The sequence below is a fragment of the Alteromonas sp. H02 genome (assembly GCF_059682525.1).
Window position 1 is genome coordinate 3338991 of the sequence record NZ_CM185021.1, and the last position, 57671, is coordinate 3396661.

Annotated in this window: 57 protein-coding genes and 1 pseudogene (2 of these 58 cut by a window edge); 24 read left to right on the top strand and 34 right to left on the bottom strand. The window is 48.9% G+C overall.

Going from position 1 to position 57671, the window contains the following annotated elements:
• From folC to fabB, 9 genes are all read right to left on the bottom strand, one after another.
• Positions 1-599, bottom strand: partial view of a bifunctional tetrahydrofolate synthase/dihydrofolate synthase gene (folC, locus tag AC566Q_RS15360; protein ID WP_105933929.1) — the 5' portion only. It extends 640 nt beyond the left edge of the window; the window shows 599 of its 1239 coding nt (coding positions 1-599); the start codon lies at positions 597-599; the stop codon falls past the left edge of the window.
• 20 nt (positions 600-619) lie between these two features.
• Complete coding sequence (accD, locus tag AC566Q_RS15365) at positions 620-1465, bottom strand: acetyl-CoA carboxylase, carboxyltransferase subunit beta (RefSeq protein ID WP_105933930.1); 846 nt, start codon at positions 1463-1465, stop codon at positions 620-622.
• Positions 1466-1721: 256 nt separating this feature from the next.
• Positions 1722-2513: a tRNA pseudouridine(38-40) synthase TruA gene (truA, locus tag AC566Q_RS15370; RefSeq protein ID WP_105933931.1), complete on the bottom strand. Its 792-nt coding sequence runs from the start codon at positions 2511-2513 to the stop codon at positions 1722-1724.
• A 140-nt stretch (positions 2514-2653) separates the two neighbouring features.
• Positions 2654-4060 carry a M28 family peptidase gene (locus AC566Q_RS15375; protein WP_499607750.1) on the bottom strand — a complete coding sequence of 469 codons (1407 nt, stop codon included), beginning with the start codon at positions 4058-4060 and terminating at the stop codon, positions 2654-2656.
• 153 nt (positions 4061-4213) lie between these two features.
• The gene (locus tag AC566Q_RS15380; protein WP_499607753.1) at positions 4214-4600 is read right to left on the bottom strand and encodes a hypothetical protein; all 387 of its coding nucleotides are present in this window, start codon (positions 4598-4600) and stop codon (positions 4214-4216) included.
• A 25-nt stretch (positions 4601-4625) separates the two neighbouring features.
• A complete protein-coding gene (locus AC566Q_RS15385; RefSeq protein WP_499607756.1) occupies positions 4626-8129 on the bottom strand; it encodes a FimV/HubP family polar landmark protein in 3504 nt (1167 codons plus the stop codon).
• A gap of 412 nt (positions 8130-8541) precedes the next feature.
• On the bottom strand, positions 8542-9558 hold the full coding sequence (locus AC566Q_RS15390) for an aspartate-semialdehyde dehydrogenase (protein WP_499607758.1): 1017 nt from the start codon (positions 9556-9558) through the stop codon (positions 8542-8544).
• Positions 9559-9633: 75 nt separating this feature from the next.
• Positions 9634-10776 carry a 4-phosphoerythronate dehydrogenase gene (locus AC566Q_RS15395; protein WP_499607760.1) on the bottom strand — a complete coding sequence of 381 codons (1143 nt, stop codon included), beginning with the start codon at positions 10774-10776 and terminating at the stop codon, positions 9634-9636.
• A 109-nt stretch (positions 10777-10885) separates the two neighbouring features.
• Positions 10886-12100 carry a beta-ketoacyl-ACP synthase I gene (fabB, locus tag AC566Q_RS15400; RefSeq protein ID WP_105933937.1) on the bottom strand — a complete coding sequence of 405 codons (1215 nt, stop codon included), beginning with the start codon at positions 12098-12100 and terminating at the stop codon, positions 10886-10888.
• Positions 12101-12334: 234 nt separating this feature from the next.
• Between fabB and mnmC the strand changes: the two genes are divergently transcribed.
• Positions 12335-14347 (top strand): bifunctional tRNA (5-methylaminomethyl-2-thiouridine)(34)-methyltransferase MnmC2/FAD-dependent 5-carboxymethylaminomethyl-2-thiouridine(34) oxidoreductase MnmC1, encoded by a 2013-nt coding sequence (gene mnmC / locus AC566Q_RS15405; RefSeq protein ID WP_499607763.1) that lies wholly within the window; start codon positions 12335-12337, stop codon positions 14345-14347.
• Between the two features lie 2 nt (positions 14348-14349).
• Here mnmC and AC566Q_RS15410 read toward each other — a convergent pair whose 3' ends face one another.
• The 6 genes from AC566Q_RS15410 to AC566Q_RS15435 form a co-directional block, all read right to left on the bottom strand.
• Positions 14350-15063: a FlgO family outer membrane protein gene (locus AC566Q_RS15410; RefSeq protein WP_499607766.1), complete on the bottom strand. Its 714-nt coding sequence runs from the start codon at positions 15061-15063 to the stop codon at positions 14350-14352.
• A 2-nt stretch (positions 15064-15065) separates the two neighbouring features.
• Positions 15066-15812 carry a FlgO family outer membrane protein gene (locus AC566Q_RS15415; RefSeq protein ID WP_499607769.1) on the bottom strand — a complete coding sequence of 249 codons (747 nt, stop codon included), beginning with the start codon at positions 15810-15812 and terminating at the stop codon, positions 15066-15068.
• Positions 15813-15817: 5 nt separating this feature from the next.
• Positions 15818-16435 (bottom strand): FlgO family outer membrane protein, encoded by a 618-nt coding sequence (locus AC566Q_RS15420; RefSeq protein WP_164464755.1) that lies wholly within the window; start codon positions 16433-16435, stop codon positions 15818-15820.
• A gap of 111 nt (positions 16436-16546) precedes the next feature.
• Complete coding sequence (locus AC566Q_RS15425; protein ID WP_499607772.1) at positions 16547-16843, bottom strand: YfcL family protein; 297 nt, start codon at positions 16841-16843, stop codon at positions 16547-16549.
• A 37-nt stretch (positions 16844-16880) separates the two neighbouring features.
• Positions 16881-18005, bottom strand: coding sequence for an ATP-NAD kinase family protein (locus AC566Q_RS15430; RefSeq protein WP_499607775.1), 1125 nt, complete (start codon positions 18003-18005; stop codon positions 16881-16883).
• Complete coding sequence (locus tag AC566Q_RS15435) at positions 18002-18562, bottom strand: elongation factor P hydroxylase (RefSeq protein ID WP_499607778.1); 561 nt, start codon at positions 18560-18562, stop codon at positions 18002-18004. The genes AC566Q_RS15430 and AC566Q_RS15435 overlap by 4 nt, the downstream gene beginning before the upstream one ends.
• A gap of 158 nt (positions 18563-18720) precedes the next feature.
• On the opposite strand from AC566Q_RS15435, the gene AC566Q_RS15440 reads away from it, so the two are divergent.
• Genes AC566Q_RS15440 through AC566Q_RS15450 form a run of 3 tightly spaced genes read left to right on the top strand, consistent with a single transcriptional unit; the run spans position 18721 to position 21009 of the window.
• Complete coding sequence (locus tag AC566Q_RS15440; RefSeq protein ID WP_499607781.1) at positions 18721-19419, top strand: DUF8198 family protein; 699 nt, start codon at positions 18721-18723, stop codon at positions 19417-19419.
• Positions 19412-19867: an acyl-CoA thioesterase gene (locus AC566Q_RS15445; RefSeq protein WP_499607784.1), complete on the top strand. Its 456-nt coding sequence runs from the start codon at positions 19412-19414 to the stop codon at positions 19865-19867. Before AC566Q_RS15440 ends, AC566Q_RS15445 begins: the two co-directional genes overlap by 8 nt.
• A 2-nt stretch (positions 19868-19869) precedes the next feature.
• Positions 19870-21009 carry a retroviral-like aspartic protease family protein gene (locus tag AC566Q_RS15450; RefSeq protein WP_499607787.1) on the top strand — a complete coding sequence of 380 codons (1140 nt, stop codon included), beginning with the start codon at positions 19870-19872 and terminating at the stop codon, positions 21007-21009.
• Positions 21010-21013: 4 nt separating this feature from the next.
• Here the strand turns inward: AC566Q_RS15450 and AC566Q_RS15455 are convergent, their stop codons facing one another.
• Positions 21014-21556, bottom strand: coding sequence for a hypothetical protein (locus AC566Q_RS15455; protein WP_499607790.1), 543 nt, complete (start codon positions 21554-21556; stop codon positions 21014-21016).
• Between the two features lie 153 nt (positions 21557-21709).
• Here AC566Q_RS15455 and AC566Q_RS15460 point away from each other — a divergent pair, with 153 nt between their 5' ends.
• Positions 21710-23347, top strand: a complete 1638-nt coding sequence (locus AC566Q_RS15460; protein WP_499607792.1) for a tetratricopeptide repeat protein — start codon at positions 21710-21712, stop codon at positions 23345-23347.
• A 147-nt stretch (positions 23348-23494) separates the two neighbouring features.
• Positions 23495-24067, top strand: a complete 573-nt coding sequence (locus AC566Q_RS15465; protein WP_240621868.1) for a cytochrome b — start codon at positions 23495-23497, stop codon at positions 24065-24067.
• Positions 24068-24133: 66 nt separating this feature from the next.
• Here the strand turns inward: AC566Q_RS15465 and AC566Q_RS15470 are convergent, their stop codons facing one another.
• Positions 24134-26179, bottom strand: a complete 2046-nt coding sequence (locus AC566Q_RS15470; RefSeq protein WP_499607795.1) for an NADPH-dependent 2,4-dienoyl-CoA reductase — start codon at positions 26177-26179, stop codon at positions 24134-24136.
• A 118-nt stretch (positions 26180-26297) separates the two neighbouring features.
• On the opposite strand from AC566Q_RS15470, the gene AC566Q_RS15475 reads away from it, so the two are divergent.
• From AC566Q_RS15475 to AC566Q_RS15485, 3 genes are all read left to right on the top strand, one after another.
• On the top strand, positions 26298-26903 hold the full coding sequence (locus AC566Q_RS15475; protein ID WP_499607797.1) for a TetR/AcrR family transcriptional regulator: 606 nt from the start codon (positions 26298-26300) through the stop codon (positions 26901-26903).
• Positions 26904-27036: 133 nt separating this feature from the next.
• Positions 27037-27834, top strand: a complete 798-nt coding sequence (locus AC566Q_RS15480) for an IS4 family transposase (RefSeq protein WP_499607800.1) — start codon at positions 27037-27039, stop codon at positions 27832-27834.
• A 45-nt stretch (positions 27835-27879) separates the two neighbouring features.
• A complete protein-coding gene (locus tag AC566Q_RS15485; RefSeq protein WP_499607803.1) occupies positions 27880-28233 on the top strand; it encodes a hypothetical protein in 354 nt (117 codons plus the stop codon).
• A 61-nt stretch (positions 28234-28294) separates the two neighbouring features.
• Here the strand turns inward: AC566Q_RS15485 and AC566Q_RS15490 are convergent, their stop codons facing one another.
• On the bottom strand, positions 28295-29908 hold the full coding sequence (locus AC566Q_RS15490; RefSeq protein ID WP_499607806.1) for a GMC family oxidoreductase: 1614 nt from the start codon (positions 29906-29908) through the stop codon (positions 28295-28297).
• Positions 29909-30103: 195 nt separating this feature from the next.
• Between AC566Q_RS15490 and AC566Q_RS15495 the strand changes: the two genes are divergently transcribed.
• The 3 genes from AC566Q_RS15495 to AC566Q_RS15505 all read left to right on the top strand — a co-directional run bounded on the left by AC566Q_RS15495 (position 30104) and on the right by AC566Q_RS15505 (position 33668).
• The gene (locus AC566Q_RS15495) at positions 30104-30844 is read left to right on the top strand and encodes a DUF1439 domain-containing protein (protein WP_499607809.1); all 741 of its coding nucleotides are present in this window, start codon (positions 30104-30106) and stop codon (positions 30842-30844) included.
• A gap of 226 nt (positions 30845-31070) precedes the next feature.
• The gene (rsgA, locus tag AC566Q_RS15500) at positions 31071-32111 is read left to right on the top strand and encodes a ribosome small subunit-dependent GTPase A (RefSeq protein ID WP_499607812.1); all 1041 of its coding nucleotides are present in this window, start codon (positions 31071-31073) and stop codon (positions 32109-32111) included.
• A gap of 171 nt (positions 32112-32282) precedes the next feature.
• Entirely contained in the window at positions 32283-33668 is a 1386-nt protein-coding gene (locus tag AC566Q_RS15505; protein WP_499607815.1) for an amidohydrolase family protein, read from the top strand.
• 72 nt (positions 33669-33740) lie between these two features.
• Here the strand turns inward: AC566Q_RS15505 and AC566Q_RS15510 are convergent, their stop codons facing one another.
• From AC566Q_RS15510 to AC566Q_RS15530, 5 genes are all read right to left on the bottom strand, one after another.
• The gene (locus AC566Q_RS15510) at positions 33741-34175 is read right to left on the bottom strand and encodes a DUF3291 domain-containing protein (RefSeq protein WP_499607817.1); all 435 of its coding nucleotides are present in this window, start codon (positions 34173-34175) and stop codon (positions 33741-33743) included.
• An 84-nt stretch (positions 34176-34259) separates the two neighbouring features.
• Positions 34260-35084, bottom strand: a complete 825-nt coding sequence (locus tag AC566Q_RS15515) for a putative RNA methyltransferase (RefSeq protein WP_499607820.1) — start codon at positions 35082-35084, stop codon at positions 34260-34262.
• Positions 35085-35119: 35 nt separating this feature from the next.
• Positions 35120-36562, bottom strand: a complete 1443-nt coding sequence (locus AC566Q_RS15520) for a wax ester/triacylglycerol synthase domain-containing protein (protein ID WP_499607823.1) — start codon at positions 36560-36562, stop codon at positions 35120-35122.
• Positions 36559-37227 (bottom strand): TetR/AcrR family transcriptional regulator, encoded by a 669-nt coding sequence (locus tag AC566Q_RS15525; protein ID WP_499607825.1) that lies wholly within the window; start codon positions 37225-37227, stop codon positions 36559-36561. Before AC566Q_RS15525 ends, AC566Q_RS15520 begins: the two co-directional genes overlap by 4 nt.
• 11 nt (positions 37228-37238) lie before the next feature.
• Positions 37239-38450 (bottom strand): DUF445 domain-containing protein, encoded by a 1212-nt coding sequence (locus AC566Q_RS15530; RefSeq protein ID WP_499607827.1) that lies wholly within the window; start codon positions 38448-38450, stop codon positions 37239-37241.
• Between the two features lie 253 nt (positions 38451-38703).
• Here AC566Q_RS15530 and AC566Q_RS15535 point away from each other — a divergent pair, with 253 nt between their 5' ends.
• Genes AC566Q_RS15535 through AC566Q_RS15550 form a run of 4 tightly spaced genes read left to right on the top strand, consistent with a single transcriptional unit; the run spans position 38704 to position 41568 of the window.
• On the top strand, positions 38704-40176 hold the full coding sequence (locus tag AC566Q_RS15535; protein ID WP_499607830.1) for a DUF3336 domain-containing protein: 1473 nt from the start codon (positions 38704-38706) through the stop codon (positions 40174-40176).
• Between the two features lie 32 nt (positions 40177-40208).
• Entirely contained in the window at positions 40209-40415 is a 207-nt protein-coding gene (locus AC566Q_RS15540) for a DUF2834 domain-containing protein (protein ID WP_499607833.1), read from the top strand.
• A 44-nt stretch (positions 40416-40459) separates the two neighbouring features.
• A complete protein-coding gene (locus AC566Q_RS15545) occupies positions 40460-41416 on the top strand; it encodes an IS1595-like element ISAma5 family transposase (RefSeq protein WP_377908325.1) in 957 nt (318 codons plus the stop codon).
• A gap of 11 nt (positions 41417-41427) precedes the next feature.
• Complete coding sequence (locus AC566Q_RS15550) at positions 41428-41568, top strand: DUF2834 domain-containing protein (protein WP_499607836.1); 141 nt, start codon at positions 41428-41430, stop codon at positions 41566-41568.
• On the opposite strand, the gene AC566Q_RS15555 is transcribed toward AC566Q_RS15550, so the two are convergent.
• Positions 41503-41697, bottom strand: a complete 195-nt coding sequence (locus AC566Q_RS15555) for a hypothetical protein (protein WP_499617639.1) — start codon at positions 41695-41697, stop codon at positions 41503-41505. The genes AC566Q_RS15550 and AC566Q_RS15555 overlap by 66 nt on opposite strands.
• A 176-nt stretch (positions 41698-41873) precedes the next feature.
• Between AC566Q_RS15555 and AC566Q_RS15560 the strand changes: the two genes are divergently transcribed.
• Together AC566Q_RS15560 and AC566Q_RS15565 are read left to right on the top strand one after the other, a co-directional pair.
• Positions 41874-42350: a LabA-like NYN domain-containing protein gene (locus AC566Q_RS15560; protein WP_499607839.1), complete on the top strand. Its 477-nt coding sequence runs from the start codon at positions 41874-41876 to the stop codon at positions 42348-42350.
• A 38-nt stretch (positions 42351-42388) separates the two neighbouring features.
• Complete coding sequence (locus AC566Q_RS15565) at positions 42389-42886, top strand: DUF2059 domain-containing protein (protein ID WP_499607841.1); 498 nt, start codon at positions 42389-42391, stop codon at positions 42884-42886.
• A 60-nt stretch (positions 42887-42946) separates the two neighbouring features.
• Here AC566Q_RS15565 and AC566Q_RS15570 read toward each other — a convergent pair whose 3' ends face one another.
• The 3 genes from AC566Q_RS15570 to fadR all read right to left on the bottom strand — a co-directional run bounded on the left by AC566Q_RS15570 (position 42947) and on the right by fadR (position 44692).
• Positions 42947-43450: a hypothetical protein gene (locus AC566Q_RS15570; RefSeq protein WP_499607844.1), complete on the bottom strand. Its 504-nt coding sequence runs from the start codon at positions 43448-43450 to the stop codon at positions 42947-42949.
• 46 nt (positions 43451-43496) lie between these two features.
• Positions 43497-43856 carry a phasin-related domain-containing protein gene (locus AC566Q_RS15575; RefSeq protein ID WP_105936296.1) on the bottom strand — a complete coding sequence of 120 codons (360 nt, stop codon included), beginning with the start codon at positions 43854-43856 and terminating at the stop codon, positions 43497-43499.
• A gap of 125 nt (positions 43857-43981) precedes the next feature.
• On the bottom strand, positions 43982-44692 hold the full coding sequence (gene fadR, locus AC566Q_RS15580) for a fatty acid metabolism transcriptional regulator FadR (RefSeq protein WP_499607847.1): 711 nt from the start codon (positions 44690-44692) through the stop codon (positions 43982-43984).
• Positions 44693-45149: 457 nt separating this feature from the next.
• Here fadR and nhaB point away from each other — a divergent pair, with 457 nt between their 5' ends.
• The 5 genes from nhaB to AC566Q_RS15605 all read left to right on the top strand — a co-directional run bounded on the left by nhaB (position 45150) and on the right by AC566Q_RS15605 (position 50599).
• Positions 45150-46730, top strand: coding sequence for a sodium/proton antiporter NhaB (gene nhaB / locus AC566Q_RS15585; RefSeq protein WP_105933631.1), 1581 nt, complete (start codon positions 45150-45152; stop codon positions 46728-46730).
• Between the two features lie 14 nt (positions 46731-46744).
• Positions 46745-47269 carry a disulfide bond formation protein DsbB gene (gene dsbB, locus AC566Q_RS15590; protein WP_499607852.1) on the top strand — a complete coding sequence of 175 codons (525 nt, stop codon included), beginning with the start codon at positions 46745-46747 and terminating at the stop codon, positions 47267-47269.
• Positions 47266-47820 (top strand): GNAT family N-acetyltransferase, encoded by a 555-nt coding sequence (locus AC566Q_RS15595; RefSeq protein ID WP_499607855.1) that lies wholly within the window; start codon positions 47266-47268, stop codon positions 47818-47820. The genes dsbB and AC566Q_RS15595 overlap by 4 nt, the downstream gene beginning before the upstream one ends.
• 310 nt (positions 47821-48130) lie before the next feature.
• Positions 48131-48916 (top strand): hypothetical protein, encoded by a 786-nt coding sequence (locus AC566Q_RS15600; protein ID WP_499607857.1) that lies wholly within the window; start codon positions 48131-48133, stop codon positions 48914-48916.
• 483 nt (positions 48917-49399) lie between these two features.
• Complete coding sequence (locus AC566Q_RS15605; RefSeq protein ID WP_348681020.1) at positions 49400-50599, top strand: IS4 family transposase; 1200 nt, start codon at positions 49400-49402, stop codon at positions 50597-50599.
• Here AC566Q_RS15605 and AC566Q_RS15610 read toward each other — a convergent pair.
• Together AC566Q_RS15610 and AC566Q_RS15615 are read right to left on the bottom strand one after the other, a co-directional pair.
• Positions 50589-51260: a calponin homology domain-containing protein gene (locus AC566Q_RS15610; protein WP_499607861.1), complete on the bottom strand. Its 672-nt coding sequence runs from the start codon at positions 51258-51260 to the stop codon at positions 50589-50591. The genes AC566Q_RS15605 and AC566Q_RS15610 overlap by 11 nt on opposite strands.
• Before the next feature lie 328 nt (positions 51261-51588).
• The gene (locus AC566Q_RS15615) at positions 51589-52194 is read right to left on the bottom strand and encodes a hypothetical protein (RefSeq protein ID WP_499607864.1); all 606 of its coding nucleotides are present in this window, start codon (positions 52192-52194) and stop codon (positions 51589-51591) included.
• A 173-nt stretch (positions 52195-52367) separates the two neighbouring features.
• On the opposite strand from AC566Q_RS15615, the pseudogene AC566Q_RS15620 reads away from it, so the two are divergent.
• Positions 52368-52627 (top strand): annotated as a pseudogene (locus tag AC566Q_RS15620) (IS5/IS1182 family transposase); the annotation flags it as partial.
• Positions 52628-52694: 67 nt separating this feature from the next.
• Here AC566Q_RS15620 and AC566Q_RS15625 read toward each other — a convergent pair.
• From AC566Q_RS15625 to ltrA, 5 genes are all read right to left on the bottom strand, one after another.
• Positions 52695-53111: a hypothetical protein gene (locus AC566Q_RS15625; RefSeq protein WP_499607867.1), complete on the bottom strand. Its 417-nt coding sequence runs from the start codon at positions 53109-53111 to the stop codon at positions 52695-52697.
• 341 nt (positions 53112-53452) lie between these two features.
• Positions 53453-54430: a hypothetical protein gene (locus AC566Q_RS15630; RefSeq protein WP_499607870.1), complete on the bottom strand. Its 978-nt coding sequence runs from the start codon at positions 54428-54430 to the stop codon at positions 53453-53455.
• Between the two features lie 148 nt (positions 54431-54578).
• Positions 54579-54860 (bottom strand): hypothetical protein, encoded by a 282-nt coding sequence (locus AC566Q_RS15635; RefSeq protein ID WP_020745568.1) that lies wholly within the window; start codon positions 54858-54860, stop codon positions 54579-54581.
• A gap of 335 nt (positions 54861-55195) precedes the next feature.
• Positions 55196-56233: an IS110 family RNA-guided transposase gene (locus AC566Q_RS15640; protein ID WP_105933382.1), complete on the bottom strand. Its 1038-nt coding sequence runs from the start codon at positions 56231-56233 to the stop codon at positions 55196-55198.
• A gap of 110 nt (positions 56234-56343) precedes the next feature.
• Positions 56344-57671, bottom strand: the 3' portion of a protein-coding gene (ltrA, locus tag AC566Q_RS15645) for a group II intron reverse transcriptase/maturase (RefSeq protein WP_499607873.1). 61 nt of this gene lie beyond the right edge of the window; only the last 1328 of its 1389 coding nucleotides appear in the window; its start codon lies beyond the right edge, outside the window; it ends in the stop codon at positions 56344-56346.

The following is a 57671-nucleotide window of genomic DNA, read 5'->3' on the forward strand; positions in this document are numbered from 1 at the left end:
AGTGTATGCGGGGGCTCAGGTTCGCCAATCACTACTTTACCGCCATAGCGAATAATACCGGCTTTTTCTACGGCAATCTTTTCCCGCGTATCACCCAGCCAGTCCTGGTGATCAAGGCCAATACTGGTTATCACCGCGCAATCAGGGGTAATAATATTGGTGGCATCCAGCCGTCCGCCAAGACCAACCTCAAGCACAACCACATCGAGCTCTGCCGCCATCAACATCAACATAGCGGCCAGCGTACCAAACTCAAAATAAGTTAAGCTGATATCACCACGGGCTTGTTCCACTTGTTCAAAAGCATCACAAAAGGCATCAGCGTCGGGTAACGCACCGTTAATACGAACACGTTCACGGTAATCGAGTAAATGCGGTGAGCTGTATACGCCCACTGTCTGGCCTTCAATTAACAAGGCATTCTCAATCAGTGCAGACGTAGTGCCCTTGCCATTGGTACCACCAACGGTGATAACCCGGGCGTCGAAACGAAGATTAAGCCGAAGGGCTACTTCATTTACGCGGTCCAGTCCCATATCAATAGCGCTGGGATGAATGGACTCAAGATACTCGAGCCATTCCGGCAGTGTTTTACGCATAGGAATTGAAAAGCCCTGAATTAATCAGGGCGATGTAATTTGGCCAGCACACCGTACAGCTTATCGCGCATTTCACGACGATCCACAATCATATCGATAGCGCCTTTTTCCAGCAGAAACTCGCTGCGCTGGAAGCCTTCAGGCAGTTTTTCACGAACAGTCTGTTCGATAACCCGTGGGCCGGCAAAGCCGATTAAAGCTTTGGGTTCGGCTACGTTAATATCGCCGAGCATCGCTAAACTGGCCGATACGCCGCCCATGGTCGGGTCAGTCATCACAGAAATATAGGGCAATCCTTTTTCGCTCAGTTTGGCCAGCGCCGCTGAGGTTTTAGCCATTTGCATCAACGACAGCAACGCTTCCTGCATTCGTGCACCACCACTGGCGGAAAAACATACCAGCGGGCAATTAGCGGCAATGGCCGCATTCACTGCAGCAACAAAGCGAGCGCCAACCACTGACGCCATAGAACCACCCATAAACGCAAACTCAAAACTGGCAACCACAATCGGCATGCCTTTCAGTTTGCCCTGCATAACGATTAACGCATCTTTCTCGTTAGTCGACTTCTGAGCTGCGGTAATACGATCTTTATAGCGCTTGGAGTCTTTAAACTTCAGCACGTCCTGCGGCTCAAGGTCACCGGCTAGCTCCTGACGGTCTCCGGCATCGAGGAACGCATCCAGACGACGGCGGGCACCAATACGCATATGGTTGTCACATTTAGGACAAACTTCCAGTTGCTTTTCCAGGTCCTGCTTATACAGCACGGCCTGACAGCCATTACATTTCGTCCATATACCTTCAGGAACGTTACCTTTGGTAGAAGTTTGTGTCTTTGGAAGAATTTTTTGTATCCAGCTCATGCCAGAGATGTCCTTTTAGCTAACCTGTTACACCCGGCTTTTTATACTTGTTCGTGCCCGGCACAGGATGATGAAATAATAAACGATGGATTATATCCGCATATGGCGACATATTAGAGCATATTCAACGCAATAGCGAAAAATAAAACTGGTCTAAGAAGTACGAATATTTATACGTATAAACGGCTTTATTGGCATGGCCTAATGAATTTTGCTGTTAATTTCGTCAAAGGCCTGCCAGACAACCCGACGACGCTTAATTGTCCGGCAAAAACAGTGGGCCCAGCATTGCTCGCGGCAAACCGTAGGAGGCGGGATAATCCACATCCACCAGATATAAACCGTTGGGCTTTGCTGTAGCAGCGGCCTGCGTGCGGTCTTTGCCAACCAGCAAGGTAGCAATCCAGTCGAGAGGCTGATGGCCGCTGCCAATTTCTACCAGCGAACCCACAATATTACGCACCATGTGATGTAAAAATGCATTGGCACTGATATCCACAATCACATAGCAGCCCTGGCGGGTAACGGTGACTTTGGTGACATTTCTAAATGGCGTTTTAGACTGGCAAAGCGATGCTCTGAAAGCGCTGAAGTCCTGCTCACCCAGTAATGCCTGAGCCGCCTCATGCATGCGTTTTTCGTCCAAATCGCGGTGCACATGGGTCACCCCGTGGTGCAAAATTGCCGGGCGCATTTTGTGGTTATAGATGATGTAACGATAACGCCTGCCAGTAGCCGAAAACCGCGCATGAAAGTCATCACTGACCTCAGTACACCACTTCACGGCAACGGAATCTGGCAGATTTGCATTAACACCCATGGTCCAGGCTTTGAGTGGACGCGCTACATCACAGTCGAAATGCACCACCTGACCGGTTGCGTGAACGCCTGCATCGGTTCGTCCGGCGCACTGCACCTCAATAGTGGTGTTGGCGACTGTCGACAACGCTTTTTCTAAATAGCCCTGCACACTGGGCACTTCCTGCTGTCGTTGCCAGCCAAAGTGCTGGGCACCATCATATTCAATACCAAGGGCTATTCGGGTCATGTCTTCTGTTGCTTTGCGTTGCTATGAGGCGCGTAAGTTTACGTAAAGCGAAGCCGTTGGGCAATCCGGATAAACAGGAAGATTGGCATTTGCCGGCAAGTATTCAGGGCAAAGCAACTGCTCTGCCCCGCTGACTTACTTTACTGACGGTAGTCCACGCCACTGTTTGCGGCGTACCAGGCAAACAGGGTGTAAATGGTGGTATTCACTTTCAGGGCGTCCTGATCCACCTTATCGAGGGTGTCGTTTTCGGTGTGATGGTAGTCGAAATAATCGAGGCCATCCGGAGCAAAGTTAAACGCCGGCTGACCCGCTTCGCCCAGCAAGCTCATGTCCGACTGGCCTTTGGCAGTATTAGTACTTGCCAATCCAACGCCCATAGGAGCCAGATAGTTGGCAAAGTCACGCACAGAGGCCAGCGCCTGAGGCCCTACTCCCGGCTCCAGCTCATAAATGCGTCCGTTGCCGAAATCCCACTCGGCGCCAAGCATATGTTGCGACATGTCTGCTTTGTGTTGGGCCACATAATCGCGCACACCTACCAGCCCAATTTCTTCAGCCGCGAACAAAATAACCCGAATAGTACGCGCCGGACGCTGCTCCATTGTGGCAATGTAATGTCCGGCCGCCAGCACGATGCCAATACCAATACCATCATCAATAGCACCGGTACCTACGTCCCAACTGTCGATATGCGCGCCCAGTGTAATCAGCTCGTCAGGGGTTTCAGCGCCGGTCACCTCACCAATAACATTAGCAATAGTGACAGTGTCCCCTGTTGGGCCGCTGGCGCTGGTGTTTAATGAAAACGTGACAGGCTGCTCACGGCGTAACATATTTTCCAACAAATCCGCATCAGGGTTAGATAGGGCCACCGCCGGTATTTTTGCTATACCTTCTTCGTAGCGCATCATCCCGGTGTGACCAATACGGTCGGTGTCTGTACCTACCGAGCGCATAATAAACGCCAGCGCACCTTTTTTGGCCGCTGCCGAGGCGCCTGCCACTCTGGCACCAACCGCTTTACCATAGCCATGACCATCAATATGGCGTTCCATACGGTAACCAACATAAGCAATCTTGCCTTTAAGGCTTCCTTCCGGCGCAGCCTGTAGTGCGGTTAAATCGTCAAAATAGGCCACTTCGGCGTTAATGGCCTGGCCATTGGTACCCACACTGCCGCCCAGTGCGATAGCTACCACTTTGTGGGGGTAAGGCGCGGTGATGCTGGCCGTGAGATCGCCTCGCTGCCACAGTTGCGCCTGGCTTTCCTCAACCCACACTTTATCGAAACCCAGTGCCTTCATCTTCGCCATGGCCCAGTCGGTTGCCACATCGGCTCCCGGTGTGCCAACCATTCTGGCCCCCACTTCAGTGGTTAAGGACTCTACGATGTCATAAGAAAGGGTGGATGAACTAACATCCTGTTTAATGATGTCGAGTACTTCGGTTTGCACTGTCTGCCGCGCTTTGATACTCGGTGATGCCAGCCCGATGGCAGTTAGACCGATTGCCGCGGCTAACAGGGTGACTAATTTATTTTTCATTATTATCAGCGTCCATCGTTTGAAGTGTTATTTCCCGAATTTATTGTGCGCCAAATATAGAATGTAAAGAACGCCAATGCCACGACTGGCCGAAAAATTATGATGAAGGAAAAGGCGGTCTACTTTGGTAGCGTTAATTTTGGTAAGTACGCTTCAGGGCATCCGGTAGAGGGTGGTAAGTTCACCATCTGAACTTTTGAACGTAAACGTTTCAGCGGTTAGCTCAACGATTTCATCACACCAGAACTCACCAACGAAGTCGGTGATGGGGCTGGATTCGGTAATGGTAAGACAGGAAAAAGTGCCGAACTTAACCTTTACCTCGTAATCGGCCCGTACTTTATAGCTGAAGTCAGTCTCAGGATAAGTGCCCCACGATACCAGCGTGCTATCTTCAAGGTATTTATCGTAGCCCCAGAAAGTGTTGCCGCCATCTTCAGAATTGCCCCAGGTGCCAACCAGTAGTGAAGTATCTATCTGTCTGGCAAAGGTTCCGCAGGCAAAACTCAGTAACATCCCACAGACAAATAATTTCATCATTGGTTTAACCATTACATTGCCTGCACTACAAGGTATCGATGAGTTTTCTGGCTTCTGCCTGTTGCGCTTCAGAGCCTTTATTCATGACTTCTTCAAGCAACTCTTTCGCCGCCTCCGGATCATCCATTTCAATATAAACCCGGGCCAGGTCCAGGTTAGCGTTCTGTCCCGCATCTTTATCGATATCAAATACGTCATCGTCGTCGCTGACGCCGCTGAATTCAGACAAACTGACATTGAGGTCCAGATCTTTTTCATCTTCGGCCTCCGGCACATCGTCGGCCTGGGCCATGAGGGTTTCTACATCAACGTAGTCTTCCTCGGGCGTTGCAGGCTCTTCTGCCACCGGCTCAAAGCCTGAAGATTCTTCTTCTGTACTTTCTGGCTGTTCACTGAATAGCGCATTTAAATCAAGGTCTGGATTATCCAGTGCAAGCTCTTCGATTTCCTCTTCTGGCTTAGCTTCGTCCTCGTTATCAATGGCACCGAGCAACTCATCAAATTCGCTTTTATCCAGCTCATCCAGAATGGCTGCCTCTTCACCTGAATCGCTGTCGTGAAGCCACTCATCGAGGCCCGGCACATCCTCAAGCTCATCGAAATCACCCGGGCGACTGGAGCGCTCTTGCTGAGATTCGCTCTCTCCCGGTAATACGCCATCCTGCTCTTGTTCAAGTTCGAAGCTATCGATTTCACTCTCAAAATCTTCCAGTGCCTGTCCGAGAATATCGTCATCGATATCATCTGACTGCTCTGGTTCGGCAGATTCTGATTCACTGGATAACGACGGAATGTCATCCATCATCTGCCGATCAAATTCGGCCAGGGCTTGGTCTAATGCGTCATCACTCAGATCGTCACTGTTATCAGTATCTTCAGTTGGCTCTGGCTCTGGCTCTGGCTCTGGCTCTGGCTCTGGCTCTGGCTCTGGCTCTGGCTCTGGCTCTGGCTCTGGCTCTGGCTCTGGCTCTGGCTCTGGCTCTGGCTCTGGCTCGGCAGTGTCGATGTCTGGTAATTCCGGTTCAAGCTCTTCAGATAGTTCATCAGGCGTTTCTTCGGTGGTATCTTCCACCGTGACCTCTTCATCCGGGCTGTAAGCGGGTTCCGAGCTATCCAGTTCATCGAGTTCTTCGGTCAGCGCCTGGGTTTGTTCATCCTCATCGCCAGCATCATTTCCTTCGTTTTCTTCGGCACTCAATTCAGCCAGCAGGTCATCAGTTAACGGGTCGTCAAAATCTTGATTGTCTTCAGCCAGCGCTTCATCGATGTCAGACGTTTGCTCTTCATCCGGGGTAAGTGATGCCTCATCAGCTTCAACTTCCACCACATCATCATCTTCTTCGCTTTGCTCAAGTTCACTGAGCAACTCACGAGTGAGGTCATCCTCAAGGTCTGATTCATCGACGTCATCAGTCCCGGCATCCAGCGACGAGTCTTCCTTTCCTTCATCGTTTTCTGGCTCGTCTTCTGGGTCACCTTCAAGCTCTTTCAGCAGTTCGTCGGTTAAATCGTCACTGACTTCCTGCTCAAACTGCGCCTCATCGAATTCGTCTTCGCCTGAATCGGCAGTAGTTTCATCTGTAGAGTCTTCTTCCGGTAACTCGGCTTCGAGTTCTGCCAATAACTCATCGGATAACGGATCGTCAAAGGCATCGGCATTTTCGATGTTATCAAAGTCTATTTCATCGAGATCGTCGGTAATTTCATCAATACTCTGCAGTTTTGATTCATCACTTTCGGCGCTTTCAGATGCGGATGCGATGGCGTCGTCCAGCAGATCACCTTCTTCGTCATCTTCATCATCCAGATCGCCCGCCAAATCGCCCATCATTTCAATTTGGTCAATCTCACTGATAATGCTGTCAGTCAGGCGATCGAGAGCCTGTGACTGCTGGGTGATTTCATCATCCAGTTTTTCAAGCATTTCATCGCCTAGCGGACCATCGTCTACCGGTAGGTTGGCTTTTTCTTCTTCGCTGAGTTTATTCTCTTCCAGCAAATCATCTATTGAGATTTCCGGCGCCTCTTCCTCGTCAGTGTCGCCGGATCCGGCGGCCTCTGACGCACCCTGTTGTGCCGCTAAAATGGCATCGATATCATCGGCATCAGTAATGTCACCGCTGTCATCTTCTGCATCGGAGGTTGGTTCCGGAGTCGGTTCAGACTGATAAACCTGCTCCGGATCATCAAGTAACGCGGCCAGTTCTTCATCTGAAGTTTGCTCTGGTACGTCTGGTTCATCTTCTTCGACTTCTGCAGAAAAATCGGCCAGATCTTTATTGCCTTCATCCTCATCGAAGTTATCAAGTAAGTCATCATCATCAGACAGATCGATAGCGTCAACAGACTCCTGATTACTGAACTCATCATCAAACAGACTATCAAGGTCGTCCTGATCCAGTGCAGAGTCACCTTCCTCGAAGGACTCTTCCTTGGACTCATCCGGCACCAGCATGTCATCGTTAAGATCAGCAAAGCTGTCGTCGTCATTGAGTGACTCTTCCAGTTCTGTCGACAACACGTCATCGAGCAGATCGTCATCGTTGAACAGCTCTTCATCCGACAGCTCATCATCACCAAGCTCAGACTCCAGAGCAGTGGACAGATCGGCAATGCCCTCCTCAGGTTCAGGCGCAGACTCTTTTGGCGGCAGGGTAATTTCTTCTTCAGGCTTTGACTTGCGTTTCATTAACCACACAATCAGCCCGGCAATGGCAGAAAACGTTAATAAACCGGTTCCGGCTATCAGTGCCATGGGGCTGGTGAGGGCTTCCATAAACGAATTTGACTGCTCGGCTTCTTTAGCGGCCTTTTCGCTTAAAATCAGTTCTCGCAACTCACGCTGTAATGCCAGTTGCTCATCCACCTTCACTTCAACTTCATCATCAACGCGACCGCGCAAGGCACTGAGGTCTTCATTGATTTTCTCGATGCGTTCGTAAAGCTTACGGTTATCGTCTAACAGCATCTGCACACTGTCGATAGAGGCGGCAAATTGATCACGCAGTTGTTCAAACTGACGGGCCTGAGAGGCATCAATCTGGCTGAGCTGCTGCTCCAGTTGAGTTTTGGTTTGTGTCAGGTCATCCTGATTAACCAGGGGCACAGGTGGTTTAAGGTTATTCAGGCTGTCGCCGGGTTGATTCGCCATGCGGGCAAAGGCGGCGTCATCGGCTTCGGCTTTCTGACGGGCTTTCTCTTTATCGATACGGGCGATGTAGCGTTCGGATGGTAGCTTTAATGTTGCTCCATCTACCATCAGATTCAGGTTGTTTTGTTCAAAGGCATCGGGATTGAGCTCATAAATTGCCACCATCACCTGGTAAATAGACAGGTTAGGATTTTGCCGATAGCGGCTGGCTACCCGCCACAGGGTATCGTTGCCGTCGATAGGCCCGAACACCACGCCAGAATACTGGTTAGTTGCGTCTTTCGGCCCTCTGAGAGGCGTATTTTGTGCGGCAACCGGATCGCTGACTAAGCTGATCAACATCATCAGTAGTATGCAGCCGGTTAAATGCAATTTCATAGCGTTCCTTTTTTGCCCTCAAGCGTCATGTGCCGGATGTCATCATCACGGTTCACATTCGCGGTGCCAGCCCTTACATTAGCGCGCAAAGGCTGGCCTGTTTGTTGTTATGTTGGCAATTTTCCCCCGTAACTGCTGCGGGGACGGCTTTGGTGATTAACCTTGCCAGGTTTGTTTCACCTTGCTTCGTTGTAAGCCTTTATCAGCCAGTTTCTGGCTCTTTACACTTAGTAAAATATAAACCAGTTGCCCGGGTCGATCTAGAAAATGTTGCAGCCTGATGACCTTTAAGGCGTATTTATAGACCTAAGTCTAAAAGCATCCAACGCTAAAACCAACAAAAGCGGGAACCAGCCCGCTTTTGTGTTATCGACCAAATTGGTCAGAAGTTTAGAACGCTCAGCGTGTTAGCTTACAAATAATCGCGAACCAGTGTTTCGGCTATCTGTACGCTGTTAGTCGCAGCACCCTTGCGGATATTGTCAGACACGACCCACATGTTGATACCATTCGGATGGGTGATATCGTTGCGAATACGGCCAACGTGGACTTCGTCGTTACCACTGGCGCTGCTCACCTGAGTGGGAAACTCTTCGCGGGTTTCGTAAACTTTTACGCCCGGCGCATTGGCCAGCAGTTGCTTCACTTCTTCAGCATCGATTGGCTGACGGGTTTCAATGTGGATGGCTTCACCATGACCAAAGAACACCGGTACACGTACCGCTGTAGGGTTAACCAGGATGGTGTCGTCACCCATGATTTTCTTGGTTTCCCAGGACATTTTCATTTCTTCTTTGGTGTAATCATTGTCCATAAAGACATCGATTTGCGGGATCGCATTAAAAGCGATCTGGCGGCTGAAGGCTTCCGGCGTGATTTCACGCGAGCTCAGCAGGTCGGCTGTTTGCTTAGCCAGCTCTTCCATAGCAGATTTACCCGCACCTGAAACAGACTGATAAGTACAAACGTTAATGCGCTCAATGCCCACAGCGTCCTGGATTGGCTTTAACGCCACCAGCATCTGAATGGTAGAACAGTTCGGGTTGGCAATGATATTACGGTTGCGGAAATCGGCCAGCGCGTGAGCGTTGACTTCCGGCACTACCAGCGGGATATCCGGCTCATAGCGGTAATGTGAAGTGTTATCAATCACGATACACCCGGCTTCTGCAGCGCGTGGGGCAAATTCTGCCGACACACTGCCACCAGCAGAGAAGAAACCAAACTGCACCTGGGTCCAGTCAAATTCTTCGGCATCCAGCACTTCTACATCTTCGCCCTTAAACGTAATCGTACCGCCGGCAGAACGTTTACTGGCTAACGGATACAGTTTTGCAACCGGAAACTTCCGTTGTTCCAGAATTTCAATCATGGTCTGACCAACCAGACCGGTGGCACCAAGAACGGCAACGTTAAAGGCTTGTGACATAGTAGGTTAAGCTCCTAATACTCTAACTTGGCAGGTATCTGCACTTTAAAAAAACTGACTTTTTCTGTTCTGTCGTTATTTTAGGTTAAAGCCTAATTTTGCAAGTTGCGTTGCAATCGCTGAGTCCGGTTGCTGCGAACATTCAACCTTATGACCGGCTAATTCGCGTCGAACTCTGTACTGTTTTCGCATGGCAGTGAAACTCGTTGGCCCTGCCAGCCCCTTACGAAAATGATTATTGTCTTCTTTTACATCGTATACCGACAGCACGAGTGCTATGGCGGGGGCGAGATTGTCGCCTTGATCGCTACATAATTCAAGGTCTACGTGTAAATTTGGCCGTTCGGGTAAAAAATCATCCAGTGATTTCTCGGGTGTTTGTCCGGCAAGATCACAAATGGCCTCATATACCATCTGGGTACCGGAGTATTTACCTTCCAGAGTATGCCCGGCTATGTGCGGTGTCGCGAGCCACAGGTACTGCAGCAAATCGGCATCAATATCCGGCTCATTGGCAAACACATCCAGCACTACCGTAGGACCATCGCCCGCCATTAAACGCTGCTTTAACGCCACCTCATCTATGACCTCGCCACGACAGGCGTTGATAAGCAATTGCTTAGCACTCAAACCGGCCAGCACCTCTGCATCGATCATTTTATCGGTGGGGAAAGCTCCGTTTTGCACAAAGGGAACATGCAAAGTAATTACGTCGCAGTTCAGAATAGTCAGCCAGTCAGAAAAAGGGCGTTCATCACCCTGCTCTGCCAGCGGCGGGTCATACAACACATACTCGATGCCGAGAACGTCGAGTAAGCGCGATAATGCACTGCCTACGTGGCCAGCCCCAACAATGCCTACCCGGGCGCGCTTTAGGTCAGTAATGTCTTCGAGGTGCGCATTACACAGCACACTTAGCACGTACTCAGCCACGGCCTGTGCGTTACATCCGGCCGCCGACATCCAGTAAATCCCCTGCGCATCCAGGTAGCGGGTATCCAGATGATTAATCCCCGCCGTTGCCGTACCGACCAGAGTTAGCCGATTAGCACAATTAAGCAATTCAGGCGTCACCCGGGTAGTCGAACGCACAGCCAGTACGTCAAAATCTACCAGTTGCTCAGGCGTTAGCGTGCCAACGTCATAACCTGAAGCTTCACCAAAGCTGCCAAAATATTCTGCTGCCAGCGGCAACGAGTTTTCGTAACGTATTTTCATGGGGTAGGAGTTTATCGTAAGTTCGCGGGGAACCGAAAAACTATTCAGTGCGGTTTAACAACAAATGGGAATAACAGCCGGAGCGGTCGCTCCGGCTGAATAACTGCGCTTATTTTTCGAAGCGTTTCATTACCAGCGACGCATTGGTACCACCAAAGCCGAAGCTGTTAGACATTACCGTGTTCAGCGTGGCTTCACGGGTAGAGGTTACCACGTCAAGGCCTGCCGCCGCTTCGTCAAGGTTGTCAATGTTGATCGACGGCGCAATAAAGCCGTGCTTCATCATTAACAGGCTGTAAATGGCCTCGTTAACCCCTGCAGCACCTAAAGCGTGACCTGTCAGCGATTTGGTTGAGGCCAGCGGTACACCGGATTGACCGAAGACTTCCTGAATGGCAGCTAACTCTTTTACGTCACCTACAGGTGTGGAAGTACCGTGGGTATTGAGGTAATCGATTGGATCGTCAACGCCTTGTAGCGCCATTTGCATACAACGCACAGCACCTTCGCCGGATGGTGCAACCATGTCGTAACCGTCAGAGGTCGCGCCATAGCCGACTATTTCTGCATAGATCGTGGCACCGCGGGCCAGAGCATGTTCAAGCTCTTCAACCACAACCATACCGCCACCGCCAGAACTAACAAAACCGTCGCGGTCTGCGTCGTAGGTGCGTGATGCGGTTGCCGGGTCGTCATTGTACTTTTTCGACAATGCACCCATGGCATCAAACTGACCAGACAATGCCCAGCTCAGCTCTTCACCGCCCCCGGCAAATACCACGTCCTGCTTACCCAGTTGGATAAGTTCCATCGCGTGACCAATACAGTGAGCACTGGTGGCACAGGCTGAAGAAATTGAATAGTTTACGCCTAAAATTTTAAATGGCGTGGCCAGACAAGCCGAAACGGTTGAACCCATGCAACGCGGGACCATATACGGGCCTACACGCTTCACGCCTTTCTCGCGGATCACGTCTGCTGAGCCGACCTGGTTTTTGGACGAACCACCACCAGAACCCGCTACAATACCGGTACGAATATTTGATACCTGCTCTTCGCTAAGGCCGCTATCTTCAATAGCTTGTTTCATGGCCACGTAAGCATAAGCGGCCGCGTCGCCCATGAAGCGCATTACTTTACGGTCGATATGCTCGCTGAAATCGATATCGACGTTGCCCCATACCTGGCTACGCATGCCCATTTCTGCAAACTCTTCGGAAAAGGTAATACCAGATTTGCCTGCTTTGAGTGAGGCGGTAACTTGTTCTTGATTTATGCCGATACTGGATACAATACCCAGCCCTGTAATAACTGCTCTTCTCATAATTATCCTTTTGCGTTAGTGCCGCATATGGTAATGATTTTATGACACTAAGTGGTCTGCTCTTTTGCGACCCTGTTCTACGTGATTTGGTAGCAAATTTCCACCTCAATCCGAGAATTTTACCATTGTAGTGTATTTCGACCGCGATGTCGGCTTCAGGTTCGATTTCTGTTATGCGTTTACTAATACTGTTATTATAGCCCGCTTTCAATGATTAACCCGAAACACCACGCCATGAGTAAACGCCTGCAATCTGCCAACGTCCATTTTAACCAGTCCGGAACGCCCGTGGCAGACAGCTTTGATGATGTCTATTTTTCTAACGACAGCGGTTGTGATGAAACCCGGCATGTGTTCATTAACGGAAACGATCTCGCTGAGCGCTGGTTAAACTGGCAGGCAGCGCACTTTATCATTGCCGAAACCGGTTTTGGTACCGGTCTTAACTGCATTATTGCCATGCAGCAGTTTAAACAATTCAGAGCCGCTAACCCCGGGCATCCGCTTAAACGGCTATTTATTCTCAGTACCGAAAAGTTCCCGCTGGCAGTGGCCGACTTACAGCATGCGCTAGCGGTTTTCCCGTCGGTCAGCGAAGAAGTCCATGCCCTGGTTGAACAATATCCTCCCGCGCTTAGCGGCTGTCATCGCATGAATTTCGATGCCTGGCAAACCAGTATCGATTTATGGCTGGGGGACGTGCACGAACTGCTCCCACAATGGCACTGCCCGCAAAACGGTTTGGTGGATGCCTGGTTCTTAGATGGTTTTGCGCCCAGCAAAAATCCTGATATGTGGACAGACACACTGTTCACCCAGATGGCACGCTTAAGTAAAACCAGCGCCACCCTGGCTACCTTTACTGCTGCGGGAGTGGTTAAGCGCGGCTTAAAAGCAGCTGGCTTTGAAATAGCCAAGCGGAATGGCTTCGGCCGTAAGCGCGATATGCTTACCGGCATACTGGCAAATCCCCCGGCTCACAGAGTTACCAAGCCCTGGCATTACCGGTATCCCGATACGCCTGCCAACCCGACGCAACATATCGCTATTATCGGTGCCGGCCTTGCCGGTTCCACCCTGGCGTTGGCGCTGTGCCAACGTGGTATCCGGGTAAGTCTATTTGGCCAGGCCCCTGCCCCCGCCGACGGAGCCTCAGGCAATCGGCAAGGCGGTTTTTATCCGCAACTTCAGGCCGACCAGAGTAACCCGGCTATGATCCAGGCTCATGGCTTTTTATACGCCAGACGCTATTACGATACCCTTAATGCAAACGGCTTAACCTTTACCTGGCAGCCTTGCGGTGTTCTGCTGCTGGGGTTCAGTGAAGAAGTGCAAAAGCGCCAGCAAAACCTGCTGCAAAAAGAGTTGTGGCCAGCGCAGCTCATTCAGCCGGTAAGCGCCGCAAAGGCCAGTGAATTAAGCGGCATTGATATTCACGGCGAAGGGCTCTTTGTACCACAAGGCGGCTGGCTATGCCCCGCCGAAGTGGTTAACGCTCAGCTTGAAGCGGCTCGGAAAACCGGCTTACTCGATGAGTTTTATAACCAGCGCGTGGCGTTATCCGAAAATGGCCGAAACGTAGAGCTGCTGGAGGATGGCCAACAAATCAGTGCAGACCGGGTGGTGATTGCCGCCGGCCACGAATGTGCCGAGATGGCCGAACTGGCCCATTTGCCACTGCGCCCGGTACGCGGCCAGGTAGAAGCAATTCCCGAGCAAGAACCATTAAACGAATTAAAGACCGTGCTTTGTCATAAGGGTTACTTAACGCCCGGTTGGGGTGGCCGCCATGCCCTTGGCTCCACCTATGTGAAAGGTGATACCAACACCACCAGCAGAAAGGAAGAAAGCGAGCAAAATCTGGCCACCCACGCCAAAGCTCTGACAGGCTATGATTGGGCTCAGTCGATTGAACACGATGGCACTGCCAGGGCGTCTATTCGCCTGGGCAGTGCCGATCACCAGCCTTTGGTGGGTGCGGTTATCCCGCCGCAGAAAACCACCGAGCGCTATCGGGAATTGTATAAGGGCAAGCATAGGAGCCAGTACGAAGTGGCTATTGATGAACAGGCGCTGTTGGTGCTTACGGGATTAGGTTCGCGAGGATTAACCACTGCGCCGCTGATGGCAGAAATACTGGCCAGCCAGCTTTGTCATGAGCCGCTGCCAATGAGCGAACCATTGTTGCAGGCACTGGCGCCAGAAAGGTTTATGTTACGCACATTCCGGCGCCCGCCAGAGGCGTAGGTTTATTCGGTATCCAGCACGGGGGCCATCGGCACCAGTGACGTTACCACAAATGCCGGGATAAACACGTTGGCGCTGGCTACTACCCGCTGTTGGTCGATAGATATGATCCGCGCATTCACATTCACGCCGCGCGGCTGCTCCACCAGCGTACCGGTGAGGATATGGTCCATTTCCATCCGTTTAGCAATGCGCCGTCCCTCGCGACTTAGCGCCAGATCGCCATAATCGGTGACATCCAGGCTATTGGCCAGTTTGAAATCCACCACGCCCAGTCCGTATTGTTGCAACTCGGCAATCAGGTATTCAGACAACTGATTACCCAGCACAGTGGTTTCCCGTAACGAACGGTTAAGGCGTACAAAACTGGCTATTCCTATCAGCTCGTCGGTATTCAGTTGCACCGAGCCGTCCATTAGCGTCATGGCCAGGCTGGCTGCGTAGTCATTTAGTGCTTTGTGGGTCATACCCGGAGTGAAGCCGGTTTGCAGTGGATCCCGGTAGCCCCGCACATTTTGCTGAACCCGGTACATTTCTATATCGCGGGAATCGGGCCGGTACTCAAGGCCGCTGTCTTCAGGCGGGCGAACCTGAGCATGCCCGGCTGGCGGCGGCACTTCATCATCGTTACCAAACCAGAAATAACCACTTTTAGGCTGGCCGGCACAACCGCTCAGTGCCATCGCGCATACCAAACAGGCCAAGAACTGACGCATGATTACCCCCGGCTTAATTTAACACCATCACGCATACCGCCGCGCTCACTGCCATCACTGGGGATCAGCGCGTCTGCTACGTAAAACGGTATAAGCATTTGTGCGCTGGCAACTACCGCACGCGACTGAATACCAATAATGCGCGCATTAACCATCACGCCGCCCTGATGTTTTGCCATGGTACCGGTAAGCACATATTCCATGGGTAAGCTGGCATCAAGCTCCAGGTAATCGCGGGTAAGCACAAAGTCGCCTTCTTCGGTAATTCGAATAAAGTCAGTGGCTTTGTAATCGATTACCGGAATGCGGAATTTATGCAATTCATGCACAAAGGATTCGGCCATTTGCTGACCAAGTAAATTGGTTTGCTGCAGATCAGAGTCCAGTAAAGCAAAATGGGTTACTCCCACCGGCGTTTTATTGGTAACGTACTCCATGTTGGCAATCAGATCCTGTGTCAGGGCCTTGACGTAATCCCCCACATGCTTGGTTAAGGGACGGCCTTTATAAGCCCCCTGAACACTGGAATACAACGGTGGCTGACCCAGTGCACCAAAGCTATCGACATCTTCGGCCTGCATAGGCTGATGATTTGAGCGATCGGCTGCAGTGATGTCTACCACATTAAGCGATGGCATTTTTTCAGGCTGAGTGGTTTGCACCATTTCCTCATCCATACTCTGACAGCCTGCCGCGGCGGCTGCCAGCAGAAGTATGCCAAGTCGTGTTGCCCTTACTGCCCTTTGCATAATGATTACCCTTTATTCTCTGTACGATATAGCCGGCCATTACGGGTTGTCACCTGCTCATCCAGCCAAAACAATTCTGCCGGGAAAAAGCGCGTTGCGGCGGCTACCACATCGCGGGTCCGGGCATTAATAATGCGCGCGTTAACCATTGCCCCTTCCTGCTGATAAACCAGCGTACCGGTAATGAAAAAATCGACCCGCTCCATAGCAGATAGCTGGTCGATATCGCGCGACAGCACTCTGTCGGACTTTTCTCCTACTATTATATCGTTCGTCAGCTTAAACTCTTGAGCGGTAAATCCACGTTTTGTGGCTTCGGTAAGGATCCCTTCTTCCAACTGATGACCGAGCAATTGCAACGGATGTTGAAAGGTCTCGTCATAGGTCAGTGAGTCCACCGGCACAAAACCGGTCACCGCATAACGGGTTTGCCGGGCCGGGCGAACGTTGGCAAACAGTTCGTTGGCCAACACATAGGTGTGATATTCCACATTACCAAGCGCAGGCACCGGCACCTGGTCGTTAGTCATTTCCATGACCGGCGTTCCAGAGCTGCAGCCGCCAAGCAAACTGGCTCCCAGCAAGGTAGTAAGAATAGTGGTTCGCAAAGAGTATTGACGCATAATCGGATCCAACCTGAGTTAACAGTTCAGATTCTGCAATTATCGCACCAGCTCACTCTTCCAGAAAAAATGCGGTTTTACAGCCCAAAAGCGGCAAAGACCTGCCACCCGTTAAAGGTCGTTCAGCAATTTTTGCCACAATGCCGCCACCGCTTGCTGATCGGCGGGTTCCAGTTCGTTATTGGCAAAAGCCTGCTCGAGACTTTGCTGCATGGTTTGACTGAGCTTCGCTACTGAGGCTGACTCATCAAGTTCCAGCTTGCGGGCCTCCACGGCAAAATGTCCCTGCAGGTAACTGGCGATAAACAGATCGTCGTCACTGCCGTGATCTACCACGCCATCCAGTGCACTATCAATTTTCTCCACTGCCGTGACAAATTCATCGCTGGCTTTAACCTGTTGTTGCATAGTGTCTCGCTTATTTTTCGTTAATTGATTGCTGTTATTACTGCAGCGGATAATACACCCGGTCGTCATAACCGGTGATGACCGCAATAATCCCGGCCAGTTCGCTATCGAGATCCTCGTCGCCAGTGTCACTTCTGAGTGGCCGGCCATCGAGCTGCTGAAGCTTTTGTTTGGTGGCAGCGATCCAGATATTGTCACGGCCAATAGCCCTTAATACATCCGGGCTCAGTTGCTGATTGCCGCGGCCAAATACGTGCCCCTGGCCGCCAATAGCAGTGATCACAAGGCGCGCCGGCGACTGGCTGACCAGTTCCAGCAACTGCGGGGCGGTCACATCGGCGGCAATCACCTTGCCGTGTTTTACCACATCCACGCCTAATAACGTGTTAGCCAGGCCCATTCGCGCCATCACTTCAGCAACGGTAGAGCCTGAGCCCATTACATATAAATGCTCGTCGTCATCGGCAATGATTTCGCTTACATATTCGGCAATCTCGTTAATCACCATGGACTCGTCTTCACGGCCGCCCATTTTAACCGACTGCACATAGGTAAGCTCATCGGGTACCTGCATTTCGCCATAATGCTGCGCACGTACCTTACCCTGGCGGAATGCTGACTCATCAATATCGCGCACCTCGGCCTGGCGTACGCTTACCAATTCACCGGTTAACATTTTGGCCACCACATCACCGGCTGCCGAAGGCGTTACCGCATAAACCCCCGAGTGAATTTTTACCCCGGCCGGTACGCCAAGCACCGGTACTCTGTCTGCAACAATGCTGCACACATTCCGCGCGGTGCCATCGCCGCCAGCAAAAAGAATTAAGTCAACGCCCTGATTAACCAGTTCGCGTACCGCGTTTTCGGTGTCTTCAGGCGTTGTTTCGGCACTCTGACTGGTATAAATAACCTGATGCTCCAAGCCCAGCGCCGCACAGCAATGTTCACCCATTTCACCGCTGGCAGTGAGTACCGAGAGATTGTTAAATGCAGTCAGTTTTGTGAGCGCTCTGGCCATTTTATCGTTAGCCAGTTTAGTCGCTCCCGCCGCCAGCGCCTGCTGCCGAATTGCCTCGCCGTCACTGCCTTTAAGCGCCATGGCACCACCGATCCCGGCAAAAGGATTAATCACCACGCCCAATCGAAAGGCTTTACTCATTGCGGGTACTCCTTATCCAGCCAGGCCTGATTTAACTCAGGCCCGTTAAACTTTGCTCGCAGCGCATAAATAAACATTGTGGCCCGGGGCGGAAAGCCTGAGTTTAGATACGTCAGCAGTTGCTCCCGTACGCGACGGGTAAAGCCCTCGCGATCCGGCTCAGCGCCATTTAAATTATCAGTACTCACCTGAAAACGCCGGTTAGCGGCGATGGTCATGGCCCATTCGATGGCCTGAGGTTTCACTTCGACCTGTTCAAACTCGCGCTGCTGCGTGGCATCACGCCCGTCTGGGCAGTACCAGTAGCCATAATCTTCCAGCAACCGGCGCTGTTCACCGGCAATGCACCAGTGCGCTATTTCATGCAGCGCACTGGAGAAATAGCCATGGGCAAAGACAATCTGATGATAAGGCGTATGCTCGTTAGCAGGCAGGTAAACCGGCTCATCGCCGCCTCTGACCAGGCGCGTGTTGAACCGGCCAAGAAACGTCTGGTCGAACAATGCCATTAACGGTTCTACATCGGGATCATTGTCGTGTTTTATGGCCGCTGCCATTGCCTGCTGCATACAGAATTCGGTTTGTGATGGTCGTGATTTAATGGCCGCGAAGAATAGCAAAATCTGCCTGCACGAGCCAGATTTGTCAGCATGATTAAGGTATTATACAGTCAATATTCAAATACGACCGGCCAGCGTAGCAAGAAGGACGCCTTGTGGTAGAACAGATTATCGCTCATCTGCGTCAGGTAAATGCCCGGCGCTCTCTGGCAGAACAAATGCAGTTGTTGGAGCCCATCCAGGCACTGCAACAATGGCAATGCTTACGGTTGCTGGCCACTCATGCAGAGCTGGCCCAAAAGCCGAGCTACGCCAAAGCCATGGATTTTTTTGTGGAAGAGCTGTACGGTCCCAAGGATTTCAGCCAGCGCGATGCCGATTTAATGCGGGTTATTCCCAAACTCGCTAAAGCCCTGCCGAATAAAGCCATGCACGCCATTGAGCAGGCACTGTGGCTTAACGCCCTGTCATTCGATTTGGATATGGCGATGGCTCAGGCGCTCGATGACGCGCCGCTCAACAGAGAGAGCTATGCGTTGGCCTACCGGGAAGTGGGCCGTGGTGATGACCGCGCCCAACAAATTCAGATTGTGGCCGGATTAGGTGAGCAACTGGCCGATGTGGTAAAAATTCCGGGCATCGGTCTGCTAATTAAGCTATCCCGAAGACCGGCAAAAATGGCCGGGCTGCTAAGCATGCACGAATTCTTACAGAGGGGCTTTGAGGCCTTTAAAGACCTCGGCAATGTAAAAGCCTTTATCGAGCCGGTTATCGCTACTGAAACTGCACTCAACCAACAGTTGCTCGCCCCAGATGTTAACCTGACAGAAGAGAACCCGCTACCCCATGTCTGACCTTTTCGACTGGCAGTATCCAGAGCCCTTTATTACTACTTGGGCAATCCAGCCACAGGACATCGACCACTACAATCATGTGAACAACGTGGCCTATTTAAGCCAGCAGGAAAAGCTCGCCTGGGCCCACTCTAAGGCCCTGGGACTGGGGTTTGAACATTACCAGCAGGCCGGCCGGGGCATGGTGATCTTCCGCCACGAATTACATTATTTAAAACCGGCTTTACTGGGCGACACACTGCACTGCGCCACCTGGATCACCCAATGCGACGGTAAAATCACGCTCTCCCGGGAGTTTCAGTATGTACGTGAAAGCGATGGCGAAACGGTTTATCGGGGCCACACTCAGTTTGCCTGCGTAAAGCTGGCTACCGGTGCTCCTACCCGAATGCCAAGGGCTTTTGTTGACGTTTACCTGCCAGCCTGCCTGGCCAGCCAGGGTGATTAATTGTGTCGCGCTTCGCACTGGTTGTTTCGGTATGTCTGCTGATATCCGTTGGCCTGAACGTTTATTTGCTCTGGCCTGAACCTGCGCCCACATCCGCTGAGGGCGTACCGAAAAAAACAGGCAATAGGGTAACGTCAGACAAAGCGACTAAGCCGCCAGTTTCAACGCCACAGCAGTCTGCATCAACTTACCAAGCCGACTCAGGCACTTCAGATAAGCCTGACGTGCCGGCAACCGATATCGACACTGTTCAGCAATGGCTCGACCAGGGCGACTTCGCCCGGGTGGAGCGCTTTTTAATTGATGCTCTGCGCGCTAACCCAGACTCCGCCCAATTGCTATTGCTGGAAGCCGATTATATTCTGGCTACCGAGCCGTTAAGCGTGGGAGTTAGCCACCTTTTTGCTTTGCAGGAACTCAGCCTGTTTAATCGCGAGCAGCGGGAAGAGTTGGCAAACCGCAGCGCCGAGTTAATCAAAAATACCATCAGTGCGCTTTATAACGCCGGTGACTGGGATATGCTGGCGCAATTCTTAGAGCCGTTATTTCAGCTTAATAGTAGCGATCAGACTCTCACCCTTAAACTGGCTGAAGCCTACGCCAGACAACAAAAATTTACTCTGATGGAAGACGTGCTGGCTAATTTAAGTGCCAATAATGCCGGTGCCCGCAGTTTGCGTCAGCGGTTTGTACCAGGCCAGGCTCCTTCTTTAGAAAGAAACGTGGAAAAGCCTGCTGATGCACAACAGACACCGATAACACGACTAGCCCTGACCCGCTATGGCGACCAGTATATCGCTGAAACTGAAATCCTTAGCCGCCCGGCAGCGCTGCTTTTAGATACGGGAGCAAGCAGCACTGCTATCAGTTTTGAACTGTACAAAGCACTCAGACGATTTAATAAGATCCCGGTCATTGGCCTTTTCGATGTGCGCACTGCCGGCGGTCCGATTCGCTCCCCCCTGGTTCAAATAGATAACATGACCCTTGGCCCCTATAAACTAAGTAACATAGGCGTGTTTGTTATGCCCGAAGCCGCCATGCAGCAAGCCGACGGGTTACTGGGCATGAACGTGTTAAAACAGTTTCATTTTCAGCTTGATCAAACCAACGCAGAGCTGTTGTTAACTCCGCGCCAATAAGGTATTACTCCCGCCCATAGCGCCGGCAGTAGCCGCTGTAATCGGCCAGGCCATTGCCCTGGGTATCAAAACCTGTGCCGGTAACAGTGAGCCGGCACTGTGTTCTTTCGCCAGTGAGGGTACGGGTAAGAAACACTTTACCATGCGTGTCGCCGTTATTCAGATCCACGGTGAATATAAAATTATCATCCAACAGCAACACAGGCTCCCCGCCCGACACCGTCCCGGAGAAAACCTGATGCCCGGTATTCACCAGCGTGCCAGCGGCATAATCAAACTCTGATGTAACGTGATAAACAATACGGCCAGTGAGATCGCCGGTAAGATCAATGGTGTCTGTGCTTCGCTCAATTTTACCCGCTTGCGTTTCCCGGGATGAATGCAGGATAGTATTAGGGAAATAGTGCACGGCCTGACCAGAAACCCGCTGCCAGCGCTTGTCATTAACTGGCGCTTCACTCGCAAAGTGGTCTCTGGCAATAGCCGTAGAAGCCTGAAAGATAGCAGGTAACAACAACACTAATACACTTAATTTACACTTTTTCATGATATTTCCTTGCAGTTTAATGACCTGCAAACGACTATAGAAAATGGTGCTGCATGGCGAAACGGACACAAGCGGTCACAGACGGTCATAACAGGTAGTCTCCGGCCACAACTCAGGAAAAAGGATGATTAACGCTAGTTTTCCCATATCAGTATGACGACAAAAAAACAGAAACCCGAAACCTTTCACTCCTGGAAAGCCATTGCCAATTACTTTGATTGCAGCGAACGCACAGTGCGACGCTGGGAATCCGCAGAGGGCATGCCTGTGCATCGCCACCAGCACCAAACGGCGGCTCGTATCTTTGCCTATCAGCAGGAACTGGACGACTGGTTTGCCTCACGGGCTGACAAACCTAAAACTGTACAGAGCGATGTAAATAAGCCAATTCGCCTGGCGCTGATACCCTTTGCTTTTCTTGGCGAGGCGCAGGATAAAGCCTATCTGGCTGATGCACTGGGTGACGATATTGTCGCCGACCTATCAACCCTGCCTTCGTTGATGGTGATAAGTTTCTCTTCTATGCGACAGCTTGCTGCGCAGCAAGCAGATTTTAGTGACCAAATAAAGACATTAGCGCCGGACTACCTGATAGAAGGTAGTCTGCGGCTCGAGGGTGATCGCGCGCGTCTGAATGTTCGTCTGGTCAGTACCCGCGACCAGAGTGTTGTGTGGAGTACTCGATATAATGAAGCCCAACCAAACTGGCAGGATTTACAGCAAAAAATAGTGGCACAACTGGTGACCAGCCTGCCTTTGTCCAATATAGAAGCAGTGCTGGCGCCCTCCCAACGAACCATTCTTACCAATCAAACCGCCTGGGAGTATCTGCATCAGGCCCGAATTGCATCACTGAAATGGCAACCGCAAAGCATTGCCAAAGCAAAGGAGTTGCTTAATGCAGCTAATCAGATGGTGCCGGACAACGCGCTTATTCTGGCCAGCTTAGGCCGGGTTTATTTGCAGTTGCGAGAATCAGGCACAGATTGCTCTGAAACTCCTATGGAAAAAGTAAAAGGCATTCTTAACTTTCTGAACCAACACCATTCGGATGCTTTTTATACGCTGTCTTTACAGGCATGGTTTTGCTATTTACAAGGAGACATCAACACCGCTATTGCAGCATTAAAACGGGCACTGGAGTATCAGCCAAATGATGCCGACAGCCTCGCCCTGCTGGCGAATTGTTACCTGCTATCCGGATTACCGGCCCTCGCCTTACCACCAATTCAAACCTTGCAGATTATCGACCCGTTAACACCACTGAGCCGGTGTATGCCCGGCTACTACCAGCTAATGAGTGGTAATTTGCCACAGGCAATTGGCCCTTATCAGGAAATGCTATCCCTTGATCCCAACAACCCGCTGGCACGCCTGTTTATGGTTTGGGTGTTGGCACTCAATGACGAACCAGCCTGTGCTGAAACTGTTTGTGCTGGTTTCAACACGGTAGGAGCCGAGCCGTTAATTGTCCAAATTGCTTGTGCATTGCGGGATAACCTGCTTGACCAGCCAGTAAACTTTTCGCTTAATGCTGCTCAGGAAAAGGTGGTTGAGGTTAATGGGATGCTGGCCAGATTTACCGCTTACGGATATGCCGCCAGCGGCAATAAAAGCCGCGCTGTGCACTGGTTGCACCGTGCATTTGAACTGGGGTTCCGGGCTTATCCTTTTATTAGTCTGTACGACCCTTTCTTCAGACCATTTAAAGACTACCTGCCTATGCAAAAGTTGCTGACTAACATGGCCGCTGAGTGGCATAGCGCTGCTGAATTTAATAGCCAGTTGTAGCAGTTAAGGCTATCTGTTAGCAGTTATTTTTATTTTCTGTTGCGCTGCTTTGCGATTTATCATTTACTGATAAATTGATGAAGGTTTATAGCACCTTCTGGCTAACTCAAAATAATCCTTACACTTTTTCTGCTTTATAGAGAATTCATGATGATGAAAGACACCCGACAGCAATTTAGTAAAATCACCATTTCACTGCACTGGTCAGTGGCGCTGCTGATGATTGCCTTGCTGGCCGTTGGCATTTACATGACCGAAAACAAAGACTACAGCCTGTATGGCCTGCATAAATCCTTTGGCGTTATCGTGCTGGTGTTGGCCCTGGGCCGGGTATTCTGGCGGATGAAAAACGGCTGGCCACTGGCCGCCGGCAACTATAAAGGCTGGGAGCATAAACTGGCTCATGCGGTGCATTGGGTACTGATTCTGGGCACGCTGATTATGCCTGTTTCCGGTGTCATTATGTCGTCCATGGGCGGTCATAATATCCCGCTGTTTGGTATCGATTTGATCCCGGGTAATCACGATCCGGCTAACCCGCAGGATGTGATCCCGCGCAACGTCGAGCTGGGTGAAATGGCAGAAGAAATACACGAATTCGTGGGTTATCTGCTGATAGCCTGCATTTTGCTGCATATTGCCGGCGCGCTTAAGCACCATATTATAGATAAAGACGGCACGTTAATGCGTATGAAAGGGAAGCGAATAGACGTAGAGTAACCATCAGGGAATAATAATGGGGTCAGAGAACATTACCGTTGATAATGTTCTCTGACCCCATTAATTTTAGAGGGCCATTGCTACTTTGGTGCCCTGTTCAATGGCCCGTTTGGCATCAAGCTCAAGTGCTTCATCGGCGCCACCAATAAGGTGATAAGGCAAGGAAAGCCCCTCTACTAGTGCCCGCTGAGGCTCCTGACCAGCACAAATGATCACGTTATCCACGTCGAGCACCTGCTGCTCCTCGCCAACCGTGATATGCAAACCGTTATCATCGATTTTGTGGTACTGCACGCCCGGGATCATTTTCACCCCTTTCATTTGCAAACCTAAGCGGTGCGCCCAGCCGGTAGTTTTACCCAGGCCAGCGCCCACCTTGCTGGATTTACGTTGCAGCAGAACTATTTTTCTGGGTGACTGCTCAGGCTGTGGCTGCATGCCTTCCACCCCGCCACGGGCAGAGAAAGTCATATCAATTCCCCACTCGCGCATAAAGGCGGCGATATCCTGACTTGGTACAGACTTTCCGTGGCTTAAATATTCAGCGGTATCAAAGCCAATGCCGCCGGCGCCAATAATCGCTACTTTAGCGCCTACCGGTTTTTTATCCCGTAGTACGTCCAGGTAGGTCATTACTTTACTGTGATCGATACCTTCGATAGCAGGTATACGCGGCACAATTCCGGTAGCCAGTAATACTTCGTCAAAGCCGTGTTCGTTTAACGTTTGTGCGGTGACAGGAGTATTCAGCTTAACTTCGACATTAAGCAGCTCCAACTGGCGCTTAAAATACCGCAGGGTTTCGTAAAACTCCTCTTTACCAGGGATCTGTTTGGCAATATTAAACTGCCCGCCGATTTCTGCTGCAGCATCAAACAGTACTACGCTATGACCGCGTTTAGCCGCTGTAGTAGCCGCTGCCAATCCGGCCGGGCCCGCTCCAACAACCGCCACCTTTTTGGGCGATTCGGCCAGAGTCATCTTGTACATCAGCTCATGACAGGCAAAGGGATTAACCAGACAACTGGTGAGTTTGCCTGCAAAAATATGATCAAGACAAGCCTGGTTACAGCCAATACAGGTGTTAATTTCATCGCTGCGCTGGGTTTGCGCTTTATTGACAAACTCAGGATCGGCCAGGAATGGCCGGGCCATCGAGACCATATCGGCATCGCCGCGAGCCAGCACCGATTCGGCCACTTCCGGCGTATTGATCCGGTTAGAGGTGATCACCGGCACACTCAGTGCCTGGCGGAATTTCGCTGTCACCCAGGTAAATGCCGCTCGTGGCACTTTAGTGGCAATAGTCGGGATGCGCGCCTCATGCCAGCCGATGCCGGTATTAATGATGCTGGCACCCGCTTTTTCAATGGCTTTACCCAGCGTGACCACTTCATCATAAGTTGACCCCCCCTCAACGAGATCCAGCATTGATAAGCGGTAAATAATGATGAATTCTTCACCCACTGCCTCGCGAACACGACGTACTACTTCTACCGGCAATTTGATGCGGTTTTGGTAGTCACCGCCCCATTCATCGCTACGATGATTGGTTCGTGCTGCAATAAACTGATTGAGGAAGTAACCCTCAGACCCCATGATTTCAACGCCATCATAGCCTGCCGCATGGGCCCGTTTTGCCGTTTCGACAAAGTCGTTAATCTGCCCTTCGATTTCTTTGCTGGTTAGCTCACGAGGTTTAAACTGATTAATAGGTGCCTGTAACGCTGAAGGCGCTACCAGATTAGGGTTATAAGCATAACGACCGGTATGCAGAATCTGCATACAAATTTTGCCGCCATGGGCATGCACGGCATCGGTAACCATCTTGTGATGCGCTACCGCTTCGTCGCTGTCGAGCATCTTCGTTTTAATGTGTACGCCGCCCTCCTGGTTAGGCCCGATACCGCCGGTAACCATCAACGCCACACCGCCCCTGGCGCGGGTAGCATAGAACTCAGCCATGTGAACGTGTCCGTTAGGCATCTCTTCCAAACCGGTATGCATGGAGCCCATAACAATACGATTTTTTAGCTGAGTGAAACCTAAATCCAGTGGCTCGAATAAGTGCGGATACGACTGGTTTTGATTTGCAGCGGTTGCCTGCGACATGTGTGCCCCTTTTATTAACCTTTTATTAAACTGAACAGTGTCAAGATAGGCGCATAATTTGACACTGTCAAGATAAAGATTATGCTAGTCAGCAATTGTGACATTTTTAGGAAGTACCATGCCGTCATCCGGCACACAAACCTACCATCATGGTGACTTGCGCTCAGCGTTGTTAGATGCAGCAGCCAACCGTATTGAAAATCAGGGCATCGAGGGGCTTTCGTTACGCAAGCTAGCCGACGATGTGGGGGTATCCCGCTCAGCGCTGTACCATCATTTTCGTGATAAGAACGCGCTGCTTAACGCGGTAGCTGCTAACGGTTTCGCCAATTGGATTGCAATGACCTCTGAATCCGGCGGCGATGAATCCGTTCCTGCGCCAGTTCGGATGAAACAGTTTGTGTATGGGTATGTGCACTGGGCTGTGGAACATCCACAGCTGTACGATCTTATGTTTGGCCGCCCTATCTGGAAAAACGATCTAGCCGACGATGAACTGAAAGACGTGGCCTACCCGGCGTTTCAATATATGCTGAGCCTGATTAGCCACTGGCAGCACCAGGGCTTGTTGTTGCCCGATAAACCAGCATTGCGTCAGACGCAGGTCATCTGGGCGACCCTGCACGGCCTGGCAAAACTCGTCACCGACGGTGTATACGCTGACTCCAGCCATATCGATGAAATGTGCGACTGCGCGGTAAACATGCTACTACCCAAGCAATAATGAAAATAAAGGGGTCAGAGTCTGAGGCATCCCCACAAATAATATAGCTATATCAACAAGATAAAAAAGAAGGGAACATTCATGATGTTTGGTGATCAGATCAATCGCCAAAAATCACTGAGACCAAACAGCCATGAATGCCCTATCTATTGTGAACAAAGTCGTATCGCTTGTCAGCTATAAAATGCATCAAGCGCGACTAAACGCGGTAACGGCGTGCGTGAAAAGCCTTCTTAATGGAAGCGCAGCAACCGTAACGAGCATAGGTCGTGGAATTAACACTAAAGCCTTTGAAAAACATCGAATTAAACGCGCAGACAGGCTGCTCTCAAACCCTCACCTACGCAACGAGGCACCATCAATTTATGCCGCTATTTGTCAGCTGTTTTGTGGTGGCACTTCACGTCCTGTCATCTCAATCGACTGGTCAGATTTAGATGACCGTAAAGCTCACTTTCTTTTACGCGCGGCATTATCTCTAGAAGGTAGGCCCATCACACTTTATCAAGAAGTACACTGCAACAAGACCAAAGAGAAACCGGCTACGCACAGGGCATTCTTGAAGGCGTTGCACGCCATATTACCTTCACACTGTCGACCCATTATCGTGACTGACGCGGGGTATAAATCGCCCTGGTTCAGAGAGGTACTAGCGCTAGAGTGGGACATTGTCGGTCGCATTCGAAAACCGCATATGTACTCAATTGACAGCGAGAAGACCTGGCAGTGTATTCGTCACCTTTATGACCAGGCAACCTGTCGACCTAAGCGCTTTGATAATAGCCACATCGTAAGAGGTAACCCTTTTGCTTGTACACTTGTTTTGTTTAAACAAAAAGCTAAAGCGCGTCACGCTATCAATCCGGATGGCACACGCAAGGCCTCAAAACGCTCGAAAGTCCATGCACAAGGAGCAAAGGACCCTTGGTAGTTAGCTACATCACTGAAAACTCACCGACATTTATCAAAACAAGTTGTGGCGATTTATCGGCAGCGTATGCAGATTGAAGAAGGCTTTAGGGATATGAAAAGCACTAAGTTCGGTCTTGGCTATGAACAGAACAAAAGCGTGAAACAGCAGCGCCTAACGATACTGGTATTGCTGGCTACGTTAGCATCATTGGTTGCTATTTTACTGGGTATGGTGCTCGTTTCTTCGAACAAGCACCGGCGATTCCAAGCCAATACAGAGACAAGACGCACACTCTCATTCCACTACCTTGGCCTCAGAGGTATCGCTTGTCGAATACGGTTTACCATAAGACAGTGGAAAGCTGCACTCAGGTGGTGCAGCTCCCTAATAGAAGAAGCCTGGGCTGCAAGCGTATGAAATTAAAATCGTGGGGATCCCTCAGACTCTGACCCCTTTATTTTACTCTGACCCCTTTATTTTAATTCTGCTCGTTGCGGATCCATTCTGCTGCACGTTCGGCAATCATAATGGTTGGGGCATTGGTATTGCCGCCCACCAGGGACGGCATAACCGACGCATCAACCACTCTTAAACCTGCCACATTGCGTACCCGCAGTTTGCTGTCTACCACTGCCATGGGGTCATCATCGGCGCCCATTTTACAGGTGCCCACCGGGTGGTAGATGGTTTCGGCTCGCTCCCGAATAAAGGCAGCAATATCTTCGTCGGAGTCCAGGCGGTGTTCGCCGATACTCAGGTAGCCCTCGTACTGTGCAAAAGCTTCGCTGGTAAGTATCTTTTGTGCCCATTTAACTGCGTCGATCATCACTTTGAGATCGTCGTCCTCGGCCAGGTAATTGGGCTGAATAGCGGGATGATCGGCCGGGTGATTACTTTGCAGGGTAATTTCGCCACGGCTTTTAGGGTATAACGCGCAAACGTGCAAGCCATAGCCAAAGCCATGCACGAAACGCCGGCCGTGGTCCTGCAAAATAGCCGGTAAAAAATGGAACTGAATATCCGGCGATGCCTGCGCCAGTGACGAGCGCACAAAGCCGCCGCCCTCAGCCACGTTGGAAGAAAAGATATAATCCCGTTTAAATAAATAGCGACATGCCGCTTTGATATAGCGTGGCAACATTCTGGCCGCAATGGGATAACCCAGGGGCTGCTTACTGCGGTATTGAACAATGGCATCAAGGTGGTCCTGCAGGTTTTTGCCCACGCCGGGTAAATCCTGCTGCACGTATATGCCTTTGTCTTCCAGTTCGCTGGCCGGGCCGATCCCTGATAACATCAGCAAGTGGGGCGAATTGATTGCACCGGCGCTAAGAATGACCTCGCGAGACGCCATTAACCGCATAGCCTTTCCTTTACACCTCACCTGCACACCGGTGGCCCGTTGTTGCTTTATGAGCACCCGTTCAGCCAGAGCTGAGGTAATGATTGTAAGGTTACCGCGCTGACGGGCATCTGTGAGATAAGCTTTCGCGGTAGAACAGCGCTGGCCGTTGCGCTGCGTAACCTGGTAGTAACCCAGCCCCTCACGGTCACGACGATTGAAGTCTTCACGCACGGGCAGATCAACGTATTTAGCGGCGTTTACGAAGGCATCGGACACTTCAGCGGTATGACGCAGGTTATTTACATCCAGCGGGCCGCCTACACCGTGGTATTCATCGGCACCGCCACAGTAATTCTCTGCGCGCTTAAAAAATGGCAGAACTGACTCGAAATCCCATCCATCAGCCCCCTGCGCTGCCCAGCGGTCATAATCCTCGGCCTGGCCACGGATATAACACATAGCATTAATTGAGCTTGATCCGCCGAGCGTTTTGCCCCTAGGCCAGAATAGCTCTCTGTCGTTCAGTGCCGTTTGTGGTTCGGTGTTATATCCCCAGCCAATGCTGTCGAATCGAGCCAGTAGTGATAAACCAAAGGGGATATGAATAAACGGGTTACGATCGCTGCTGCCCGCTTCAACCAGACAGACCCGAATCATTGGGTTTTCGGTTAAACGCGCCGCCAGCACGGCACCGGCAGAACCGCCACCGATGATCACGTAGTCGAATTGTTGAACAGGAATATGCATCGTTCACCCGCTGTTGATTGGTTGAGCCCGTTTGGTTATTCTCGCCTTTACCAACTGATTGTACCAGTTGAATCTACGCTACGCCATTGTCGCCAGCGACGCAAAAAATTTTAAGCCTTGAGCCAGTGTAAACAGCACTGTTATGATTTACCGCAACAATGGGGTTGCCCCTCTTTACAATGCAAGGATTGATGTTTGTTACCTCCATTAAGCTGGCGCGACAGAATGCATGCCCTGGTAGGCTATTGCCTGATTAAAAGCGGCCGCCTGCAGTACGAGATATTTACCGAACAAGAGCTTAATGAACTCATCGCCCCACATTTCCCCTTTACCGAACCGTTAGCAGTGCCGATTGGCGAAGGTCATTTTACCTGCCTGGAAGCACAGCTCAGTATGCCCACATCCACTAATCGACTTACCGTGCAGATCCTCTGTGCCATTGAAGTAAAAGTAATGGGCTCACGCATATATAAGGCCCATGCGGCTGCAGGCATTAGCGCCCTGCCCAATTACTATCCGGCCAGTCGCTCATTGCACCTTACCGACACGCGGGTGGATTTTATTCATTTACTCAATGACCAATACTCACTGGTAAAAGACACTCAGTTTATTATTGACAAATTACTGCCTTTGCCGCTATCCGGGCTTGGTTCCTTACTGGGCCAGCCGTTACGCTCGGCACTGAGTCTGGTGTCGGCGGGCTCTACCGATCAGGAACTGGATTATCTGAAACTCTATTTACACGGCAACACCCAACGAATACTGGATTACCACAAGCCCAGATTGGCCAAGGAACTACTCTCAAGGCTCGATGAGCGCGCACTGGAATACACCATGGATGACAACCACTGGCGGGAATTCCTATTTGGCCGCTATGGCAAACGGGTAGCCGTAGAAGAAAACCAGCTCCGGTTTTTCTTTACCGAACAGCCCTGAGCGGATGAGGAAAGTCCTGAGTGCATAAAGTCAACACTGACCCAGTGCACACGGATGCCTATTAGGCTATACTCCATAACGTTGAATAACGGTTAGGAGATTATTGATGATTGTCGTCACCCTGACCGGGCTATGGGCTAACTAAACCGCCCTTTTACCGCCCGGTACTAATGCCGGGGCCTTTCGCCCCCTTAATGAAAACATTAACGTTAGTTAAGGGTTAATTATGACTAATTTTCAACGTCTCTCCGCCATGGGCTGGCGGCCTTTTTTCCAGCAACAACTTACTCTTGAAGAGTGGGATCAAATAATCCCTGCCAGAGTCACTAAACAACATAAATCTCAGCTGACCGTAGCAACGGATCCGCATACCTTTACCTTGCCAATCACGCCTGCCATGCCACCTTTGGTAGTTGGCGACTGGGTATTGCTGAATGAAAATAAACAGTTTGTACGCTTGCTCGAGCGATACAGCTGCTTTAAACGCAAATCAGCCGGCACCGGTATTGAATGGCAGTTAATTGCAGCCAATGTCGACACCGCATTTATCGTTTGTTCGATGAACGAAGACTTTAACCCCAGCCGCATTGAGCGCTACCTGGCACTCGCACAAGCGGCCGACGCAGAACCGGTGGTGGTGTTAACCAAAGCTGACCTTACCGATGAGCCCGAAAGCTGGCGCGACAATGTCCGCCGCATCGATAAACAGTTGCAGGTTGTCACCGTTAACGCACTGGAGAATAGCTGTAGGGATGCTTTACGTGACTGGCTGACCCCCGGTAATACGGTAGTCATGCTTGGCTCTTCCGGGGTAGGCAAATCAACGCTTACCAATACCTTACTGGGTGAATCCCGTCAGTCTACGCAGGATATTCGTGAGGATGATGCCAAAGGGCGCCATACCACTACCGGTCGCTCACTGTTTCCTTTACCACAGGGCGGACTCATTCTCGATACTCCGGGTATGCGGGAATTACAGTTAGCCGATTGTCATGATGGGATTGTCTCGGCATTTGCCGATATCCAACGCTTAGCTGAAACATGCCGATTTGCCGACTGTCAGCACGATCAGGAGCCAGGCTGTGCAGTGCAGGCCGCGGTGGGGCAAGGTTCACTGGACTCACGGCGATTGTCCAACTACCAGAAGTTGCTCCGCGAAGATGCGCTTAACTCCGCCTCACTCGCTCAGAAAAGGGCTAAGGATAAAGCCTTTACCCGGTTTGTGAACTTTTCGCAAAAAGAGTCGCGAAAGTTTAAAGGCCGCTAAAGCTGGCTGAAGACTTTGGTTAGTCGTATGCATCGGTCGTTCAGCACTGATGACTGATGCATTTTCTCTGTTAAGCATACCAGCCACGGTATCAATATCTCTAAAGAAAACATTGATTTGTTCAATCGGTGAGCATAACGTAAATCAGGATAACCAGAATAAGGATAAATAATGCGGTTACTAACGACACTAACTTTATTAGCCGGCCTGCTCACTAGCATGCCATCACAGGCAGAAAATATCGCCCTGGTGGGTGGCAGACTCATCGATGGCACAGCCGAACGCCCGCTACACAATAGCGTGATACTGGTAAAAGACGGCATCATTGAAAAGGTCGGCACGGTGGATTCGCTAACCGTGCCCGCGGGCTATCGGGTAGTCTCCACCGAAGGGCACGACGTGCTGCCCGGTTTATGGGAAAGTCATGCCCACATAATGCTTACCGGTCACGCCAATTATACGCACTGGCAAAAAGCGTATCGCGACCGTCAGGTGGATGAGATTATGCCGGCCTCACTGGTACAGTTGCTGCTTGCGGGCATCACCAGTGTTCGCGATCTGGGCGCGCCCCTTGAGGACTCTGTCGCCATTAAGCAAAAACTCGCTAACGGCGAGATCCCCGGCCCCACCCTGTATACCTCAGGGCCATTCTTACAGGCAGAAGTCCTGGACTGGCAAAAACACTATCGATGGGAAGTCACCACCGAGAGCGAAGCAAAAGCCGCGGTCAAACGCTTGCACGACGCCGGCATGGAAATCGTTAAGCTCATCGACCATGACGATATGCCACGCCCGGTAGCCCAGACCATTGTAGATGAGGCGCACCGACTCAACATGAAAGTGGTCGCCCATGCGCATAAACCGGATGAAATTCGCGTCGGCGTAGAAATCGGTATTGATAATTTTGAACATACCGGGCTGACTACCGCGCCGGGATACCCACAAGACGTACTGGATACATTAGTAGAGCGAACCGCCACCGGCATTTTTGACGGGTTATTGTTCTGGACTCCTACCATGGAAGGATTATTTACCTATCCCGATTTGGTAGCTAACCCGGAAGAACTGGACGATGCCTGCTGGAAGCGTGGCTTAAAAGACGACACCATTGCCGATATTAAGCAATCGATTGCCAAACCTGGGCACCTTAATTACATGCAACTAACGCCGCTCAGAACCCCAACCATTAAGAATAAAATCAATCAGTTAAAGCAAACGGGTGTGATGATGCTGGTAGGTACGGATTCCGGGATCCCAATGAAATTTCATTGTCAGTCTACCTGGCAGGAAATGGCAGTCTGGGTGCATGACATGGGATTTGACGCCATGGACACACTACGGGCAGCGACTTATTGGCCAGCGGTAATGATGGGCGTGCAGGACCGCTATGGGTCAGTAACACCAGGTAAGGTTGCCGATATCATCGCTGTGCGTGGCAATGTGCTTAAATATATGAACTTAGTGCGCGATGTCGACATGGTCATGAAAGATGGCGTTATTTTTAAGCATAATGGCGTAATCGACGAGGCCTTACTCAGCGACTTTGGCAAACGCTAGCCTCACTCCTGATACCTGAGTAAATCAACGATAGTTATCGGCCTAACCTTCACAGCCTGGTCGATAACCTTTCTACTTATTAAAGCTGTGCTTAAAACTGAACGCAAAGTCACTTTCTCCATGCTCACGAAGATGAACTAAGCGTTCCTCGGCTTCAGCCACCGTCGGAATATGCCCTTCTTCTATCCACCACATCACGTAAGACGCACTATCGAGAGGCACAAACCATTCTTTTTTGCGTTTCAGAAAATCGATATGGTGGGTTTTAAACATAAACTGCTTTAACGAGGCAACGTCCTGCCATACCGACATATTGACGATTAGCTCGGGATCATTAAACACAGGGATACTGGTAGCGTTACCGGAATCGTCTTTTAAGCGCCAGATAAACCCCGGGCTGCTTTCAGCAACGGTGTTTATCGGCTCGAGATTATTGACAAAATCAGCCATCCCTATGGAATCCAAAGGAAATTTTGGCCTGGCGATATTGAGCTGAGCGAGATGCATGGGTTTTCCTTAACTTACTGGCACCTCTTTACTATGTGGGTTGGTATCTGATTTCGCAATATACAGAGCACACAAATTTTTAGTTTAACTGTGCTCCCGTTGCCAGGCGTGAATAACAAAATCCGCTTCCACCTGCTTTATATCAGCAAACCGTGCCTGGGCTTCCGCCTGCGGTAAACGCCAGTAATAAGGGGTCATCTCCAGCAGTCCCTGGCGAGTTTGTGGGTCGGATAAATCCACCGTAAAACTCATCCGTTGCTCAATGAGCTGACTAAATCCAGCGCGTTCGGCAAATTCAACCTTATGCTGACGCGGACTATCGTAAATAGCTTTTTTTATTGACCATAAGTGATTTTCCGCCGGGTCGACTGCAATCAGCAGACCCCCTGGTGCAATTACTCTTTGGTATTCGGTATCACTGCCCGGCGCAAATACCTGCAACACCACATCCTGCGAATTATCCTCAAGCGGCAAATGGGCACTGCTGGCTACCGCAAAATGACAATTTTTATAGCGTTTAGCCGCCAGATCGACAGCATGTTTGGCAATATCGCAGCCAGATGCGTTCACTTTACGCTCTGCATCCTGTAGCGCCTGTGCGATATAGCCAAGATAACTGCCCTCGCCACAACCGGCATCAAACAGGCGCACAGCAGACGGCCCTGCATAGTGCTTCTGAATAACCTCTACCAGCGCTGCCATCAGTGGCTGATAGCCTGTTGCATCATGAAACTGGCGACGCGCATTAACCATAGTTTTGTCATCACCGGGCTGTTTGGACTTTTTATTCTGCACCGGCAGTAAGTTTAGATAGCCGGATTTGGCCTCATCAAAGGCATGACGATTTTCACACCGCCAGGTGCGCATCGATTGCTGTAATGGTTGCTGACAAAGCGGACAACGCCACATGGGAATACCTCGGTAAAACAGAAGCGGCAATGCTACTAGTGATCGCTGACAATGGAAAGTGGCACCTCGTCGCTGTGTTCACCAATGTCGTCGATACTCAGGCCCGGATCGTCAATACTCGCTTCCAGCATTTCAAAAGCTTCGCGGCAGTACTCCGCCAACGGTTGCAACGATTTAATCTGCTGATTACAACACACCATACCAATATTGGCCGTGCCGTTATAGGTCATTAGGGTGATGTTAACGCCGCCCCCCGGGGTTTGGGTAGAAATAGGGTAACAGGCAAGCAATTTGCTGTCTTTAAAGTACTTTTGCTGTTTCGGCCCGGGGATATTGGATACCAGCACATTGGCAATGGGCTTTACCCAGTCTGAAATATGCAGCCACTCAAATACCAGCGCGATGGCCTGGATAACAATGGTATATCCGCTGAAAGCAGAAGGCCGGGCCCGCTGGGCGGCCTGCTTAACAATGCGATGATGATAAATAATCTGTCGCAGGCGCAGATATGGATCGCTCTCATCGTGGGCTAACTGGACCGGTACAATGGCAATGCGATTACCGGTAGTTTTTTCGCCGGGTTTTCTTAAATTGATGGGCATATTGGTATACAACGCACGGGTAAATACATGACCGTGATCCTGTAACAAGCGGTGAACGCCAATATCAAACGCGGTGAGTAATACTTCGTTAGCCGAAGCTCTGGTGCGCCGTGCCAGCGCCCGCACACGGGCAAAATCCAAATCAAAGGTTGCCACTGCCCGCCCCGCTTTAACCTGCCCGGTAAGCACGGTACGGGTACCGGTAAAGGGCACCGGCATATAATGACGGTTAATCCGGATCAGGCGTAATAATAAACGGGTAAAAATTACCAGTAAATCCTTACCAGTAAGGAGCATTTCCCACAGATTTATCCAGAAACGTTTCATGCGCTTATACTGTGGGCGTTTTTGGTGCCTAAGCCGTTTTAACGCCCATATCGGCACAAAGCCGGTACTGTGAGGCTCATCCATGTAACCGGCCTGAAACCAGCGCACCAGGGTAGTGCCATCACCACACAGATGATGGACCCGCGCATAAATAGCAAATACCTGCTGGGAAGGAGAATATAAAAAATGATACTGCCAGAGCGGCTTGTCGGGGTCGAGCCGGGTTTCATGCATACGGGCAATAAACTCGTCCAATGCCGGACGGTCGTGTACATCCTTTACCTGATGCAGTTGAACGTGATAATCCATTTGCATGTGCTTCACCGGCTGTAAACCCAGCGGCCAGATAGCCACGGCTTTCACCCGACAGTTAAACGGTGGGCAGGCCCGGGCATAGCCTTGCATTTCTTCATGTAGCGCGCTCACGTAGGCTTTGGGATCGCTGCCCTCTGGCATTTCAAGCAATTGCAGGCAACCTACATGCTTGGGATTCGCTTTAGACTCAGTGATCCAGAACGAACGGTCCAGGAAAGACAGTTTCTGGCTCATATATCCCCCCTGACAGTCGGTAACGTCAGATTCGCCATGGAGTGATGCTCAATAGCTTTGCGTAGCTGAGCCACGGTTGTTTCCTGCAGGCGAAAGCGCGGCAGTAGTGCTGTCATCATCAGGCTCAGAGCGTGAAACTTTTGCGCCTTGGGGTCATCATTATTACGCAGGTCGTCATACTGATTTGCCTGAGTCAGGATCATTATAATTAAATCCACCATTAAGCGCTGTTCGGCGGGGCTGGCCAGCAATGCCTCCTGCGCCGCAAAGCGCAATAATAACTGGCTTAAACTTGACTCCATTTGCCTGATCTGCTGTTTATGCCAGTGTTTGACTTTGGGGTATTTCTCGGCCAGATCGGCCGGGCTGCGATACATAAAGCGAAACAGCTGTTGTTTATCCAGCACAATAGCAATGAAATAAAAGAAATCTTCCGCCTGCACTTTTTCCAGTGTAGCCGGGCGCAACAAGGTTTGCATGGCTTCGCTGAACCAGTGTACCAGGCCATCAATAATTTGCTCTTTGCCCTTAAAGTGGTAGTACAGATTACCGGGACTGATATCCAGCTCCATGGCAATATCCACTGAGGTAACGGCATTTTCTCCCTGTTCATTAAACAAGGTAAGTGCGGCGGCAAGGATACGTTCTGCGGTTTTACTGGCCATAACCCTCTGCCCTAGCCCAACATCAACAGGTAAAGTTGTGCTACACCCGCGGCCATGCCTAGTAAAGCCCCGGTAATAATGAGTTTCCACTCATCCTGTTGATAGGCCGGGCGCAATACCCCTTCAAATTCTTCTGAGCGCAAGGCTTGCAGGCGCTCGCATAAATCATCGCCGACGCGCAGGGCCTGATTGGCATAATCAAAGGCATAGAGCAAATATTTATCGCTGTCTTCAAATAACCGCCGAACCGCCATGGATTTCATTTTGAAGTAATTTTCGGAACCAACCCCCAAGGCAAAATACGGCTGAGCGATGGCGACATAGCGTTCAATAGCATCATTGACGTGCAGTTCTATCAGTTCCAGCAGCTGTGCTGAGCCGGAACCATGCAGAATCATATGGGTGATATTTTTTGAGTTGATCAGCTTGGTTTCAATAATATCTGCGTATACCCGCGACACTTCTTTCTGCCGCTTAAGAAACATGCCCTGAATGGTACAGCCCATAAAACGCACCGGACGTTTGGGTTCAAAAATGATTTTAATGGCAATCCAATTAGTCGCATAACCCACCAGCAAACCACCCAACGGCAGGATCCACCAGGCCTGATACAGGTACCACAAAGCCATGGTAGGCAGGCCAAATAAGAAGCCAAAGTAAAAGCCGGAACGCACGATAAAAGGAAACTCCCGCTCACCGGAACGCAGGAATATCTCGTTAATCAGCTCGGGAGAATTAACCAACTGTTCTACCACCAGCTCTTTGATATCGAGAATTTCATTAACGTTGTGCTGGAAATCCTCCACCATTTTGCTGACCACATAAGGGATGTCGTCTTCAATACGGCGGTACACCAGATTTTTACCCTGCACCGGCAGAACAGCCCATAGCTGTGGTGCCGACTCTTCCATCACTTCGTTTACAATTTTACGTACCACCTGCTGCAGGCGGTGTTCAATAGCATTGGTGAGCTCCCGGGGGTCGAGTCGGCCGGCAAGCTCTTCAACACTGAGTAACTTACCCAGCACCAGTTCAACCTCAATTTCGGCCATTTGTCGTCGTTTGGCTGGTATCAGGCCTTGCCAGCCAAAAATTGGCGGGATCCCGACAAACTCAAGCGGATAAAACATCATTTTTACCGCCAGATAGTTGGTGATCCATCCTACTAACGCGCTAATTAGCGGGATCGACAGCAAACTTAAGGTTTGTACATTCCATTCCATGTTGGTGCTACAAGGCTATTGTTATCATTGTCAGTGCTCAGGCTACTTTGTGGTGCAGTATTGGTCAAATTAACTTTGTTTATACATCGGCTTAGATCAACTAAAAGCAAATCACTCGGCAATTAACAAACGCTGACGTAAATTCTTTATTCCCGTGGTCCAACAAATTAGTTAGCCGATTCTAATTGTTAACTCTACACTGCCAGTATAGGCGCAAATACCGGAAATTAACCAAATCAGTGGCGGGGGATGTATGACCGTATTTCAATCAAAATTAGGCGAACTGGAACGCGCCATTGAGCATGCTGGCAGTTATCAGGAATACAAAGAAGCCTGCGAGGCCCATGACGCGTTGTCAGGGGCAGACGACTGGAAAGCCAAGGATCCTTGCCGCTTGTACGATTATCGTTTAATCCGTAAACGGGTGCAACGCATTAAGTTTGCCCAGAGTCAAAATGATATCAGTAGCTTAATGTCGATTCTCCACGAGGGGCTCCACGGCAATTTAGGCAACATCGCTAACCCTGAGTTACTTGGTCACAGTAAAATTGGTACCAAACACCTGATTGAGGAATTTATTACTCAGGTTGTTAGTGCACTGGAGCAGATCTATCACGCCGATGAAGATCATATCGACTTTTACGACAAGCTGTCGTTTTTTGAAGAAACCGCCCATGCCTTTGGCCGCAGCTGTTTAATGCTGTCCGGCGGTGCCGGGCTGGGCTTTTTCCATTGTGGTGTGGTGAAGTCGCTGAATGAGCAAAACCTGCTGCCTACGGTGATCTCAGGTGCCAGCGCAGGCTCTATTATTGCCGGGATGCTGGGCACCCGCACTCACGACGAATTACTCGAAGCGCTGAGTGCAGAATTTATATTTGAACACTTTCAGAACTGGCGGTTATGGGGCGGCCTGGGCCGTAAAAGTATTCTGGACAGCCGGGCACTGGAAAACACGCTGATTTCGTTATTTGATCTGACAACTTTTGAAGAAGCCTATAAAAAAACCGGCCGCCACATTACGGTAACCGTTTCACCGGCGGATTTGCATCAGTACTCAAGACTGCTCAATGCAAAAACCTCCCCCAACGCGTTAATTATGCAATCCATTCGAGCTTCTTGTGCGGTGCCGCTGTTATTCACATCGGTACAGCTAAAAGCGAAAACGAGCAGTGGTGACATTGTGCCGTATATTCCTAACCGCCGTTTTGCCGACGGCTCGATTATGGCCGACCTGCCCTTTGAACGTCTGGCCAGATTATATGGCGTAAACCACAGTATTGTGAGTCAGACCAACCCACTGGCGGTGCCGTTTTTATCGTCTTCACGAACGCAGGCGAAAACACTTTCCAGTATGACATTTCGGCATCTGCGCCAGCTCGCCAAAGCGAATAGTATTTATGCATTCGACATTATGGAGCATCTGGTACCTAATCGCAGCAGCAAACTGGCACTGCACAAAGTACGGTCGGTGATCGATCAGCAGTATGTGGGCAATATCAACATTCTGCCGCAAAAGCAGTTACGCAATTTAATGCAGGTAGCGGCTAACCCTACGCTTAACAGTATTCAGGAGCTGATTTCCAGTGGCGAACGAGCCACCTGGTCACAACTGGACGTCATTGACCGTAACACGCGGATAAGCGAAACCCTGCGCAGCAAACTCAGGGCTCTCAAAGCCCGTGAGGCCCGATTGTTTGACCATACGCCTGAAGGTATTATGGAGTAATCTGTTACCCACAAAACCATAAGGATTCAGGTTTGTCACTCAAACATGTGTATTTGCTATTCTGCGTTGTGGGCGCTGCCTTGCCGCTTTCTCAATTTGTGCCCTGGCTAATGGTCAACGGCGCAGATCTGCCACTGTTTTTTGAACACTTGCTGGTTAATCAAATCAGCCGCTTCTTCGTGTTCGATGTGGTAGTTTCAGCACTGGTACTGCTTATCTTTATGGCTATGTTCTGCTAAATTGTTGCTATACTGTATATGAATACAGTTATTGAGGGTTGATCATGATCCCAGCACAATTTACAAAGCTTATAGCCGAGTTAGAACACTTAACAGATAGTCAAACCCGTTATGTTGAGAAGCTGCTGAAAGGCACTGATAGCGTCTCACAGTTGATAACAGAGCTTGAGGAGCGGATGGTTGAAAACCCTGAATGTCCGCACTGCCATAGCTCACTGATCAATCGGCACGGCAAGGTAAACAAGATGCAGCGTTATCGCTGCAAGAACTGCGGCAAAACCTTTGTAGCGACAACGGCGACACCGCTAGCTCGACTGAGGTACAAAGAGCTGTGGTTAGAATATATTCGCTGTATGCTGGACAGTAAGCCATTGCGTAAATGTGCCGAAGAATGTGGTCTCCACCTTGAAACATCGTTCAGGTGGCGGCATCGATTCCTAGCGCTACCATCAGCACTGAAAGCGAGCAAACTAGAAGGTATTATCGAGGCTGACGAAACACTTTTTCCCTACTCAGAGAAAGGCTCAAAACGTATGACTCGTCAGCCCCGCAAAAGAGGGATGAAAGCGAAAAAACGAGGGCGTTCAAAAGATGACTGGGTGCCCGTTTTAACGGTCAGAGACAGAGCCAAGAATACGTATGAGGCCGTTGTGCCAAGTGTTACATCGGCAACTCTGCATCAGGAGCTAGCAGGAAAATTAGAGAAAGACAGTGTGTTATGTAGTGATGGATATAAGCCCTACATAGCTCTTTCTGAGAAAAATGATTTAATACACAAGCGCTTAGACGTGGCGGGAGGTGTTAAGGTGATAGATAAAGTCTTTCATATTCAGAATGTTAACGCCTATCACAGCCGTCTGAAAGCGTGGATGAAACGGTTTCACGGAGTAGCCACAAAATACTTGGAACACTACCTGGGTTGGTTCAGGTTTATGGATAATCCAGAAAACCTTAACGAAAACAGGCTCTTTTCGATTCAACAACAGTTAATCCGAACATAGCCATCTTTATTGTGGTTGAAGGAAAGCGTCTGGCTATCAAAAACCACTGGCTGGCGGCATTGGCAACGCTCTGTGTCGGCGTGTCTTTAGGCCTGCCGTTGTTTTTGTATCTGCGCCAACTGGTCCTTGATGAACAACGGCAGACAGGCTAGAGACCAACTCGCTCCACCAGCAACGAAGAATATAAGCGCGTTGTCTGCAGCGCTAACATCCCTAAAGCTAAACAGCGCCATCGAGCATAATAAAATAGCCTGAATTGTATCGCCGGTAATGCTTTTCATGGCCTATGTCCTTTTCAACCATTTTGGTTGAAATCTGTAAAACTATCCTAAAAGGAGCGACCGATAACCACAAACGCATTCGCTGGTAATGTACTGGTTAACTGTAACGATATATTTCAGTAAGGCATCTGTTACTATGTTGCCCTTTCCTGTTTATCAAAAGGCAGCGCTTGTTTATGGAACGCGTGGCAATATTTGTTGATGTGCAGAATGTGTATTACACCAGCCGTCAAACCTACCGCAAGAACTTCGACTACAACGCTTTCTGGCGTAAAGCCACCGCTAACCGGCAAGTGGTTAAAGCGGTTGCCTATGCCGTTGAGCGCGGCGATACCAAGCAACGCGAGTTTCAGAATATCCTCCGTGCCATTGGCTTTGAAGTAAAACTAAAGCCTTTTATTCAGCGTGCAGACGGTTCTGCTAAAGGTGACTGGGATGTGGGGATCACCATTGATATGATGGATGCCGCCAGTGAAGCCGATACACTCATTCTCGTATCCGGTGACGGTGATTTCAGTATTCTCTGTAACCGGCTTACCGAACAAGGTGGGAAAAAGGTTGAGGTATATGGCGTGCCGGCGCTTACCGCTGCTTCACTTATGCAGTCTGCCAGCAAATTTATCCCTATCGATCAGCAATTGATATTGGGGTAAACTGATTTGGGAATTAACTAAGGAAAAAGGAATTTATAATGCGTAAAGTATTAATGATCATTATCGCCACCCTGAGTTTAAGCAGCCACGCGGCAGCCGACTCGGCTCAACGCGATACCGTGGAAGCATTACTAATAGCCTCCGGTGCGGATAGCACACTTGATGCGGTTTATGCTCAGTTTGATGGCATGTTTGCCAATATGGCTGAGCAATTCAAAATTGAAGAATCAGAGCGAGCCAGCTTCAAAAAGCATATGCAAAAGGTCAACCTGATGCTGCAAGAAGAAATGAACTGGGACACATTAAAAGAACCCATGATTGACCTCTACCTGGCCCATTATACTGAGCAGGAACTACAGGATATGCTGGCATTTTACCAATCAGAAACCGGCCAGTCGGTAGTCAAGAAAATGCCTGAAGTCATGGCCGCTTCCATGCAAGTTACTCAGCAATTGATGAAAGACGTCTACCCTAAAATTATGCAGATGTCCAAAGCGTATGGTGAGGAACTGAAAAAACAACGAGCGGCCGATTAGCTGTCAACTGTTTAACAAAAAAGGCCGGTTAACCGGCCTTTTTTCTGACATTACTAAGGTCTACTCGTCTTTCGTAGGAGCGTCCTTACTTGCCGTTTTACGAGCTGTGGCTGACTTCGTAGCGCGAGTCGACGTAGTCCGCTTTGTCGCGGTAGTCTTTTTCGCTCGCGTGGCTTTCGGCTTAGCAACTGGTTGCGGTTTCTCTTCCGCTTTTGCTGCTGCCTGTTTTGCCGCCAACAGGGCAACCTGTTCTACCAGTAAATCCACTTTGGCTGACAGCGCTTCAATCTGCATCGCCCGCTTTTGTTTGGACGTGGTAAATGTTGGCATCCAATGATGCAACGGCGATTGACGCCACAGCTCAAGCCACTGCGATGGGTCTACCGTTTTACGGATCTGCGCTTCAACTTCAGCGCCCCGTGCGGCGAGCTCATCCAGTGTTTTTTGCGACTCATCCACCTTATGCTGAACCTGCTGATTGGCCGCATTGAGTTGCTCTGTAAACAAGCCTAACCCGGCTTCAAACCAGCCCATAATGGGAGATGTCGGTTTTTTATCTGACATAATAACTCCTTAGCTGATTGGGCAGCCATCGCTGCCCGACCAGTTGTTACTTATTCGCTGCCAGTTTAGCGACCGCTTCAGTCAGTGCATCAACCTTGGCAGAAAGCTCTTCGATCTTCTGATCGGTATCGTCTGTATCCAGACCCAGCTTTTTGCGAACGTCAGCAACACGACTTTCTACTTCACTGGTGGTTTCTTTGAATTTGTCTTTGGCGTCTGACTCCAGGGTCTCGCCCTTAGTCACCAGCTCGTCGAACATCTTGTTAGCGTCTTTGGTCAGTTTTTCGTACTGGCCCTGTGCTTCATCGACGCTCTTGCCGTACGCACCTAAACCTGCCAACCAGATTTTACGGGCGAACTCTTCGGCTTCACTGATTTTGCTTTTGATATCGTCTTTAGCTGCCATGATTTGGTCTCCTTTTGCTATCTGTTAATCAGTGTAAAAGGAGAATTTAGAAATCACATACTAAAAACGCATTAGTGTGAGGTTTTGTTGTAACGCAGATAAGAAAAGAGCCGCGGGTGCGGCTCTTAATCAACTAAATCCTGAGGCATGGTTTCGCGGACTTCATTCCACACCTGGCCTGAAGCATAACCATATTCTCGCACCACTGCGGGTACCGATTTGTAGTCGCCTTGCTCGGCAACCTGCTGTAATTTGGCGTAGAACTCTTTGGCTACATCGCGAGCACGTTGGTCTGAGAAGAAGAAACCACCAATGCGCGAATATAAACCGCGGAAGCCGTTCATCATCAGCACAAAGACATTATTACCAGACGCCAGGGCTAAATCGTGGTTCAGCTGATAATCAAAGTGTGCAAAAGCCTTACCGTCTTCCTCAACGTCTTTATACCGGGCAATGATTTCTGCCGACGCCTGAGGGTTTTTGCGGATGGCACCACGAATAAAGACTGCACTCAGATTGGTGCGGGCTGCCAACAGGTTATCAACCAGTTCTGGTATACCGTCCTGATCGAGACGAGCCAGGGTTTCGAGGATATTAAGGCCGCAGGTTTCCCAGAAGTTGTTCACTTTGGTTGGCTTACCGTGCTGAATGGTTAACCAGCCATCCCGGGCCAGACGCTGCAACACTTCACGTAACGTGGTACGTGTTACCCCAATGAGTTCGGATAATTCCCGTTCAGCGGGAAGAATTGTTCCTGGAGGAAAACGTCCACTCCAAATCGACTCTACGATGTATTCCTCGGCAAAACCAGCCGGACTTTGTGCCTTGTATATCATATTTGCTCGCCACTGAACGTTCTTGTTATTTTCAAACTGATTGTACCAGATGAATTTTCATAAGCACAATGAATAAATCGCCGTTAGGCGGCTTGAATCACCTAACTTAATTAGATACGACCAATTGTAACAGTTTTACGTGTTAAAACAGCATAACAAACTGGTTGACAAGTGACAGTTTTTCTCAGTCTGACAATGAAATATGCGCAAGAGCAGCAATAATTTTCACTTCGCGCATTTTTTAAACAGCTGTGCGCAGATGGTCTGAGATACGTCGCTTTCTACTTCCTGTCGGGATAGATTTCGGTTAGTCTTTGCAAGCATTAGACGAAAAGTGTCCTAAAAACAGACATTCACATTCAAACTGTCACCCAGGTGGTGACAAAAAATTATAAATCTCGTCTATTATTAGCTGAGAACAACAAATTAAGCCTGTGATAAAAAAGGAAATTACTCCATGCAAACCTCTATGACCATGGCGATCTATAAGAATTTTCTGGGGCATGCGCCAGACTGGTATAAAAAGACCATTATCGGCTGTTTAATTGCTAACCCTCTGATTTTCATGCTCGATCCATTTCTGGCCGGCTGGTTACTGATTATCGAGTTTATCTTTACCCTGGCTATGGCGCTAAAGTGTTATCCCCTGCAGCCCGGCGGGCTGTTACTTATAGAAGCACTCTTCATAGGCATGACAACCCCCCAGCACATGATGCACGAGATAGAGGTCAACCTCGAAGTGCTGTTGCTGTTGGTATTTATGGTGGCCGGTATCTACTTTATGAAAGACCTGCTGCTGTTTCTGTTTACCAAGCTGGTTATTCGGGTGCGAAATAAAACCGTATTGTCACTGGCGTTCATTATTGCTTCGGCGTTTCTATCTGCTTTCCTCGACGCGTTAACCGTTGTTGCGGTAATCATCGCCGTTGGCCTCGGTTTCTACACCATTTACCACAAGGTCGCATCGGGCAAAGAATTTCATCACGAGCACGACCATACCTCCGACGACAGCGTGGCAGATTTAGGTTCTAATGATCTGGATGACTTCCGCGCCTTCCTGCGTAACCTGATGATGCACTCTGCAGTCGGTACCGCGCTGGGTGGTGTAATGACCATGGTAGGCGAACCGCAAAACCTGATCATTGCAGATAAAGCCGGCTGGAACTTTGTAGAGTTCTTCATCCGTATGTCACCCATCACCATTCCGGTATTCCTGATGGGTATCCTGACGACCGTCATGCTGGAAAAAACAAAATTGTTTGGCTACGGCGCCAAACTGCCAGATGCAGTGCGTCAAATTCTGGTGGATTATGATAAGTCGATGGATCAGGCCCGCTCCGTGCGTGATAAAGCGCGCCTGGGTGTGCAAGCGCTGATCGGTGTATGGCTGGTTGTAGGCCTTGCCACACATATGGCCGCGGTAGGCTTAATCGGATTATCAGTTATTGTACTGGCCACCTCCATGAGTGGCGTTATTGAAGAGCACGCGCTGGGTAAAGCGTTTGAAGAAGCGCTGCCCTTTACCGCTCTGCTATGCGTATTTTTTGGTGTGGTCGCAGTCATTATCGAACAGGGTTTATTTGCACCGGTTATCCATTGGGTACTGGGTTTTGAAGGCACCACACAGCTGGTGATGTTCTATCTGGCCAATGGGGTGCTGTCGATGGTGAGCGATAACGTGTTTGTGGGCTCGGTATACATTACCGAAGTCAGCACCGCGCTGGCCAACGGCGAAATTACCCGTGACCAGTTTGACTTACTGGCAGTTGCTATTAACACCGGTACTAACCTGCCAAGTGTGGCAACCCCGAATGGTCAGGCTGCGTTCCTGTTCCTGCTGACATCGGCGATTGCACCGCTGTTAAGACTCTCCTATGGCCGCATGGTCTTTATGGCCCTTCCTTACACCATAGTACTGGCAATTGTAGGCCTACTGGCCACTTACTGGGGCCTAGCAGACGCCACCCAATGGCTTTACGACATGCACCTTATAGAGCACCACACAGGTGTTCCCGGTGCCGATAACAGCGGCCACTAGGAGCATTATAAAGAATGGGTTTGTTGAATGGACTGAGTAGCTGGGCAGAACAAAAGTCTGCCTGGCTGGCACTCCTCGCCACCTCGCTGGCACTGGAGTGCACGGCGCTGTATTTTCAACACGGCATGGGTCTTGAACCCTGCATAATGTGTATTTACCAACGCACAGCGATGTGGGGCATTGTGCTGGCGGGCCTGCTGGTGCTGCTGTTCAACCACCCGCTCACTCGTTTGGTAAGTTATGGATTGTGGGGATACAGTGCAGTAAGAGGCTTTATAATAGCTTCTGAGCACATTGAAATTATCGAGTCGGACGATCCGTTCTTCGGCACCTGTGAAATCTTCCCTAATTTCCCCGAGTGGGCACCGCTACATGAATGGCTACCTGCCATATTTGCCGCCAGGGGCGACTGTCTGGAAAACAGTTGGCAGTTTCTATCGATGGGGATGGCTGAGTGGATGCAAATCATATTCGGCACCTACTTTGTAGTATTAGTGGTTGTGCTGCTAGCCAGAGTTATCGATAAGAAACTCTTTTGATCGATCTGACAACCCTGCCAGTCAGGCTGGCCCCCATTTTTACCGATGCCGGGCCAGTCAAAATTATTCGCGCTCATCGCAAATACGCACTGGCCTTGTCTGAAGCAGGTAAACTCGCTTGCGCCTCCGTAAAGCCCTGGATGGGTTCAGGTTTAACCCCCACTACCCTGCGACATGCTGAATCCCTCATCGAGACATTCGAACAGCAACGTAAAATCGGCTACGGTATTACTTACCTGCTGATGTGGAACGAGCAATGTTTGGGAATGGGCCTGCTTAACTACATCCATCCGGTGCATCTCAACGCCAACCTGGGGTTATGGCTGGTTCCTGAGGCCAGAGGCCGGGGCCTGGCAGTTAAACTGTGTGAACGCCTGATAGAAATTGCCAGACAGCCTTTAGGCCTTAACCGTTTAGAGTATTTCACTCTGCCGGATAATCAGGCCAGTATTAAGCTTGCCCACGCCATTGGCGCCAAAAAAGAAGCCCTCTGCAAACGCCGTATTCTCAATCAGGATGCCCTGCTCTTCAGCCTACTGCTCAACCACTAGTTTTCGCTAATTCATCCTTACAAGTAAATAATGACGTCTGCTTAAGACAAACAGCGGGCATTCAAAGCCGAATTATGGGGCGGAAAAGCTTGGCTAAAATTGATGTAAGCCAAGCTTTTTGCGTCCAATCATAAACAGATTGTTATACATACATAAGATGCTACGTTTTGATAGTAGCCCATTCGAATTCTTTTTGACTTTGCATACTTTAATATAGTTCTGAGTCAGGAGGAAAGTCGTCTGATAATAGTGACATTGCTACTACTAACGAATAGTTGTAATGTAACTATAGAAGCATCAAAAAAAGGGCATGGACGTGTTGTATATATTTTTTTGGTTGATATTATCAACTTTATTAGCCTTATTCGCTGCAAGTCAGAACCGAAGTGGGATAGGCTGGTTTTTCGCATCTTTAATAATTTCGCCAATTATCAGTTTAATTATATTACTCGCTGTTGGAAAGATTGAGCCAGTAGATAACTCTTCGGATAGCATTCAACCGACATCAAATCGAAGCAACATCTCAAGCAAGCCAGATCCAATCCCAGAAACAAAAAATTGCCCATACTGTGCTGAGACCATCAAGAAAGCTGCAATAGTATGTAGGTTTTGTGGTCACAGTCTAAGCGCTTCCCCCTTATCTGAAAATGAGTCTCTCAAAATAGTTAAAGGCTCACCGGAAGAAAAGTTAGTTGAGGGAGTTATAACCAATAATTGGGGTAAAGTTAATTCAGCTATCATGCTAGGAGCGAATCTTTCAGTAAAAAAAGATGAAATGACAATTTATGAATTAGCTGAAAATCATTCAGACGAAAGTATTCAAACTCTACTCAAAAAGCATAAACCTGAAATAAGCGAATTCCCCCAACGGGAGGAGCAACCTAAAGCCAAAAAGATACCTTTTGAGTTAAAGAATACAAGTGAAGGAAAGTTAGTGGAAGGAATTTTAACCAGCAATTGGGGGAAAGTTAACTCTGCGTTAATGTTGGGGGCTGATATATCAATAACTTTTGAAAATAAGACAATGGCAGATTTGGCAAGAGAATATAAAGACCCTAGTATTATTGCACTCATAGAAAAACAGTTATGTTCCTGATTTTATGAATCAATCTTTGATTTTTATCTTTGGATATGGAACTGCCCAACAGTGAGAACTGGCAGGCGTCAACAGACAAAGAGCAGACGGTCAGGTTTGTGGCGCTGGATTTATCTCATTGGTCAAAAGCGGACACTCTCTGCTCAATTAGTTAAATCCCTATTGTGAATGCTCTCTTTTAGCCGATTTCATCTCATGTAGTAGCAAAGAAATTCTTTTGAATATTTCACTGAATCTAACACAAACTAGAACTTGTTCTCTTTTTTTAAACTCAATGACAATGCCTAACGCTTGGCTATTAAACATTTCATCAGCATCTTGGTGAATTCCCATCATGACAACAGGCCCTCCACTTAGACCTCGTGCTGATATTGGCCCCTGAGCTATCCCCACGAATAGTAAAATAAAGTCAAAGAGTTAGGGAACATTCATGGCATTTGGTGATCAGATCTTTCGCCAAAAAAAACCAACACAGAAAACACCATGAATGCACGCTCTATATTGAACAATCTTGTCTCTTTTGTCAGCCATAAAATGCATAAAACCCGCAAACAGGCCGTTGTCGCCTGTGTGCGAAGCTTGATTGAGAGCGGTTCGGCCACTGTGACCAGTATGGGGCGCGGTATCCGTTCCAATGCCTATGAGAAACACCGTATTAAGCGGGCTGACCGGCTGTTATCTAATGGTCACCTCCAGCGTGAAGTACCGTTTATCTATGCAATGATTTGCCGGTTATTTTGTACCTGTAAACATCCTGTCATTGCCGTTGACTGGTCAGATTTGGATAAGTGCAAAAAGCACTTTTTACTTCGCGCCGCAATTGTCGTTAAAGGGCGGCCTATTACCCTTTATCAGGAAGTGCATGATAGAAAAGCCAGTGCAAAAGCGACTACACATAGAGACTTTTTAGAGATATTGCACACGCTCTTACCGGATACCTGCCAGCCCATTATTGTCACTGATGCGGGCTACAAATCGCCGTGGTTTCGTGAAGTGCAGGCATTGAGATGGCATATTGTCGGACGTGTGCGAAAGCCACATTCATATTCGCTGGATGGCGGTAATGAATGGCAATCTATCGCTGAGCTTTATCTAAAGGCTACAACACGGCCCAAGCGATTTGATAACGCGCTTATCGTCAAGTCACGACCTTTTGCCTGTACCTTGGTGTTGGTTAAAGAGAAAGCGAAAGGTCGACGAGCGTTTAATGCCAATGGCTCGCGCCAACGGGATACCAATTCATTGAAATATGCTGATGGCGCAAGAGATCCGTGGCTACTGGCGACGTCATTGCCCTACCATCGTCACTTATCTAAACAAGTCATCGATATTTATCGCCAGCGCATGCAAATAGAAGAAGGCTTTCGGGATATGAAAAGCACGCGCTTTGGTCTGGGGTATGAAAATAATCGCAGCACAACCAAGACACGCATTACTGTTCTGGTCTTGCTTACCACACTGGCTTCGTTAGTGGCTGTACTGTTGGGCATGCTATTAGTTGTCAGTAACAAGCATCGACGCTTTCAGGCAAATACCGAAACAAAATCCGTACTATCCTTTCACTTTCTTGGCTTGAGAGCTTTTAACACCTCAATGCGATTTACCCTGCATCAGTGGAAAAAGACGATCCGCTGGCTTGATGAACTCACCGCTGAAGCTTGCATGAGCAAGATTACATGCTAAATTCGTGGGGATCCCTCAGTATTGGCCCTGTTTTTTTTAATTTAGAGTCATATCGAATTTTATCGCTATATTGTACTAATATATGCGACTCGCAGTTGCAACCAACCCTTCCGTAGATTTCTTGGTCGAGGCATGAATGACCAGTAAAGGAAAGGGCATTTAATTTTATAATTTTATTTACTTTGGGGTTATGTCTTTTTTTATTCTTTGAATTAGGATATCCGATACACATATGCGGACCATCGGCAATTGGGGTGACTTGTAATGCAATATTTTTCTCTTCAATGAATTCTTGCTCATCGATATGTTTATACCAACTACTGTCCATTGCCTGAACAGCAAAGTCCAATTTATCTAAACGCCTCTCACCATTGATTTTTTCAGAGATATAAAATGTTGGATGAAGCAATTGAATTTTATCAGCAAGAGATATCAAAAGTTTACCATTTTCAAAGTAATCGAAAACGTGAGCTGCGGTAACTAATAAACGTACACCATTTATTTTTAAAAGAGTTGCAGTGCCGACTTGCTCTATTCCTCCATTATCCAACGATACAAAAATAGGTCTTATGCATTTGTGAAATTTCTCATAAATAAATGGCGAAATCTTTTCCGTTAAAAATTTATGATAATTCTCTATTTCATTATTTTCCTGCCCCATTTCATTCCTCAATAGATGCGTTGAATTTTAAAGCTTACCACTCAATAAAATAGATGACATGTTAGATACTCAATATAAAGGTGCCACGAAAGATCAATTCTTTTATAGAGATATATCCTCAAGCTGACTACTCCCAATTGACTATTTCATCACCGCAATTCGCTCACCTCGTTGTTTAGTAAAACTCATTCGAACAGCGGCTTAACGTACGTTGCCGCCCCACAAGAATAGTTAACGGGCATTAATAGACAAGGAGCGGACATTGAACGCCTTCAACACGCACAGCTTTGTCGTCAAGTCGAAGAAGTTAACACCATGGTTGAGCAGTTTATGCAAAGCAATCTGGAACCTGAACAACTTGCCGATCTTTTGTAAGTGGGGATAGCATCTGTTCAAGACTCCGAAGAGGGAACATTCGCTCCCGAATAGTAATGGCAAGAAGATGATGTACTGCTGTCTGCGACAGGATGGATTTAACACTTTGTAAAGCGGGTTGCTTATCTTCTACTTGATGGATGATAGACCCATAGAATATAACATTGATCATCTCGTCAGTATCTAAACCATGCCACTTTTTTCCGGTCCCGGCTCGTTTCCACTGTTGATTGTTGTACTTGAGCGCCTTCTTAACCGAACCCACCTCACGACAGTGCTTTCCAATAAGCTTCTGAATAGTGTAAAAATTTGAGGGCTCATCATTACCCCAAAAAAAGCGAAAATCAATATACAGTCCTTTGAGGCGGTGAACATTTACAGAAGTCCCAGTAGTGTTTAATTTACATTCGGAATTATGTCCCACCCACCCTAAAACAGTGAATCCTTCGCTTTCAAGGTCAGTCCAATTCCGCTCAAGCTCAGCAAGGCGCTCGCGAAATAATTGAATAGTTCTTAACGCCTGCTCATCCATTGCTTCAGTCAACTCAATTACACTCATAACTTTCCCTCTTTTGCCACACGTTAAGCAGTGTTGCTTGCGGTGTACTGCCTAATTGTCTTGTGTACGCCAAGCATGGAAATGAACTACTCTTGCTAGGCTTCGCCACTTTCAATAGACTCAAATGCTGCATTAATTCTTTTAATGCTGGGAATGACATGAATGCGGAGTGATTGATCGCCGAGTGTCCCGGCAAAGTCCGTGCACTGAAGATGCATCTCGCAAGAACAAAACAGCCATCAATATCGAATACTTAAAAGCCAGTTTCTGAGCAAAATTTGAAAACTCGTTTTGCATCATCAAATGCCAATTTGGTTTTAACAAAGCTCGCTCCAAAGGGATGGTGAAAAACGACAGTCAATTGGCTATGTTATTCACTCTGGCGAATGTGTTTAAAATTGACCAGATGTTACGACAACCAAGATCTGTCTGAAATCAGGAAAGAGCCCTGAACAAAGGTCAAAACCCGACCTAAATTGCAGGACTTATTCGCAGCTTCCTTAGTAATCAGCTTCTACTTCCAAGAGAGTGCCTTTATCTTTCAAACTCATTTTTCTTTTTGATATTCTATCTTTATATGCAGTATCGCTTTCGAAAGACTCCGGCATTAGGATTTCCATACTCGTTTTCCAGTAAGCGTAGTAATTTTTAAGCTGCTCAATGCCGCCATTGTTGCCCTCACTCTCAAGATGCTCTTTTGCGATTTTGTACATCGACTTTACTTCTTCAACCGTTTCTATGTTTCCACAATATGGCTTAATTCTATCCCTAGACTTTGCCATTAATTGTAATGAAATTAGGGCGCTGCAAGATTCAAAAGTTGTAGATGCTTTTTCTTCAAATAATTTCACAGGATTATTTTCGGCGTTAACCAAGCTGGAAAACAATAAGAAAGAAAGATAAAAAGCGAATTTCATTTTAAGATCCTTTTAATAAACATGAATTTAAAGTCTAATTATGCAGGTACAATTCATACTATATTCTAAAGTCTAAGGCAAAAACACCTAGAATGTAAGGGTCTAATTATCCAAGACACCTTGTTAGAGGTATCATAACCATACTGATACTTCATAGTAACATCCGTTCCCACTGAAAAACCATGTTCTGTGTAATCATAGGAAGGACTCAACGTCTGCAATACGTACATTTCAGCCCCACAGCTTCAGGGGCACCTTGAGACAAAAAGGAGACGTTCAAACGCGGCGCTCTGCGGCAAATTTGGAGCGCAACGGAAAATTTGTCCGACAACATGCGCCTGTTATATTTTGCTTACCTCAAGTCGAAGCTGGTACCCTTTTTGATATTCAAAATGCAGAGCATTGGTAATATTATTCAGGTACGAAAATATACACATTGATTTGTTAATTATTCCTCTATCAGCGGAAACTAGGGCATTACAATAAGATGCCATTCCAGCGTGCTGCCCATCTGACATTATGTTCTTGATCTTGTCCCTTTTCGCAAGGCCTTTGTCGGGGCTTATTCCTAACATATTGAGCACAATATATGCCCCAGATATTGCACCGTGCTGAGTATGCTGAACTCCGTCAATACCCGTAATTGGTTCGAAGCCAAAGAACTGATTCTTAGTGATATTTGGTATTGAAGGTGAAATTAAATCCCAAATTTCATCAATTGCAGATTCGGACTTCTCGACAGCTTTCCGATTTTCGCTTGTAACCCGTAACGCTCTTCTTGTTTTATCAATTGGGAGCCTGTTCTTTAGGTGCTTTTCAATTGTGACTTCCATTTCCGTCGACACTCTAGATGCTTTCTCGATTAGATCATCGCGCCTTCCATCAGGAATAACACTAGTTATTCGTTCTATTTCATTTCGCATTTGCTCTGGTGTTTCACTTAGCTCTTTGAAGTTGTCTGCTCCAAAAGAGCGTATGAGATGCTCCACAATGTGATCTGCCGCCCCCTCATAACCAGAAATTGCATCTAAGTGTTGCTCATATCTCGAATAAGGATCTAGATAATCCCTTATTACGATATTACCTTCAGATTGAAAGTCTTGATTCAGAACATCACAAATCTCGACTGCTTTCAGCATTTTCATTCCTTCGAGGGCATCTTGGTTTCCATTCCGGTGAATTTCATCTAAGTGGACATGAGAATAAACCCACTTGAATCTTTCTGGTTCCAGAATTGAAATGTCGTCACATGCCAAGTATCGGAATACATTCATATCTGCATAAATTATTGGCTTATCCGATAATAAATATGAGTTCATCCAAAAATCCCAATTAATTGAAAGGAAACATAACAGGCTACTAATGGGACTTCATACTAACAATGGTTTCCACTGAAAACCACATTCAGTGTTGTGATGAAAAGGAATCTTAAATGACCGCTTAACGTACAGAGCAGCCCGAGAGGCCTCATACCAGGATGTCCGGTTTTGACCAATACATGTACCGACATAGCCGTTCCAGTTTCTCAGATTCGTGGCTGTCAGCAAACTCCCTAACAAGTAAGCTAAAACCGCCTATTTGAGCTAAATGACCATAGTTATCATCGTCTTTTTCGGGCAAGGTTTGCAAGGCAAGTACTATTTTGTCCTTATCTGGCCCTACAGCAATACGGCAACTGATTGAAGCTGATTGCAAGGGCAATAAACAATCTTCATCATCCATGGGTAAATCGAGAAACGTGTTATCCATATCACCTGTCCTCTCTTGTTTACCGAAAACTGAATTGCGGATTAACCAAATTGCCCAAGCTTAGCCCCGTATTCCTGTATATAATCGAGTAGGAGGGAGTTTTACAACTCCCGTCCTCTTATATGGACTCCCTGAAGTAATCAACATCTTTTGAAAAATTAGTAGTAGATGCGCTCTTATATACGGGCTTTAAATGGAGAGCTACTCCTGCCCTTCGATGTATACGCACCAACAGTTCAATTCTCACACACAGTGTTTAGTCACTTGAGAGGACTGGCTGAATTCTGCTGGTTGGTCTTACCATTTATTTTCGCAATTTGTTGATTTACTAACTCTTAGGCTGCTAACAGTATCGGATTGTAATCGTCATTATTCTTTATTAGAGCAACAGCGGTTCTCACCGTTTTATTTGCTAACGCGATGGCAGCAACCTTCTTTCCCCTTCGGTCAACTAACGCCTTCAGCCACTGCTCTTTCACAGTCTTAGGCTCTCTGGATACTGCTTTATTCACTACCGACATTGCTCCCTGATAGAGCAAACTTCGCAATCTTTTATCTGCACAGTTTTTAGAAATATGTCCCAATCGCTCTTTACCGCCGGTCGAATGCTGCTTCGGTGTCAAACCTATGCATGCTGATGCATCCCGGCCTGTATTGAACTCTGTCGCATTTCCCAATCGAACGGTTAACCCCAAAGCAATCAAAGGGCCTACGCCTTCGAGTTTACTTAATTTCTGGCAAACAGGATTATGCCGCGTGTGTTCTGCTATGAGCCTGTCATAACTTTCTATTTGAGTCGTATAGAGTTGTAACATTTGTGACTGCGCAGCCAAAGCCTGACGATAATTCATCGGCAAGCCGTTTTCTGCATCTTCTAAAATGTCAGGCAGCGCAGTGACTAAATGATTTAACCCCTTTGCTATCACAATCCCGAATTCCGTCAACAGTCCTCGTATCTGGTTTGCCAACGCCGTCCTTTGCTCCAACTGCAGCATTCGCACCCGCTCCAGGGCCTGAAGACCCTGTTCATCTTCCTCCATGATGCCACAAGAGTTTATATGAGGTAATTGAGCCGCAATACCGATAGCGTAGGCGTCATTTTTATCTGTTTTTTGCTTTAATTGCAGCCCTTTTACTGCGCGAGGCTGAATGATTTTTACTTGATGACCATGCCGCCTCGCTAAACGCGCCCAGTAATTCGAGCCACCACAGGCTTCCATTGCCACTAACGCTGACACATGGTTTCCCAGAAGTGCTATCAATGCTTTACGACTCATTGCTTTGTTATAATCAATTTTTCCGTCACTGTTGAACTTGCAAACCTGAAAGGAATGCTTTGCAAGGTCAATTGCAATAATTGTATTCTTAATCATGTATGGACCCCTTTGGCTAATTTGACAATTAAGACCGTACCCCTTTCAGGGAAGGGAGTCCATACATCTCACACCACCGGGCATACGGTTCCGTACCACGGCGGTTCATATTAACACTGGAACTGTCGGTGACAATCCAGCAGTGACACCAGCCCCATTTTATCGAACCACCCTTTCCTGAAGGCTTGGTTCATGTGGCTAGCCCCCGCATTCCACCATGCGCCTCGTTGGTTGGTCGATGACCACCATGCCCGATTCTCGTCAATGCCTGCCTTCATTAAGTTTCTGACCCGGGTGTATACGCGTTTCCATTGCCGCCATAGCAAACAGCGGAGTTTTCGTCGTATCCAACCGTCCAGTTCCTCCAGCACGCCTTTGACTTTTGTCAGGCGGAAGTAGCTTATCCAACCTCGAAGCACTGGGGTTAATGCTTTAATCGTTTCACTGACTGAGCGTGAACAATGCCCGGTGGTCATTTCGCGGATTTTATCCTTGAAACGATTTACACTTTGCGCAGCTATTTTCACCCGGCTCTCTTTGTGCCAGGTAAAACTATAGCCTAAGAACTTACGTTCCCATGGCCGGGCTACCGCGCTTTTATCGGCATTGACTTGCAGCTTCAGCTCTTCTGACAGGAAGTCGGTGATGTCGGCCAGTAGGTTCTCGCCTGCTTTCTGACTGCTCACGTAAATATTGCAGTCATCAGCATAGCGGCAGAAGCTATGGCCTCGTCGCTCTAATTCCTTGTCTAAGCTATCCAGCAGGATGTTTGATAGCAATGGTGATAGTGGGCCGCCTTGTGGCATGCCTCTGTCCCGTGTTACTCGCTGGCCGTTGTCCATCATTTCCACTTCAAGGAAGCGGCGGATGAGTTTCAACAGCCGTTTATCTTCTATCAGGTTCGCCAGTTTCGACATTAAAATGTCATGGTCTACCCGGTCGAAGAACTTCTCCAAATCTATGTCTACGACCCACCGTTTTCCGCTACGTATGTATTGCTGTGCTTGTTGCACGGCTTGCCATGCATTGCGGTTTCGTCTGAATCCGTAGCTGGAATGGGAGAAGTGCGGTTCCACCAACGGACTTAGCCGTTGTGCTATCGCTTGCTGGATGAGTCTGTCTACCACCGTTGGGACGCCTAACGTCCTGACGTCGCCATTCGGTTTCGGGATATCCGCTTTACGGATGGCCCGTGGCAGATAGCTGCCCTCTGTCAGTGATACCTTCACACCTTGCCAGTGCTGTTTCAGCCACGGTTTTAAATCCAGCGTGCTCAGGTTATCTACACCCGCTGCGCCTTTATTCTCCACCACCCGCTGATAGGCCAACATCATATTGGCTCGGTCTGTCACTGCTTCCATCGTCACCGATGGTTCCGCTTTCGTTCGCCCACTGACCGCCGTGTCAATTTCAGCACCCGTGGCGTATCCCGACGGGT

Coding starts and splice junctions, on each gene's coding strand:
- AC566Q_RS15520 (WP_499607823.1), bottom strand. CDS start 36,562: ATGAGCCAGAAACTGTCTTTCCTGGACCGTTCGTTCTGGATCACTGAG.
- AC566Q_RS15635 (WP_020745568.1), bottom strand. CDS start 54,860: ATGGATAACACGTTTCTCGATTTACCCATGGATGATGAAGATTGTTTA.
- AC566Q_RS15385 (WP_499607756.1), bottom strand. CDS start 8,129: ATGAAATTGCATTTAACCGGCTGCATACTACTGATGATGTTGATCAGC.
- AC566Q_RS15555 (WP_499617639.1), bottom strand. CDS start 41,697: ATGAAAAGCATTACCGGCGATACAATTCAGGCTATTTTATTATGCTCG.
- AC566Q_RS15575 (WP_105936296.1), bottom strand. CDS start 43,856: ATGGCAGCTAAAGACGATATCAAAAGCAAAATCAGTGAAGCCGAAGAG.
- AC566Q_RS15570 (WP_499607844.1), bottom strand. CDS start 43,450: ATGTCAGATAAAAAACCGACATCTCCCATTATGGGCTGGTTTGAAGCC.
- AC566Q_RS15625 (WP_499607867.1), bottom strand. CDS start 53,111: ATGAAATTCGCTTTTTATCTTTCTTTCTTATTGTTTTCCAGCTTGGTT.
- AC566Q_RS15605 (WP_348681020.1), top strand. CDS start 49,400: ATGAATGCACGCTCTATATTGAACAATCTTGTCTCTTTTGTCAGCCAT.
- rsgA (WP_499607812.1), top strand. CDS start 31,071: ATGACTAATTTTCAACGTCTCTCCGCCATGGGCTGGCGGCCTTTTTTC.
- AC566Q_RS15395 (WP_499607760.1), bottom strand. CDS start 10,776: ATGAAAATACGTTACGAAAACTCGTTGCCGCTGGCAGCAGAATATTTT.
- AC566Q_RS15445 (WP_499607784.1), top strand. CDS start 19,412: ATGTCTGACCTTTTCGACTGGCAGTATCCAGAGCCCTTTATTACTACT.
- AC566Q_RS15545 (WP_377908325.1), top strand. CDS start 40,460: ATGATCCCAGCACAATTTACAAAGCTTATAGCCGAGTTAGAACACTTA.
- AC566Q_RS15480 (WP_499607800.1), top strand. CDS start 27,037: ATGAATGCCCTATCTATTGTGAACAAAGTCGTATCGCTTGTCAGCTAT.
- truA (WP_105933931.1), bottom strand. CDS start 2,513: ATGACCCGAATAGCCCTTGGTATTGAATATGATGGTGCCCAGCACTTT.
- dsbB (WP_499607852.1), top strand. CDS start 46,745: ATGGGTTTGTTGAATGGACTGAGTAGCTGGGCAGAACAAAAGTCTGCC.
- AC566Q_RS15515 (WP_499607820.1), bottom strand. CDS start 35,084: ATGTGGCGTTGTCCGCTTTGTCAGCAACCATTACAGCAATCGATGCGC.
- fadR (WP_499607847.1), bottom strand. CDS start 44,692: ATGATATACAAGGCACAAAGTCCGGCTGGTTTTGCCGAGGAATACATC.
- AC566Q_RS15640 (WP_105933382.1), bottom strand. CDS start 56,233: ATGATTAAGAATACAATTATTGCAATTGACCTTGCAAAGCATTCCTTT.
- AC566Q_RS15410 (WP_499607766.1), bottom strand. CDS start 15,063: ATGCGTCAGTTCTTGGCCTGTTTGGTATGCGCGATGGCACTGAGCGGT.
- AC566Q_RS15490 (WP_499607806.1), bottom strand. CDS start 29,908: ATGCATATTCCTGTTCAACAATTCGACTACGTGATCATCGGTGGCGGT.
- mnmC (WP_499607763.1), top strand. CDS start 12,335: ATGAGTAAACGCCTGCAATCTGCCAACGTCCATTTTAACCAGTCCGGA.
- AC566Q_RS15525 (WP_499607825.1), bottom strand. CDS start 37,227: ATGGCCAGTAAAACCGCAGAACGTATCCTTGCCGCCGCACTTACCTTG.
- AC566Q_RS15390 (WP_499607758.1), bottom strand. CDS start 9,558: ATGTCACAAGCCTTTAACGTTGCCGTTCTTGGTGCCACCGGTCTGGTT.
- AC566Q_RS15430 (WP_499607775.1), bottom strand. CDS start 18,005: ATGAGTAAAGCCTTTCGATTGGGCGTGGTGATTAATCCTTTTGCCGGG.
- AC566Q_RS15565 (WP_499607841.1), top strand. CDS start 42,389: ATGCGTAAAGTATTAATGATCATTATCGCCACCCTGAGTTTAAGCAGC.
- AC566Q_RS15425 (WP_499607772.1), bottom strand. CDS start 16,843: ATGCAACAACAGGTTAAAGCCAGCGATGAATTTGTCACGGCAGTGGAG.
- fabB (WP_105933937.1), bottom strand. CDS start 12,100: ATGAGAAGAGCAGTTATTACAGGGCTGGGTATTGTATCCAGTATCGGC.
- AC566Q_RS15375 (WP_499607750.1), bottom strand. CDS start 4,060: ATGAAAAATAAATTAGTCACCCTGTTAGCCGCGGCAATCGGTCTAACT.
- AC566Q_RS15510 (WP_499607817.1), bottom strand. CDS start 34,175: ATGCATCTCGCTCAGCTCAATATCGCCAGGCCAAAATTTCCTTTGGAT.
- AC566Q_RS15435 (WP_499607778.1), bottom strand. CDS start 18,562: ATGGCAGCGGCCATAAAACACGACAATGATCCCGATGTAGAACCGTTA.
- AC566Q_RS15610 (WP_499607861.1), bottom strand. CDS start 51,260: ATGGGGCAGGAAAATAATGAAATAGAGAATTATCATAAATTTTTAACG.
- AC566Q_RS15560 (WP_499607839.1), top strand. CDS start 41,874: ATGGAACGCGTGGCAATATTTGTTGATGTGCAGAATGTGTATTACACC.
- AC566Q_RS15470 (WP_499607795.1), bottom strand. CDS start 26,179: ATGTCGCAGGCAACCGCTGCAAATCAAAACCAGTCGTATCCGCACTTA.
- AC566Q_RS15615 (WP_499607864.1), bottom strand. CDS start 52,194: ATGAGTGTAATTGAGTTGACTGAAGCAATGGATGAGCAGGCGTTAAGA.
- AC566Q_RS15505 (WP_499607815.1), top strand. CDS start 32,283: ATGCGGTTACTAACGACACTAACTTTATTAGCCGGCCTGCTCACTAGC.
- AC566Q_RS15415 (WP_499607769.1), bottom strand. CDS start 15,812: ATGCAAAGGGCAGTAAGGGCAACACGACTTGGCATACTTCTGCTGGCA.
- AC566Q_RS15600 (WP_499607857.1), top strand. CDS start 48,131: ATGGACGTGTTGTATATATTTTTTTGGTTGATATTATCAACTTTATTA.
- AC566Q_RS15630 (WP_499607870.1), bottom strand. CDS start 54,430: ATGAACTCATATTTATTATCGGATAAGCCAATAATTTATGCAGATATG.
- AC566Q_RS15455 (WP_499607790.1), bottom strand. CDS start 21,556: ATGAAAAAGTGTAAATTAAGTGTATTAGTGTTGTTGTTACCTGCTATC.
- AC566Q_RS15460 (WP_499607792.1), top strand. CDS start 21,710: ATGACGACAAAAAAACAGAAACCCGAAACCTTTCACTCCTGGAAAGCC.
- accD (WP_105933930.1), bottom strand. CDS start 1,465: ATGAGCTGGATACAAAAAATTCTTCCAAAGACACAAACTTCTACCAAA.
- AC566Q_RS15465 (WP_240621868.1), top strand. CDS start 23,495: ATGATGATGAAAGACACCCGACAGCAATTTAGTAAAATCACCATTTCA.
- AC566Q_RS15530 (WP_499607827.1), bottom strand. CDS start 38,450: ATGGAATGGAATGTACAAACCTTAAGTTTGCTGTCGATCCCGCTAATT.
- nhaB (WP_105933631.1), top strand. CDS start 45,150: ATGCAAACCTCTATGACCATGGCGATCTATAAGAATTTTCTGGGGCAT.
- AC566Q_RS15420 (WP_164464755.1), bottom strand. CDS start 16,435: ATGCGTCAATACTCTTTGCGAACCACTATTCTTACTACCTTGCTGGGA.
- AC566Q_RS15475 (WP_499607797.1), top strand. CDS start 26,298: ATGCCGTCATCCGGCACACAAACCTACCATCATGGTGACTTGCGCTCA.
- AC566Q_RS15535 (WP_499607830.1), top strand. CDS start 38,704: ATGACCGTATTTCAATCAAAATTAGGCGAACTGGAACGCGCCATTGAG.
- AC566Q_RS15380 (WP_499607753.1), bottom strand. CDS start 4,600: ATGATGAAATTATTTGTCTGTGGGATGTTACTGAGTTTTGCCTGCGGA.